We start from the raw sequence: 57,671 nt of genomic DNA, 5'->3' as shown, positions 1-57,671 counted from the left end.
AGCAGTGAAAGAATCAAATGGAAAAGAACTAAAGCAGGATTAAACGTTCAGCAGCCTAAAAAGAAACCGGCCGAAGCTGATGCTGCCTTGGTTTATAAGATTACGCTCAAATAGACATTCATTTGGATAAAATTTAAGAGGGTGTCCAAATATGTTTTTTAATTAACAGTGGGACTTACAGATTAAAAACAGAGAGACTCAGTAACCCCCATCCCCGCAACTTTGATCGGTACTTCCCCCTAGCATCGTCGCTAAGGGGAAGAGCCATTCGTGCGGCACTTACAAATCGTAAGTTTAAAATTTTCATCAACTTAATTTCGGACACCCGCTTTTTTTGATCAGTATAAAAATATAGGTTTTACGCTTCATATTTCACGCTTCACATTTTATGAATTAAACGTATCCTTGTTAAACAATTACTTCGATGAATCCTTTTTGTACCGTATATAATCCACAATACTTTTGTGACAGAAGAAAAAGCTGATCCTTATAGAGAACAATATCGACAATGGATTAAATTCATGGATACATAGTCCAAGTCGCCAGGGCAAAACCGCCATGATATTTTATTTATTCCACGAATCGGAAAAAAGCGAAAAGGTCGACACACGTTATATTGACCTGTTTGCTTCAGGTTCGATGAAAGATTTAATAAAAATTATAGCTGACAGAATACTTGACAAATTTTACAAGCTCAATATATTGACTGGTTTATCCTTCTATTTCAACAAATAATGATGGTACTCCTCAACTCAGCTTGAATTTAAACCCGAGCCAATACAAGCAAAGTCTGGAACAACTATTTAATTATCTCGATCGCAAAAAAAGACAGTTTTAAACGCATGGGATGAGTTTCCGGAAGTTCATGACATATCACAAAAAAAGCGCTTAAAACTTTCGTTTTAAGCGCTTTTGATATGATTTAGACTTTCATCTGGTGAACCTGAAGGGATTCGAACCCCTAACCTCTGCGGCCGTAACGCAGTGCACTATCCAGTTATGCTACAGGTCCATTATTAAGCATTAACTCTTCAGAAAATCTTTTAAGTTATTGTGAATCTGAAGGGATTCGAACCCCTAACCTCTGCGGCCGTAACGCAGTGCACTATCCAGTTATGCTACAGATCCATTGTTGTTTTGAGAATCATTTTCCTCAAATGCGGTGCAAATATAAGGAATTTATTCCAATCAAACCAAGGGAAAAAGCTATAATCTTGACATTACCCGAACGCTGGATTGGCAAACACACAATAACAAAAAGAGTATCAGAATATTAAACGCATAAAAAAAAGGAGTTTAAAAACTCCTTTTTTTGGTTATTTAATAGAATTCAAAAAACTCACATTATCTGGCGGGTATTGTTTGTTGCGCAAACCGGATTCCGCATCTATACCATAGGAATAGGTAATTAGCTGGTTGTACTCAAATTCACCATCCTTCCCTTTACTCCTGATAAAAAAATCAACCGATGTTTCACCTTCCTCTTTAAAATTAGAGACATCGAAAGAAGCGATACCCCACTGACGGTAATTATAAGGATCACTATTTGTATTATGCTTGAGTTCCAATATAATCTCACCATTATCAGTGGTGGCATTTTCAGCATCAAAAACCAAGTTAATAAAATGTACCGTTGCACCGCCTCCATACTCAAATTCAACGTTTAAATAATCGTCGGTAAACCAGGTATCCACAATTGTTACGGCATCATTACCAATTGAATCTATAATATCCGAACTTGTTTCGGCAGTAAATTCAAATACCGGCTTGGTTAGAATCTGCGAAATGTCATTTACTCTCACATAATAATCATAAGTGTCGCTATCCGTGGCATCAGCCAAAATAGTATAATTGACCAACACACGCATACCGTCCTCCAACAAACTAATGCTAACATGCGATTTTGACGGCCATAGCACTTTACCTTCATCCGTTGTTACAAAATAAGAACCAACATCCTTAGTTATCGTTCCTGATGAAAGCCAATAATTACCTAAAGAATAATCGTCGTCATCATCAAAGAGGTCACAAGACGTAACCGAGAACATAACCATCACCCCAATAATAAATAATAACTTTTTCATTTTACACTTTAATTTTAATCGTTTGTTATTATGACTGAAAAAGCACGCAACGGTTGCGTTTGGGTTCTAAAAAAAATTCCTACTAAACCAGGCAATCTTTTAATTTATTGATATCCAATATTTTTATTTCCTTGCCTTTGGCCTCAACAATACCATCATTATGCAATTCTCTCATTCCTCTGCCAATTGAAGGTCTGGCAACCCCGAACAACTCGGCCATTTGATTTTGCGACAATGGCAGAGTGATTTGATGGGTGTGCCCTTGGCTTATCTGCAATAGATAATTGGCTATTTTTCCACGTACCGTTTGAAACGAGAGAAATTTTATTTTTTGTGACAAAAACTGGGAACGATCGGATATCGTATTTAAATAATTAAGCAAGATGGTTTCGTTTTTACCGAAAAGTTTAAGTACCGACTCTCTCGGAATAATCAGCAATTCCGAGTCGTTATTGGAAATCACATTTACCGGATATCTGTTATTCTTTCCGAATAAAAAGGCAATCGCCACTGGCTTAGGTGCCTCTATATCCTCAATTTTAATGGTCTTCCCCGAAAAATCCATCATCTCACCTTTTACACTTCCCGATAGTATTATTATTAGTCTGTCGACAACATCGCCACCGCAAGCTACCATTTGTCCTTCTGGATATTTTTTAACCTGATAGTGAACCTGACCAAACAGTTCATTAATCTGACGGAATGTTAGACCACTAAAAACAGGACACTTTTCTATTATGGGATAATCGCTTAACATCGATATAAAAGATTTGAAGGTATAAATTACATGAAAAATACAACTTTTTCTCCAATTGTAACAATTGTTACAAGCTTGGTATTGAAAATCGCCTCATATTTGCAGTAAACAAACAAAAAGAGTAATGGAAAGAGACGTTATTAAAATAGATGAAGAATTATGTAACGGATGTGGTGAATGTGTTCCCGGTTGCCACGAAGGTGCACTGCAAATTATAGATGGAAAGGCCAGGTTAATTAGCGACCTTATGTGCGATGGATTAGGTGCTTGTCTGGGACACTGCCCGCAAGGAGCCATGGAAATTGAGAGAAGGGAAGCCGATCCGTATGACGAGACTAAGGTAATGGAAATAATGGTTGATAAAGGAATCAATACCGTTATCGCCCACCTTAAACACCTAAAAGACCACAACGAAATGGAATTCGTTAAAGAGGCCATGACCTTTTTAAAGAATAATCAAGATAAATACGACTTCGATTTACAAGAAGTAATTGACACTATGCACGGAAAAAAAGAAGCACCATCGATGGGGCATCAGGGCGGAGGATGTCCGGGCTCGCAAAGCAGGGAAATCGAGCGCCCTGCATTTTCATTGGCAGATACAGCACCTGCAACGCCACAAACCTCCCAATTAAAGCAATGGCCGGTGCAAATGCACTTGATAAACCCTGGCGCCAGTTTTTTTAAGGAGGCAGATATGGTGTTGGCAGCAGACTGTGCTCCATTTGCCATGGGTAACTTCCACCAAAAGTTTCTAAAAAATAAAGTTTTGGGAATTGCATGTCCTAAACTTGATGATGGAATGGATATATATCTTAAAAAGTTAATTTCATTGATTGACGATTCCAGAATTAATTCGTTGACCGTGGTCATTATGCAAGTTCCTTGTTGTGGTGGTTTAATGGGAGTTGCTCAACAGGCACTTCAACTGGCATCTCGCAAAATACCACTAAAAAGAGCTATCATATCAGTAGAGGGTGAAGTACTAAGTGAGGAATGGGTATAAGCTCATTTTAAACAAGGCTACTACAAAAACAGCATTTAATATTTAAGTAATTAGTTTAGGGTTAGGTTTGGTTTGGTCACATAGTTCGCTATGCGACTTTTATAAAAGGGAGTTTGGGATGAGTTAGTGAAGTAAGATAAACTCCCTTTTATTTATCTAAATGACCGATAAGTATTACCCCATATTATAATCAAATAAAAAGTATACAAACAATTTAAAAAAATTTATATCATGAGTATGTTTTGTTATCAGTGTCAAGAAGCAGCCAAAGGAACAGGTTGTACAATTAAAGGAGTTTGTGGTAAAACCGACGAAGTGGCCGCTCTTCAAGATGTCCTATTATTTGTGACCAAAGGTGTGGCACATGTAAACACTATTGCTGCTAATAATGATTTAGCAAATGATAAAGCATATAAATACATGATTGATGCTTTATTTATCACCATCACCAACGCCAACTTTGACGGTGGTAAAATTGAAGCTAAAATTAATGAAGGTATTGCGCTTAGAGACGCATTAAAAAAGGAACTAGCGGAAAAAGGAATTGAAGTTTCTAACGATGAGCATTCCGTGAAATATGCAGGTACTACACAAGAGGACTTCTTAAAAGTAGCACCCGCCATTGGAATCTTATCCATTGAAAATGAAGACATCCGTTCTTTAAAAGAACTTCTTATTTATGGAGTAAAAGGTATGGCAGCTTACGCAGAACATGCCATGAACTTAGGATACAATAGCAAAGAAGTTTGCGAATTTGTTCAGAAAGCATTAGTTGCCAGTACTGATAACACATTAGGTGTTGACGAACTAGTAGGTTTGGTATTAGAGTGTGGTAAGTTTGGTGTGGATGTAATGGCATTATTAGACAAAGCCAATACTGAAAGCTTTGGTAATCCTGAAATTACTTCTGTAAACATTGGGGTACGCAACAATCCTGCTATCTTAATTTCAGGTCACGACTTGAAAGACATGGAAGAGTTATTAAAGCAGACAGAAGGAACTGGTGTTGATGTTTATACACACAGTGAAATGTTACCTGCTAACTACTATCCTGCATTTAAAAAGTATGAGCATTTTGTGGGTAACTATGGTAATGCATGGTGGAAGCAAAAAGAAGAATTCGAAAGCTTTAATGGTCCTGTCTTATTTACAACAAACTGTATTGTTCCTCCAAAAGAGAATTATATAGATCGTATCTACACTACCGGAGCCAGTGGTTTTGATGGCTGTACCCACATTGCCGACAGACAAAACGGACAACCTAAAGATTTCAGTGTAATTATTGAGCACGCTAAAAAATGTGCTTCTCCAACAGAAATTGAAACAGGTGAAATCGTAGGTGGATTTGCTCACAACCAGGTTCTTCAGTTAGCAGACAAGGTTGTTGATGCAGTGAAAGGTGGAGCCATTAAGAAATTTGTTGTGATGGCCGGATGTGACGGACGTATGAACGACCGTGATTACTATAGCGAATTTGCAACAGAATTACCTCAGGACACTGTTATTCTAACTGCTGGATGTGCTAAATACCGTTATAACAAATTACCACTAGGAGATATTGGCGGTATCCCAAGAGTATTAGATGCTGGTCAGTGTAACGATTCTTATTCATTGGCGGTAACGGCTCTTAAATTGAAAGAGGTATTTGGTTTAGACGATATCAATGACTTGCCAATTGTATATAACATTGCATGGTACGAGCAAAAAGCAGTAATTGTATTATTAGCCCTATTAAGTCTTGGTGTTAAAAACATCAACCTGGGACCAACATTACCTGCATTCTTATCACCAAATGTAGTGAATGTATTGGTTGAAAACTTTGGCATTGGTGGAATTACCAATGTAAAAGATGATATTGAAAGAATGATTTTGGCGTAAGAATTTTCTTAAATGCCTTTTGTTTGTTCCCTTGTCGTTGTAATTACGGCAGGGGATTTTTATTTTTGCCCCAAACAATTCGAATCATGAATTACACCACTGTACCATCTGAGGTTTATTTTCTGAAAATGGAAGAAAAACCGACTCTCCGGGAAAACAATATTGAAAATACATCGCTTATCGAAATTGCAAAACCAATAGACATTTCCTGGTACAGGGAACTATATTCTGAGGTTGGAAAAAACTTTAATTGGCTGGATCGGTTGTTTATGGATGATGCTGAACTTTATAGTAAAATCAATAGTTCTAAAACGCACATCTACACCTTAAATATCAAACAAAAACATGCGGGATATTGCGAACTTGTTGAAGAAGGAGACCATGTAGAAATCCTTTACTTTGGGTTACTTCCTGATTTTATCGGAAAGGGGTATGGAAAATACTTTTTAAACAAAACCATAGAATTAGCCTGGCGTTTCTCTCCTAAACATATTCAGCTTAACACCTGCGATATGGATCATCCTAATGCAATCCACAATTACAAAAAGGCAGGTTTTGTGCTTTATAAGACAGTGACGGAGATGAAGAAAGTGTTAGTAAGCGAATAACTACCAGCCACGTGCAAAAAGTTAAAATAAAAACCCTCTGGCAGACCTGCCAAAGGGTGAATACTTAGTCAATATTATTTTTTGGGTACCATTGTCCAATGACCATTGATCAATGACTATTTCTACGATAGGGCTTGCTTCATGGTAGCTCCTAATGTAGCCGGCGATTCCACCACGTGAATACCGCATTCTTTCATCACCTTCATTTTGGCCGCAGCAGTGTCCTCTGTCCCACCGATTATGGCACCTGCATGCCCCATCCTACGTCCTTTAGGCGCTGTTTGGCCGGCTATAAATCCTACTACCGGTTTAGTAGCATTCTCTTTGATCCACTGGGCCGCTTCCGTTTCCATGCTTCCGCCAATTTCACCAATCATGATAATGCCTTCGGTTCCCGGATCATCCATTAATAACTTTACGGCTTCTTTGGTTGTGGTTCCGATGATAGGATCACCACCAATTCCAATACACGTACTCTGACCTAAACCTTCTTTGGTCAGCTGATCCACCGCTTCGTAGGTCAACGTACCGGAACGCGACACTACTCCGATTTTTCCTTTAGTATGAATAAAACCCGGCATTATACCCACTTTTGCCATTCCCGGTGATATCACTCCGGGACAATTGGGACCGATTAACCTGGTTTCTTTATCTTGTAAATAATCCTTTACCTTTATCATATCAGCTGTAGGAATACCTTCGGTAATTGCTATGGCCACCTTAATGCCGGCATCGGCGGCTTCCATAATGGCATCCGCAGCAAAAGCCGGAGGCACAAAAATTACAGATACATCAGCATTGGCCTTTTCAACTGCTTCTTTAACTGTATTAAACACCGGCAGATTTAAGTGCGTTGTTCCACCTTTCCCAGGTGTTACGCCACCCACCACGTTGGTTCCGTATTCAATCATCTGAGAAGCGTGAAATGTCCCTTCGCTTCCGGTAAATCCCTGAACTATAACATTCGATTTGTCTGTAACTAATACGCTCATATGTAATATATCTAAATATTTGAATAACAAAGTAGGAATATTTTTGGACAAAGCCAATCGGATATTCTAAATTATTTTAATGATGATCAACTATTGCATAACAACAGTACATTTTAAAATATGTTTTCGTTCTTTGGGATCATTATCCAGAAAAGGAAAATTAAAAAGTGACCTTACCCGCTCCTGACATTGGAATAGATCACCATAGCTAAAACAGGTAAACTAATAAAACAGCTATTAACCCCAATAAATACGCTTCTTTTAACCGATGGGAATTAATTACCAAAAATAAAGTGGAAATCATTATGGGTTTCCACTTTTTTTATTGCGCGTATTCCGTAAATTTGCAGGAAATTTGAGATTTCATGATTGATTTAAAGGATACCATTGTTGCTGTTTCCACTGCCCAAGGCGCTGGTGCTATAGCCGTCATCCGATTGACAGGTCCCGAAAGCATTACGATTTGTGATAAGGTATTTAAATCGGTTAAGCCCGGAAAAAAATTGACGGAACAACCTCCTAATACGGTGCACTTTGGTTCATTAATGGACCATGACAAAGAATTGGACGAAGTATTGGTGAGTATCTTTAAAGCCCCAAACTCCTTTACGGGAGAAAACACCGTGGAAGTTTCTTGCCACGGAGCACCCTATATTCAGCAAAAAGTATTGGAACTGTTTATAAAAAACGGCGCCAGCCTGGCTGCGCCCGGCGAGTTTACCCAACGCGCTTTCCTGAACGGGAAAATGGACCTTTCGCAAGCGGAAGCTGTTGCCGACCTGATTGCCTCCAGAAGTGAAGCTGCCAGAAGAGTTGCCCTGCAACAGATGAAAGGCGGCTTTTCCAATGAGTTGATACACCTGCGCGAACGCCTGCTCAATTTTATCTCCCTTATTGAGTTGGAGCTCGATTTTAGCGAAGAGGATGTTGAATTTGCAGACCGCAAGCAATTGATTGATCTGGTAGAAGAGATTGAAAAACTGCTGTCGAAACTGATCAATTCATTCTCACTTGGGAATGCGATCAAAAACGGTATTCCCGTGGCTATCGTCGGCCACACCAATGCAGGCAAGTCTACCCTGCTCAACACCATTTTACAGGAAGACAGGGCTATTGTATCCGACATCCATGGCACTACCCGTGACGTCATTGAGGACACTATAAATATCGAAGGCATTACTTTCCGTTTTATCGACACGGCCGGAATACGGAAAACCACCGATACCATCGAAAGCATCGGTATCGACCGTACCTTCAGTAAAATAGGATCGGCCTCTATCGTCATCCTGATGCTCGACATCAACGACCCCAACGAGAAAATTCATGAAGCCATCGCCGATGTCAAGGAAAAGATGAACGAAGACCAACGATTGGTGGTAGCCATAAATAAAATTGATTTGTTGAACAAGGAAGAAATAAAAGCCCGATTTGACAGGAATAAGTTTATAGAATTATCGGGCTCCGATGCCATTGTCCCTCTTTCGGCCAAGCAACAAACCGGTATCGACCAATTAAACGCCGAACTCATCAAAACTATTAATCTGCAAGCTGTCGACAACGACGAGGTCATCGTTACCAATGCCCGCCACTACGAAGCCCTACAACGTGCTCAAAAATCCATATTCCGCGTGATTGGAGGATTGCACGACGGCATCTCAGGCGATTTTCTGGCCCAGGATATACGCGAAGTATTGGTTTATTTAGGTGAAATCACAGGGGGTGAGATTCAAACCAACGAGGTACTGGGTAATATCTTCAAAAACTTTTGTATCGGAAAATAGTCATGCGACGACAGCGGATAGTTGATTAATAAAACATAAAAAACAAATTCCCGAAGCAAATTAATTATCAACTGATTAAGCTTGCTCAATAGATTTGTTGGGAAATATTTAAAAATAGTTTCTTTTTACAATTTGGTTACTCTTTTATTAAAAACAATAAATGTACCGTTTAAATTGAGCAATAATAATTTATGCATTACTAGCTAAATATTCAGCAACCGATTCTTCTATATCCAGTTTAATTAGTTCCCAATATTTTTCTTTTAAACAAATTGGGTCTAAGTCTGTATCTGCCGTACTAAAATCAGTTAGCTTATTAATAATTTCTTCTTTAGAGTGATTATAAGGATATCTTTTTTCATAAAAACTCAACATTTCCTCCCAAGAAAAAGATTCCATTAACTCATGTATATCCCAAAAGTCTTTTTTTCTACCACTATTGCCAATTACTTCCAGTTTCATCGCAATAATCTCTTCTAGTTGAGATAACCTAATACCACCATAGTCTAGAATTGGATATTGAAACGGATCAGTATAAAACAAATCAACTTTTATGGTTTCTTCTTTTTTATCGCCAATAAGATATGATTTTCCCATGCTATCATTACCACCAAAGCAATAATCGACATACTTAAAGTTTGTTTCAAATAGATTGTCAATCTTATCAAAATCAATTGACTTATACTCCGCATCTGTAAATAAATCAATGTCAACAGAAATTCTATGACCAAGAAGCAAACTTAAAGACGTCCCTCCTACCAACCGGAAAGTATCCAGTTCTTTAAACTGCATTAATTTTTTAAGCGTATCCCAAAGTAAAACTGAAACTGTTTCTTTATGGATGGTCATAACTAATGTAAATATTTTGCAACATTCTTGCTAAATGAATCCAAATAACTGCTTCCTATATTACGTATTTCATTTCTTACTTCTTTAGTGCCATAAAAGTTTAATATTTCATTAATTTCAAGCTCATTTCCCCTTTCGAAAATACGTTTTATAATAGCTCTCTTATTTTTCAACCAATCTATCTTATCAAAATCGGTGTCCCAAAAAATAGCCTTTCTAATTGATTTAGGATTAGGGAATAATTTATTGCTCGTTTCCTGGTAAGCCTTTTTAACATCATAACTGGCTTGTAAAAGCATAAAATAATCTTCTTCCACACCTAGTTGTTTTCCCAACCGTATAGATAGTTTAGGGTTTATACTTCTTTTTTCCTTCAATATGGCACTAATTGTTTGCGCATGCTCATCTACCATAAGAGCCAAGTCCTTATTTTTCAAACCTCGCTTTTTAATCTCTCGCTTTAGTATGGCTCCTGGGTGAATACCTTTTATCTTATTTATATCCGGCAACATAGTCAACTTTTTAATCAGTCAAAATTACTAAATCATTCAATTGTAAACAAATTTGTTTATTTTTTATTAATTACGTTTTACTACTTTTACATTGCTCAAGATTTATTCTTGCGGCGCAATAGTACCCACTGGGAAATAAAAGAAGAATGTATAAGAAAAAAATACTCTTTTTATTAAGGTGTGTATCCTTTGATAAAAAGCTTTATATCAGTTCTTTTATCTAAATCTTAAGAAAGTAATATATTTACAGCATCTATACAATACAAACTCCATATCTATCATATTATCAATACTTAGAAACTTTTGTATCGGAAAATAGTCATGCGACGACAGCGGATAGTTGATTAATAAAACATAAAAAACAAATTCCCGAAGCAAACTAATTATCAACTCATTAAGCTTGCACAATAGATTTGTTGGGAACTATTTATTAATAGTTTCTTTTTACAACGTTTTACAATGAATATTGAATTTTCATTACGCAATTACCCTAATGTATAAAAAGAACCGGCTCCTTTAGTACAAGAAGCTTTAATAATTGGCTCCGGTAAACCAACATTCTTTTGTATAACAAAAAGTCACTTTTATGCCTCTGCGCGGCACTTTTATGGCGCTAAGCAGTGCTTTTGCATGACTAAGACGACCGATTCCGGATAATACTATCCAGTCGCTGCAGCTCGTTATTGGTATATATTTGAATCCACATGGGTAAATGATCGCTGAGTTCGTAGGTCCGTTTGGAAGGCTTTACATCAGGAAACAATTTTTCCAATAGACCGTCCCTGGCAAAATCAATGACACCACCATGATCGGAAAAGGAAAATGAATAGTTGTTGGTGGAACGGTGCAGTATCTGGTCGTAACGTTTGTTGCCTGCACTTACTGCCGTATCCTTAATCGTACTTAAAGACCTGGGCATCTTCAGCCTGCTTTTTTCGGTCAGTGCCTTATAATACTTATCTCCGATACGTGGGGTGTTGAAATCGCCTACCACAATTAAATCGTCATCTATTACCACATCCGATTTATCGTCCCATCGGCTCGAAATCCACTCGCTAAAACCGGCCAGTTCTTTAAGCCGACCATTATTACTTCCCCACCGGGCATGTAAGGCCAGAATAATAAAATCGAAACTACCCGCCCTAAACGAGGCCATATATGGAGACCTCCACCACGATTGTTGACTGATATACTCATCGCCCATCTTTTTGCGGTTGGGCTGGGCCTCTGCGGCCAGACCGGTAAAATGAACCATTCTTTGATCGTACAAAAACAGGGTTCGTTCGTAGTTTCCTCCCCCATCGTTTTGCCAATCGCTAACCACATATTTCCAGTCCCCCCCCAAATACTTTAACACCCGCTTAAAGTCACTTAGATCTTCCCTTACCTCCGTAATGGCAATCAAATCGAACTGATAAAGTATTTGTGCGATAAAAACGATACCATCTTCGCTCCTGGACTTTTTACCAAATTCCCGGATATTCCATGTGGCTACATTAATACTTTCATCCAACATAGAGGACGGTATATGGCATTCTTCGATGCGCTCGATAAGTAGTTTCAGCTTTTTTGCGGTTTCGGGAGTAAGACTGGAATAATGCATATTTTAACGTTAAAATGTATTATGTAATTTCAGGACTTATTTCTTAAATGTCAAGTGCCGGCAGGATGGTTTCTCCATTTCACCGGATTTGTATGAGGAAAACTCAACAATCAACCTCACCGATAGAAGTGCTAAAAAAGCGCAAACTTTTGTATATGTATCATTTTCAATACATTAAATTTAGTTACGGTAAAAATTAAAAAGATGAGATTGGGGAAAGCCAGCGGTTAAACGAACAAATTTCCGACTTTCCGAACCAAATTTTAGAAATTAAAGAACAGAAAATAAAAAATCCATTATCTTTGTTCGTAATTTAACGAACAAATGGATGAATAGCGAATTTTTAACTGATCGGCAAAAAAGATGGACAGGTATGTTAAAGCAATTTGGCACCCCATACATATATACGTGTTGGAATTGCTTTCGAAGCAAAGCTGTTGTTATAGCGGCTACTTAAATGATGAGCTGCCCATTGTAAAGTCAACTTATTCCAGTCATTCAAATGAATTAAAAGCTGCCGGATTAATTCAAGGAGAAATTGAAGCTCCCAAAATTAAATATTGTATTCATAAAGAGAACAGGAAAGAAGTAAAAGCACTATTTAAAGGCTTTTTTCAGTTGTAAAAAAATTTAACCTAATTGTTCGTTATTCCCCGAACTGCGAACAACAAAAATTTAGAAATAATGGATTTAACAAATTTAAAACCAATAAAGATGGAAATAAAAGTGTTAGGTACAGGCTGTGCCAAGTGTAAAACATTAGAGAAAGCAACTATTGAAGCGGTGGAAAAAACAGGAATTGATGCTATCGTAACAAAAGAAGAAGACATTATGAAAATAATGGAGTATGGTGTAATGACTACTCCGGCATTGGTTATTGATGAAAAAGTTGTAGTAAAAGGGAAAGTCCCTTCTGTTGAGGAAATCACAGAACTAATAACTAAGTAAGCGATATAAATCGAAGAATGGCAAGATGACAAAATACCATTTATGGACCGTTTACCGTCTATTATTAAAGATGGATGGGATATCGTTAGAAAGGTTCTTTTATACTTGATGTTAGGCATCGCCATAGGGGCAGCCATGCATGCTTTATGTTCCTGAAAATTTCTTTACAGAGTCTTTATCGGCAGATAAATGATATGCGATACCATTAGCAGTGCTACTTGCAGTACCGAGGAAGCCATTGCCACAGGAATTGTTCCGGTGGTGCATATGATTTTGTATGAAAAAAATAGTATAAAACTTTATATAATGAGAACAATACCAAAATATTTATGTATCCTTTTTTTTATGGGGGTAACCATTGCTGCCGGTCTTGCCCAAGATTCCACCAAGATTCATACCTTCGATTTCAACAAACTGAAACCCATAGTGCAGGTATTTGGTAATGCATCTTATTATTTTGAGGATAATTATTATGCCTACAGTTTTACCCGCGCACATCTGGGACTACAGTACCAGTTTAACAAAGACTGGAGTGCCAAAGTTATCATCGACAGAGGCAGGGCGACTACCACTGGCGAGATTACCGTTACAGATTCTTTGGGAAATCAGTTCAATGTGAGAAATACGTCAAAAGAAGGGGCATATTATACCATGTTTCTAAAGTTTGCCAGCCTTCAATGGAGAGTGAATGATCAACTTACACTCCAGGGAGGAGCCATCCTTCAAAATCATTACATTACCCAGGAACGTTTCTGGGGATTGCGATATGTGGCACAAACTTTTCAGGATTTGTATTGGAAAATACCAAGCAGCGACCTGGGTCTGATCGCCTATTACCAGGTAAATGATGTTATTTCTTTTGATGCAGCTGTTACCAATGGTGAAGGAGTTCGCATTGCACAGGATGAATCGGGTAAGGTAAAATTATCGGGGGGCATCAATATCAATCCTACTAAAAAACTACAGCTTAGGGCTTATTATCACAATCGCCAAGCCCATGATGCGGATTTAGAGACAGAGGAAATGTATGCTGCATTTGTAGGTCTTCAACCATCACCCAAGTTTAAGATTGGTGGCGAATTTAATTACATGAAGCATTTGAGTTATACCGATAATTTAAACAGTTATGGTTATTCGCTCTACTCAACATACAAACCAGGCCCAAAGACTGAGCTATTTACCCGTTACGACAAATTATTATATGATGATCCGGATCATGTGATTGCTGAAAATAATAGTGATGGAAACAAAATAATAGCCGGAGTTTCTCACTCCCCTATTAAAGGGGTGAATATAGCATTGAATTATCAGGGATGGATAGCAGACCATAGATATACCGACTCGGAAAATAACATATTAATAAGTATGGAGTTTAAATTTTAAAAAATACTATAATGGAAAATACAGAAGTAAAATGTGAGTGTAGTAGCACAGGAAGTAAAATAGTGATGGCTTGTTCCGGTGCCGCTGATGTCGGAATGATCTCCGATAAGGTTGCACGAGCTATGCAAATTGCCGGAAAAAGAAAGATGAACTGTCTGGCAGTTGTGGGTGCAGGTATTGAAAAATCAATTGCAGGTTTTAAGCAAAAAGATCTATTGGTTATCGATGGTTGTGCCGTTGCCTGTGGAAAAAGAATACTGGATCAGCACGGCATTACCGATTACAAACATATTATAGTCACAGATTATGGATTAAAAAAAGGTTCATCGCCAGCAACTGCTGACAATGTAACAATGGTACTTAATAAGTTATAGTAGCATATTGGTCAGGTAAAAAAGACAATTGCAGGTTTGTTTATTTATTTAATTTTCCTTTCTTGGGCAATCATGAATATCACTATCGAAAACATTATCCTTATTGGTTCTGTACTGCTTTTTATCAGCATCGTTGCAGGGAAAACAACCTATAAATTCGGGATTCCCACCTTATTGCTGTTCCTTTCCATTGGAATGCTGGCAGGTTCCGAGGGCATTGGCGGGATTTACTTCGACGATCCGGCTATTGCTCAATTTATTGGCGTGGTATCACTCAATTTTATTCTTTTCTCAGGAGGTATGGATACCGATTGGAAACATGTCAAACCCATTCTCAAGGAAGGACTGGTATTATCAACTATTGGCGTATTGCTTACCGCAACTACGTTGGGACTTTTTGTTTGGTGGGTAACCGATTTTAGTCTGTTCGAAAGCTTATTGCTTGGTTCTATTGTTTCTTCTACTGATGCCGCTGCCGTATTCTCCATTCTCAGAGGTAGAAAACTCAGGTTAAAAAACAATATTCGCCCTACTCTGGAACTTGAAAGTGGAAGTAACGACCCTATGGCTTACGTACTGACCATTACGTTTTTATCGTTGGTCATGAACCCTGAAAAAAGTTTTTGGTCCATCCTTTTGCTTTTTTTTCAACAAATGAGTTTAGGTGCATTGGCAGGCTATTTATTTGGCCGCTTGAGCAAATTTACGATAAACCGTATTCACCTTGATTTTGAAGGTTTATATCCTGTTTTGGCGATTGCTTTAATGTTTATCACCTTTGCCGCCACCAACTTTGTTGGGGGAAATGGTTTCTTGGCCATATATATCTGTGCGGTATATTTGGGTAACCACAACCTCATTCACAAAACGAATATCATGCGAATGTTTGATGGTTTAGCATGGTTGATGCAGATTGTACTTTTCCTTACGCTTGGTTTGTTAGTCTTCCCCTCTCGGATCATTCCGCTTTTTGGTATTGGTTTATTGATTGCTGCCGTTCTCATTTTTGTGGCTCGCCCTGTAGCAGTTCTTTTGTCATTAATTCCTTTTAAAACCAGATTTCGCAACAAAGCATTTGTTTCCTGGGTAGGTCTAAGAGGTGCGGTCCCCATAGTTTTTGCAACATATCCGCTGCTCGCAGGTATAGAAAAGGCCCAACTAATTTTTGATATCGTATTTTTTATCTCTGTCACGTCAGTGCTTATTCAAGGTACTTCATTATCCCTTATTGCCAAATGGTTAAAAGTAGGCAAGCCGGATACTAAAAAAATAGAATCTGCTGCTGAAGCATTAAATTATGATCATCCCAATAGCATTCTTAAGAAGATCACGATATCTGACAATGCCGATATCATTGGCAAGAAAATTGTTGACTTGAATTTTCCGCAAAATTCAATTATTGCCATGATAGAGCGCGATAAGCAATATTTTACGCCAAATGGTTCATCGGTTATCGAAGCGAATGATGTTTTAAATGTAATAACCGATAAAAAGGAAAACCTGCTAAAGGTTTGTGAGTGTTTGTGTGTAGAGCAAACGGAAAATAAAACAAGCAATCCAAACCAATAAGCAATAATTGTTTATTATTGTTGCCTTCAAAAAAATAGGAAAAGTTGAGTTTATCATACCATATAACAAACCGGTTTATAAATGTACTGGCAATAGGCTGGCTGGTAGTTCTTGCCTTATCTGCAGATATTCAACCTTCCTATGCATCTATAAAAAAAACGGTTTCAGGTACAACTGAGCAAATTTGCTTCTCTCAAAACGCAATTGTGCCTGTTGCTGAAAGCAGCATATTGCTTTCAAATTTTAGTTTTCAGCAGACTTCGAACAAAGACAACAGCAGCCAATTAAATGCCGCATTACTGGGATATAATCTGCTGGTAGATTGCTGCCTTGCGCAGCAACTTCAATGGTTGGGCAAGGTATGTATAAGATATCGGAAGTTGGTTCTTCTGTTTCCATCCCATTACTTTTGGTAATCCATTTCTTCATTTCAAAGGCATTTATACATGCTTCAACCCGGATTTGCTAATGCATATTGCGGGTTTACCTCATCTAATGTATTGACAGTTATTCAATACTGTCTGATTTTATTCAATAAATAAATAATAAGAAAATGGATATAACAGCAGCCATTACCGGGCTTGTTATGCTTGGAATTTTCATTGTTCCAATTGCAATACTGAGCCTTAGAAATAAAAACAAGGCTTTATTAGCTGAATTAAAAGATTTTGCGACACAAAACAATTGTGAAATTTCAGAATACGATATCAACGCCCAATTTGCTATCGGTATGTCAACACCTGGAAACCAAGTGTTTTTTATACGAAAAGAAGAGGCCAATCAGGACTTGTTCAAAAGTAGTATTCCTTTAAATCACTTAATAGATTGTGGGTTAAAAACTCAAAACAGAACCGTTAATTTGCAGAAATCTACGGAAAAAGTGATTGATAAACTGGAAATCAGTTTTCAAAGCAAATCACAAGAAAAGAACACCCTCAGCTGGGTACTATATGATTCTGAAATGACTACCCAACTTGATAACGAATTCCAGGTTGGTAATAAGTGGGTTTCTATCATAAAGAAAGCTATATAGCCTGATCTTTTCATAAAACCCCAAATTGTCATTTGGCTTCACCTAAATGCCAATACGATGAACAAAATCGAAACGCTACGTAAACCCGGCTTATGCCTACTGTCATGAAGGAATTTCTCAAATTCCTTCATGACAGATCTCGGATGATTATATGCACTTGGTGTTATGTCGGTATCCGGATGAAGAACGTAAGGCGCATAGTAAACTTAACGCTAAGTTCATTAAAACGGTATATTCTCAAAGCCTATGCCGCCCCTGGTCACAACAACTTTATCCCCGGTGATAGCCTTTATACTTTAGATCAGGAACATTCTGACCCAGATCGGAGGTATTATCCCTTAAGTCAGGATCATTCACAGCCGGGTCACGATCATTATCCCCAAGGTCATAAACTCCATGTCTTAGGACATAATCATCATCCAAAAGGTCAGCATGGTTATGACCCAAGTTAGAATCATTATCCCAATGATTATAGCATACCGTTCCTTTTTCTTTGAAAAAAATTATACCCTCACAATAACATCTTTCTCTGTAGCTGATTTATGTGTTTTTGTTAATGGTATCTGTATTTTTTAACCAACTTTTTAAATCCTTCCACAAATTCTACCTTAATATTATCCCAATCAAATGGTCCCCTCACCTGTAAGTCTGATTGAGGGTGAGATGGAGAAACGGGTGTTTTATTGTAAGAACAGTTCTCTGTTCCATTATAGATAACAACCGGATGATCTAAGGAAAAGAGTAATTCAAATGCGTTAAGTAATATTTGAATATTTCCATCGCAGTGTCGCAGAAACCTATCCATATCATGATTATCCAGGAAAGTAAGCATTAAGTAGTCTTTGGGAACCTGACTAAAATGTTTTTCAATCTTAGCTTTTAGTTTTTTATCCGTCAGGATATCTCTCTTTTTCTTTACTGCATCAACAATGATTTTATTGAGCGCAAAATCGAGCACTCCTGACAATTCATTGTGATATTCCAATTGAACCTTCTCCTGCGAAACGCCAAAGCATTTTCTTATCGTCTTGTTTTTTAATCCCAAGGTTTTAAAGTGCGACCATTTTAATCCATCTGCCCATGCCTCTCCTATAAAAATAGCCTCTGGATATTTATCTACAATTTCAATTTTAAATTCCTTCCAAAAATCATGGGAAGGGCCAATCACATGATCTATCCTAAACCCATCAATACCGAAGGACATCCAGTAATGCGCTACCGCTATCATGTATTCTCTGGCTGCCGGATGATCCAGGTTTATTTTAGGCAACACTTTAACATCTAAAAAACACAAATAGTTGTTTGGCCAATCCTTAAATATAAACCAATTCCGGTATTTGCTATTTTCATGGATGATAGCGTCTTGAAAAAATGGATGTTGTGCAGAGCAGTGATTTGGCACAAAATCGACAATAATTTTTAGGTTATGTTTTTTAGCCTTTTTTACCAGCTTTTCAAAATCCTTATGGCTGCCAAAGTGAGGATCCACCTTTTTAAAATCCGTGATGTGGTAACCATGATAAGCAATGGTTTCATAAAAAGGGGAAAGCCATATTGTATTTATGCCCAGGTCTATCAGGTAGTCAAGCTTAGCGCAGATACCACTAAGAGTACCCCCTAAAAAATCGGCGCTGTTGCTCTTTATACTTAATTCATTAAAGCGATCGATGAATATTTGATAGACCAGCATGAATTTATTTAGTTTTTAATTCTTAGTATCCAGTTAAATGCAATACAATAAGTGCATACATAATACAACAAGGAAAGAATTGTCATAGTCACCAGAAACAAATAGAATTTATTGAAACCTATCTTCAGGATTATTTTCCGTTTCACCTTATTCTTGGAAACCTCCCCGCCACATATAAAATTAATTATTTTACTTTTATGCAATTGGTTATATTCTTTTCCCGAATAATAGTAATACCTATAATAATAATCCTGATCCTTTTTTAATGTTTTTTCATGTCCTTCTATTTCATCAAGTTCCCTGCCAAGAATACACCTTTCTGTTAACCTTACCCTTTCTTGAAAAACAAAGAAGTATAACATCCAATTTGATCTTTCCCATATGAATAAACCTAATGTAAAGAGCAATACAATATGCGCAATAATAAAGATTGAATGATCTTCCATTTTCCATGAAAATCCAATGATGGCTGCGGTAATACCTATGGCCCAATTTTGCATTTGAAAACACATGTTTTGCTGAAAATTCATTTTATCCGTATTTACTGCTAATAAGCTTGATAGATTTTCTTCCCACAAAGGTTTTTTTGGATTTGATTGGTTTTTTTTGCCCATAACTAAATAGATTTTGAAGTATCATTGCAATTTCATATACATTCAACCCAATGTCAATACTTTCTTAAAATAAAACAGTTATATATCCCGTCCTAAAAAAGTTGATTTGCCGCAGGAGTATTGCTTTTAACATTTGTGTTATATAGCTTTCCCTCACCCTTAAATTCTTTTATGGATACGATATCATTAACACCGTAAATAAGATTTCTTCCGTCCTCTAGCCGTCTTTCAATTGATTTACCCAGAATACATTATTTTTATCGTTTTATTTCAAAGTTTTATTTAAGCCAGGTATTCAAAACTTGACATTCATTTAAAAAGTTACTATATTTGATTCAACTCATAGTTAATAGTTTAAAGTTAGGTTTAGTTAAAAATCAAAAGCCACTGTATAAATTTTATACGGTGGCTTTTTGATTCGAATTCAACACAGAAGAAGAAATGGTTAACCTTGGATTTCTTTTTTTCAGTTCATTATTCTTTCTCTGTGCACTCCGCGGTTAAAAAAGGGAACCGCCAAGTCGCCAAGGTTGCGCCAAGGTCGCTGTGAAAACATCTTTGCGAACCCTGCGGTTAAACTTTGCGCCCTTTCCTCTGCGGTTAATATCCGAGAGCACATTGATGTTGTCCGAGAGAGGGTATGGGGTGTCCGAGCGGAGTTTTAGGATACCCGAGAGATAGTAACACCCGTCCGAGAGGACTTTTATGCTGCCCGAGAGGAGTTATTACCAGCCCGATAGAAGAAACTAATCGTCCGAGAGAAGTTTTTGTCATCCGAGATGATTTGTTGAGCGTAAGTGCTACTATGGCAGCTTTTCCTGACTCTATCATGGCTATTGGCTTTCAAGTTGATGAATAATTACAACGTTTCCTTTTTTATGACCTGTGGCTATGTATTTATGTGCTTCTTCTAATTTTTCGAGCGGAAATTGGCGATCGATTATTGTGGTAATTTTACCTTCTTTGAAAATTTCAACCAATTCTGTTAGTAATTGCCTTAATTCAATAGCAGAGCGCAATCCCGTAGCACCAAATTTTGCCTTTTTTGAACCGTATAATGAAGTCCAAAGCATTTGAAGCAAAAGTGAGAATTTCAAAACGGGAGAAATAAACTGTCCATTCTTAGTCAGTGCTTTTTTGCTTTTGTGGTAGGATAGTTTTCCAACTGTATCATATACAATATCATATTGTTTGTTCTTTAATGTAAAGTCTTCTTTCGTGTAATCAATCACAAAATCAGCTCCCAAAGACTTAACCAAACCAACGTTTCGTTTACTGCAAACTCCGGTTACCTCGGCACCGTAATATTTTGCTAACTGAACCGCTGCACTTCCCAGGCTGCCTGAAGCCCCATTTATCAAAACCTTTTGACCCGGTTTAACAAGTGCAATGTTCATTAAAAAATTAACGGACGTCAGGTGTCCATCGCAAACAGTAGTTGCTTCGGTGAAGCGCAGGGTTTCGGGTAGTAGAAGAATAACTCCGTTTTCGGGGACAGCAATATATTCGGCATTGGTACCGAATCCCAGGGTGGTTTCTCCAAAAACTTTATCTCCGGCATGAAAAGTTGTAACGTTTTCCCCTGTGGTCTCCACAATACCGGCAAAACCGGTTCCCGGAATCGGATGCTTGGGTTTTCTAAGGCCGGTAAACATACGGGCAATAAAAGGTTTTCCGGTTCGCATCATGCCATCTGCCGCAGTTGCGGAAGATGCCAATACTTTTACCAGAACCTCATTTGCTTTAGGAACGGGTTTATCCACTTGCCTTAACTTCAGAACCTCCGGGCTACCGTAACCGGTTGCCACTATTGCTTTCATTTTATTATTTGACTTCATCATATCTGCTATTATGGATTATTAAAAAGTACGATGTAAAAGTATGGAGCGGGAGCAGAAGAAATGTTCCGAATAATGATGTTGTGGTTCTGTATTATAATCCCGAACCTAATAGGACAAGTATCTTTTTACTGATCGCAAAGAAATAATTTAGGAAACAAGAAGTAAACCATCTACTCCTTACTCACCCGGGACAGATAAAACCTAACCGTTCTTTTTTAAGCAAACTCTGCCCCGCACTTGTGAGGCGGATAAGTAAAAGATGAACAAGCTTAGGCACTAAAATTCTCTGACAATCGTAAATACCATTCCTTTTAAAACCGATTTCACCAAAAAAGTAGTGAATAAGATGATTAAAATAAAAAATAGCCTTAAATTAGAAAGTATCAATAAAATAATCACAATATATGTGATGAAAAGAATTTGGATTTAATCTGAAATGATATCTCTTATTGTTAATACAGATAGCGTTAAAATTATGAAGTATGCTTATCATCCTGATTTTATATTTGGTGTTGGCCTTCGGTTTGTTTTTGATACCCAACAAGCTATCAAAATATAAGCCTCTTTTGATCACATGGGTACAATTGGGTATTTTCGGGTACTTTATATTTCAATTGCCAATTATTTCTGCGGGAAAAATTTTAACCATATCTGTGGAATGGATCTCACACCTGGGGCTGGATCTTGAATTCACTCTTGATGGATTGAGTATGATTTTCACTTTGTTGATTACCTTTATAGGTATCCTGATTTTCATATATGCCAGAACCTATATAAAAAACTACACCGGAACAACAAAGTTTTACTTTTATCTGGTTCTTTTTAGTGGTTCCATGGTAGGTTTGGTACTCTCCTCTAATTTTATTCAGCTGTTTATTTTTTGGGAATTAACAAGTATTTTATCCTATCTGTTAATCAGCTTTTTTAATGAGAATGAACAAGCACAGAAGGCTGCCTTCCAATCACTATTCGTAACCGGTTTTGGAGGATTGTGCTTGCTTGCGGGTATCATTCTGATTGGCAGCGTTGCTGAAAGTTATTCGTTGACGGATTGGTTAGACAAAGCCCATCTGATCCGGAACAGTAGTAATTATTTACCAGCTCTGATTTTAGTCCTGATAGGCATTTTCACCAAATCTGCTCAGTTTCCGTTTCACTTTTGGCTACTTGGGGCAATGCAAGCACCTACTCCTGTGAGCGCATACCTTCATTCGGCCACGATGGTAAAAGCCGGGATTTTTTTATTGGCCCGCTTATATCCTATTTTAGGTGCCACTGCGGAGTGGACACAAATTGTGCCTTTAATAGGTGCTTTAACCATGCTGACCGGTGCGTATTTAGCAATTACACAAATCGATATTAAACTAATCTTAGCTTATACTACAATTAGTGCACTCGGTATCCTTACGTTACTGCTGGGCATGGATACTCCATTGTCGGTAAAAGCAGCGTTGGTTTTTCTATTTGTTCACGCTTTTTACAAAGCAGCCCTTTTTATGCTTGCCGGTTTTCTCACAAAACTAACCGGAACAAGGGTAATTGATCATTTTGGTGGGTTAATTAAGGTAACCCCATGGGGATTTATTATTGCGTTGATCGCCTTGTTATCCATGGCTGGTTTGCCCCCGATGCTTGGTTTTATTGGCAAGGAGCTGATTTATGAAGCTAAGATTGATTCGCCATGGATTTCTTCCCTTCTGGTATTCCTAGGTGTATTAACTAATGTTTTTATGGTAGCTGTTTCATTCCTGCTTTTATTCAAAGTGTTTCTAGGTCAATCAAAACCTGATACCAAAATAGCCAAAGGTAACTACAACATGCTTTTGTTTAGCCCCGGTATTCTTGCTTTGCTGAGCTTAGGATTGGGACTGTTTCCTGATGTGCTCACTACAATTATAGAACCGGCAATAAGCACTATCCTTGCTGATAAAATACAGATAGAATTGAAATTATGGCATGGGTTTAATATGATACTATTACTTAGTGTGTTTACCGTTCTGTTGGGCAGCCTTCTTTTTATCCTCATGTATAAGAACAAGCGGATTATTAAGGGCTGGCAACGAATAAACAACCGCTTATTCTCGATCAATTTCACCCGGGTTTTTTCAACTGGAATCAATAAATTCATTGATTTTTCCGCTAAAAACACTCATTTTATTCAGCATGGATACAACCGTTATTACATAATTACCATTATCATTTTCACTTCAGTGCTTCTATCGTTTCAATTGTTTATGACCAGGGGGTGGGAAACAAACTCTTCTTTTACGCTACGTCCTTTTTACATCTCTGGCTTAGTGGTCATCATAACATTTTCGGCCCTGATGAGTGTGTTCTCAAAAAACAGCATTTTCACAGTAACAGCACTGGCGGTAACAGGTTATGGCATTTCACTTATATATCTGTATTACAGCGCAGTTGATTTGGCAATAACTCAAATTATTATAGAAACCCTAATGGTAGTAATGTTTGTGCTTGCATTGAGGAGATTGCCAAAATTCACTAAACTGTCAGGTCTTTCCACCAAAATACGGGATGCCATTATTGCATTAAGTTTTGGTGTTATCATGACCATGCTGGCACTAAAAGCAATTAGCGTAGATATTAGCCCCTCTATCTCAGGCTATTTTGTGGAGAACAGCAACTTAAAAGCCTTTGGTAAAAATGTGGTCAATGTAATTTTAGTGGATTTTAGAGCGTTGGATACGCTTGGTGAAATAACCGTGCTTGTCATTGCCGCACTGGGTGTCCTTACTTTGTTGAACGTGAAAAAATCAAAGAAATGAATTCTATCATATTACAAATAGCATCGAAATACTTAAAGATAATATTTCTGTCGTTCGCGTTTATAGCCTTGTATAGAGGTCACAACTATCCTGGCGGGGGATTTATCGGTGGACTTTTAGCTTCCTTGTATATCGTGTATGACAGCCTGGCGTTTACAAGCCAGCAGATCAAAAAAAAGTTAAGGGTACGGCCGGAATCCTATATGGGTATGGGACTTACATGCGCACTTTTGAGTTTTTTACCCAGTTTACTTACCGGGGCACCACTAATGAAAGGGACTTGGCTATCGCTAAATATCGCAATGCTTGGTGAAATAAAGTTGGGCACACCTCTGTTATTCGACATTGGGGTCTTTTTTACCGTAATGGGGGTCACCCTTATGTTTTTATTCACACTTTCAATTAAGAAATAATGGATATACTATTATCAGCATTAACAGGTTTATTATATGCCGGGGGTGTATACTTGATATTAAGACGAAGCATCCTAAAGTTTATTATCGGAATCATCTTTCTAAGTAATGCTACGAACCTGCTTGTTTTCCTTTCGGCAGGATTAGTTCACGGAAAACCAGCTTTTGTAGATGGACTGGAATCTGACCCACATATCCTAGCAGATCCTTTGCCCCAAGCATTGGTTCTAACAGCAATCGTGATCGGCTTCGGTATTGTTATTTTTACACTGGCATTAGTGGCTAAATTTTTTAGCGTGACTTCCACAGAAGACCTGGATCAATTGAAAAACACAGACGCTTAAGCCATGACTGAAATTGCGCTACCCATATTGCTGCCTTTAACGCTTATAATAATTTTAATTTTTATAAGATCCTCCTCCTATGCCAAATGGATCGGCATTGCCGGCAGTACCTTGTTACTCATCGTTGCGGTATACCTTTTTATTCAGGTTAAGGAAAATGGTATTCTTGTACTGCAAATAGGAGGATGGGAGGCACCTTACGGTATTTCGTTGGTAATGGATTATTTAAATAGTATCATGTTGGTAACGGCAACACTTATTGTTTTTGCAATATCCATCTACGCGTACCATTATGTTGGAGACAAGCCTAAGTTTTCCAGATTTTTTATTTTCTTTTTTGCCTTGATTATGGGTGTAAACGGCGCTTTTATAACAGGTGATGTTTTTAACCTTTACGTATGGCTGGAAGTTATAATGTTATCCTCGTTTGTGCTTATTACAATGGGTGAGAAAAAAGAACAGCTTGAAGGAGGAATAAAATACATGTCATTAAATCTTATTGCATCACTGTTATTTTTAGCCGGAATTGGGTTGTTGTATGGCAAAACAGGCACCCTGAATATGGCCCACCTTGCCCGGATTTTAAACAATGATCAACAGTCCATATTGTTGAATACATCTGCCATGTTGTTTTTTATTGCCTTGGGAATGAAAGCTGCCATTTTTCCTTTATTCTTTTGGTTACCGGCCTCCTACCACACGGCAAACATAACGGTCACATCACTTTTTGCCGGATTGCTGACTAAAGTCGGTGTATATGCATTAATCCGTTTTTTTACACTCTTTTTTGTTCAAGATGCCTATTTCTGGCATAATCTATTGTTGATATCGGCAGGTTTTACAATGGTAATTGGAGGAATGGCAGCATCAATTCAATACGATACAAGGCGCATCTTGTCGTACCACATAATTAGCCAGATTGGTTATATGGTGATGGGTTTGGGAATATATACGCCCTTGGCGTTGGCAGGAGCTATCTTTTTTATCATACATAATATGATAGCTAAAACCAATACGTTTTTAGTCGCTGGTATTGTTTGTAAATTCAAAGGGACTTATTATTTAAAAGATTTAGGTGGACTTTTAAAGGAAAGACCTTTGCTGGCAATATTATTTATCATCCCGGCGTTTGCATTGGCAGGTATTCCGCCATTATCCGGATTTTTTGCCAAGTTTATACTTATAAAGGCAGGTATCGAAGACAAGCATTACCTAATTACTGCAGTGGCGCTTCTAACAGCGATGCTGACACTTTATTCGATGATCAAAATATGGAACGAGGCCTTTCTGAAGAAACAGCCTGAAAAGACTACTATACCTAAAGATGTCAAAATCACATTTAGTGATATTTTTCCATCTGCAGTTCTGGCATTAACCAGCATTTTACTTGGGGTTTTTGCGGCCTCTATTTACGAATTAACATTATCCGCAGCCAACCAATTGCTGGAACCAAACGTTTATATTGAAGCAGTATTAAACCGAACGAAATGAGAGCATTGAAGAAAATATATTTGTTCATATCCTTCCTGATGTTTTATCTCTTGAAGCTGATACAAGCAAATATCTATATCGCTTATGATATTTTGACACCAAAAATGCACACAAATCCCGGGTTTGTATGGGTACCAATAAAAGTAAGTTCTGACATAGGCATATTGCTTCTTTGTAACCTTGTATCCATGACCCCCGGAACATTGAGTGTGGATATTGACAGGGACAAAAAGAAATTACTCGTTCACTATCTATATAAAACCCTAGATAGCGATGTGGTTGCTGAAATTGAAGAAATGCAAGACAGGATAATTGAACTAACAACTTAAAAAATGACTGACGGAGTTCTGGATATAGCTGTTTTAATTGGCTTTGTATGTATGCTGTTAGCGCTTTTACTGGCTTTTATTCGTTTGGTGAAGGGGCCAAGTATGTACGATCGTATTGCTGCTATGGACCTAATGGCCTCAATTACTATGGGCTTTATTTTTATATACAGTATTGTAATAAACCAAAGCATGTATGTGGATATTGCTATCATTATCTCCCTTGTTTCTTTTATTGGAACCGTGGCCATATCCACCTTTTTAAAGCTAATAAACAAAAAAAAATGAATCAAATATTTATCTCTGTATTAATAGTTTTGGGCGCTTTGTGGATTTTGATTGCGGCGATCGGTCTGATTAGATTTAAAGATGTTTACAGTAGAATTCATGCCACAACCAAAGCGACCTCCCTGGGCATAATGCTGATAGTTGCCGGTGTTGTGTTTTATTTTAGATTATGGGATGTTACTTTAAAATCGATCCTAATAATCGTGTTTGTATATCTGACCTCACCCTTAGCGGCCCATTCAATTGCTAAATCTTCTAAGGATGATACAGATACAAAAAAAAATTTGTAACTTAAGAAGATTCAACGGTTGTAGATCAATTTTCAGCTAATTCATAAAATCTTGGCCTATGAAATTCCTTCAAAATATACTTGTGACAGTTGATTTCAGTGAATCAACAGAATATGTTATTGCAAATTCTATCAGGTTAGCGAAAAAATATAATTCGCAGATTACATTAATGCATGTCATTTCTGATGACCACCTGAGCACTAAATTGGATAATTTTATTGAAGAATCCGTTAGTTCAAAAATAGAAAAACTAATTGCGCAGATTAATGATAATGGAATAGAAGTCAGAGACAGCATCGTTGAACATGGTGTCCCTTTCGAAAAAATAATTAATGAAGCACAAAATAATGACTATAACGTTATTGTGGTTGGTTCAAGAACAAGAACAGAAAAGGATTCCTTTAAATTAGGGATTACTGCAGAGAAGCTCATCAGGAAAAATCAAATACCAGTATGGGTTGTCAAACATGAACACTTAAAAAGCATCAAGAAAATATTATGCCCGGTTGACTTTTCTGATGCTTCACTAAGAGCTGTCACTAATGCTATAACGCTAGCTAAAAGCTTTGAGGCAGAATTGACGATCCTACATACTTATACTTCTTCCAGCAGCTATTCCATCTGGATTGAAGTAGATTATGCTGAAGAAAACGAAAGATTAAAATCTACACAAGAAAAAGAGTTTGATGAGTTTCTGGAACAGGTAAACTTAAATGATGTAACTTATAAAAAGGTTATAATGGAAGGGGTCGCTCATCAGGAGATATTGGATTTCATTAAAGAAAACGACATTGATCTGTTACTGATGGGTACCACAGGAAAAACTGGATTAAGTAGAATACTGACGGGCTCCACTACCGTAAAAGTTACACGTGAGTTACCATGCAGTTTTATCACAACAAAGGCCAAAGACATTACTGATGATTATTTTGAGAGTAACCTAAAATCAATAGAATCAATTATAAATTCGGCTAAACAATCCTTTCAAAACAAAGACTATGAAAAATGTATCGAGAAATATTCTATTGCATTGAAACAGTATCCCGATAACATTCCCATCCTGATGGGATTAATTGAGTCTTATAATGCTGTTGGCGACACGCATAAAGCAGATTATTATAAAAAATATGGCAGGGAGGTTGTCAAAAGATTATGGGGAAATAAATACATATCTAAATTTAAATTTTAGATAAGGTATATAACGTTCTGGTTATTTGGCAGAGTATATGCAAAACAATGCAATAGTCTAATCATCTGACTTGCCATAATTTTTCAATATCTGGGTTTAGAATACAATCCAGGTTTTGTTCTATTTTTTCTATTTCCCAATCCCACCATTTTAGTTCAAGAAGTGTTTTAATCGTCTTTTCAGAGAAACGTTTCTTAATGGCTTTGGCCGGATTACCGCCAACGAGCGAGTAGGGATCAACATCTTTAACAACCACAGAACGGGCACCAATAATAGCTCCATCGCCAATGGTTACTCCGGGCATAATAATAGCTTCCATTCCTATCCATACGTCGTTGCCAATGATCGTATCGCCTTTGTTCCCGGGAACCTGAAACATAGCTTCAATTTCGGTAGTGGTAGTATTGGGTGTCATCATAAAATTGTGGAACGGGAAAGTTGAAAAGCCATTCATATTGTGGTTGGCAGAACTGGTAATAAACCTAACACCGTGAGCAATCTGACAGAATTTCCCTACTATCAGCTTTTCGGGACTTAACGGAAAGAGGTAGGGGGCTAAATACCCTGCATAATCATCTAATACCTCTAAATGACCGAAATAACTAAAATCACCTATTTCTATCCTGGGATGATGAATCACCTGGTTCAGGTGAACCACTGTTTTTATTTCTGTACCATCCGGCATAACCATTGGGTATTTTTTATGCGGGTTCAGCAATGCAGTATCCATATTGTTTTAAATTAATAGATTAAACCCGGATTATGTATTGGAGATTCGTCATGAGCATTGCAAGTACAAATTTCAATGTGTAATAGACTTTCTAATGCATATCGCGGGTTATAAAATCATTCAAGCATCTTTAATTTCTCCGTTGCCCAATTATTTTCCGGTTTTAGTTTAAGGGATTTTTCGTAAAATAGTCTGGCGGAATCGTTCTTCCCACTTTTCTGATAAGCTTCAGCCAGGTTGTTATAATTATTCCATGAGTTAGGGTATGTTGCTATATTTAATGCGAATATTTTTTTTGCGTCTGAGATATTTCCTGCATGCAGATAAGCATATCCTTTATCCATTAAAAAACGTTTATCAAAAGGCAAATAATCGGGATGCAATGTCTTTTTTCTACGATATTGTATAACAGCTTCATCTACTCCCTTTTCAGTTATTAACTGATGAAATTCATTATACTCTATACAGTCTGCAACATGCCATAAATCATATGCACTAAAAAATTGATTGGAATTTCCACAATGTACAATAATGATTTCTTTATCGGGGATAACATAAATAGCTTGCCCGAGATTTCCATTGGCAAAAAACTGTACGGTAGCATCACTATTGGTGTTTCCCCACCACTGATAGTTATAATAAGTGTGCTCGCAATTATCTCCACCAAGCCATGCCGGATAAATTTCACGAGGAATGTCCTTGTTTTCGCGCGTAGATTCCCTGACCCAGTCTTCCGAAATGATCGGTTTCCCGTTCCAATTGCCATCATTTAGCATTAACCGACCAAAACGTGCATAGTCAACCGCACGCGCTATTAACCGGCTGGGCATATACTCAAACCCCGACTTTTTACTGTCTATTGAAAACAAGGCATCGTATTCCATTATCTGAGACCAAAGTTTATCACCAAGGTATTCCGATACTGTTTTATTTGTGGCCCGCTCTACAATCAAACCCAGGTAACTGGTGTTGTAATTGCAGTACTGAAACTTTTTTCCGGGCTCCGATGCTATATCCACTTTTTTCAGCAATAGTTTCCGCACATTGGGATGGTAATATCCTACTGCTTCATCATGCCAGGGAAGATGAATATACGTGCCCGGGAAATGGCCCTCAAAATAATCCAGACCGGAACGCATTTCAAGCAAATTTTTAATCGTGATTTTTTCGAAATCCGGATTACGTGTTTTCAGTTCCGGAATATATTTGGTCATCGGATCATCAACGGATGTAACAAAACCATCATCTATGGCTGCGCCAATTAAAAACGAGATAAACGATTTTGCCATTGATTGGGAATGGAAATAGGATTCCTTAGAAAAACCGTTGAAATATTTCTCATATAGAATGGTATCCTGTCTGATAAAAATCAAGGCAGTGGTTCGTGATTTTTCAGCCCATTCATCAAAGCTTTGAAAACCAGATTGCTGCACCCTATCCTCGAATAATGATTCCACGTAATCCTCTTCCGGTTTTTCGGCAAACCGAAAGGTGTCTTTTGAACCTTCAATTTTCCTGTTTTCGTAATATTGGTAGTCGTAAACATCGGCCACATTCTGACTAACCAACCGATACACATAAGTTGGGGAATATTTAACCGAAAGAATGACCAATATGAATAGTACCATGGTTAAGGGCGTTAGCACGATAATTTTAATTGCTTTTTTCATTTCTTACTTCTTTAAAAGTCGAACCATAAAGCTAAATGAGCTACAAGAAACAATAGTCCGGGACTCTTTTGATAAGGTTCGGAATTACCTTGTATTGAGTGACTTTTAGATGCTCGTTACATAATTTCAATATTTGACCTTGTAACTTGTTACCCATAGATGAATTAATATATCCCTGATTAAAGTTAACTTACCATTATGAGTTTGTTGTATTCCTCAGTATTTTGACAATACGCCTGTATAGGATTTCCGATAAATGCCAGTTGTATCCATCAAAATTAGTGGTATTCGTAAATTGAATAACAACGGTGTCGATATCTTTGTGATATTTAGCAATACTTTGGTAGCCGGGAATGAGACCTTTATGCTCGTATGCGTAAATGGAGGAATAAATTTCCTTTTCTCCTTCGTCAAACACCGAACCCTTGTTTAATGCCCTTAAAAACACACCTACATCCTCTGCCGTAGCAACCATTGAACCATAATCAGTTGTTTTTATATCCTCTTCAACGCCAACATAATATCCACTCATTAATTCGTCCATGTTTACATCATGAATGGAGCCGAAAGTGTTATTAAGCTTGAGCGGTATCAAAATTTCCTCCTTGATGAATTGAAATTTGTCATAGCCCACCACCTTTTCTATGAGTTCGGAAATCAACAAATAATTGGTATTGCAGTACTGATATTTTTTCCCGGGTTCAAAGTTAGCCGGCATATCCAGTACCCGTTCAAGCGCATCCTTACTGTTTATCGGTGGGTCTATCCAAAAGTTTGGGGTGTCGGTAATATTGGGGATACCACTCCTATGCTGAATCATCATTCTTAGGGTGATTTTTTCCGCATGTTCAATTCTGCCCACAAGTTCCGGGAAATAATCGGCAAGTGTTTTATCCAACGACAAAAAATTTTTATTTACCAGCTTGGTAATTGCTACCGCATCATATAACTTGCTGATACTGGCAATTTTGAATAAGGCATGCGGGCGGGCAGGTATTTTACTTTGGCGGTTGTGCCAGCCAGCGGTGTAATAAGCTGGGGGTTTGCCCGCTTTGTCCACATAAACGATTATTCCGTCAAATTCGAATTCCACCGCTTTACTTACCTGTTCCTGAACCGTATCGGGCAGTGGCACTAACATTGCCCTAAGCAAAATCCAAGGCACAAAAAACATAGATATTAGGGTTCCAATAGCCAACACTACCCTGAGTATTTGTTTTGTTTGTTTCTTTGTCATAATGACATTTTTTAGGAAAGATACACTTATAGTAAGCTATTTATGGCTCCGATGTTTATTTGCAGCATTGGCCAATAACATCAGGTTTTAATAAACAATTATGTATAAATATTGTTTGTTTTCTCTGTCAATTGAATAAGAATATCTTGTCGTCCTTGATTATTGGTTTTTCACATCATCCACATTAAATATATCATTTTGTCTTAAACAAGCCATTAATCTCAGATGTAACATTTTCGTTTGGTGAAATGCATAAAATTCAAGAAGTACATCTATAGATGTTGGTTTCTTCGAATACGGATGATTCAACGGAAAATCACTGAGAGCAAGATTCTCTTTATCTTCTCCCATTAACTCACTCAATTCCACCGTAACCATGGCTCCGGCGGAGTAGGAAACCTGTGTATTCCCATTTGTGGCTTTGTAAAGAAGCTGATTCCTATTTACTCCTTGTTCGTTGTCATAAATTTGCTGATGAATTTTTAATGGGTTCATAATAAATGTGCAATTATCTTTTTTCATGTACGTTTCATTATCCGCAAACAAATGTATAGTACGAAAGGCGGATAAGGGTTCCGTATATTTGGAGAAACGTTCGGAATTATAATTGCGAACCTGTTTGGCTTTTTTAATGTATTTGAGCCGCTCGAGGAACGCTTGTGTTTCACGAATAGAAACTAGAATAATTATGCCGGCTAACTTATCCAACCAAAAACTGTTTGGTTGGCCAAGTTCATAATGTGTATAATAAAAAAGAGGTTGCACAAAGGTCTGAATGTTTAATTCCAGACTTGTAGCTCAACCTCCAAATGAATAATCTGTGAAAACTTTTTTTTCTAAACTAAACGTTTTTAGATCCGAAAAACTTAACCTTTGGTTTTCTCAATCATATGTTCAATAACACGATTATGCTCATGTTGTGGACTGAACATGATGATTTCCGCATCCACATCCACCTTTACATTGTGTCCCGATGGCCAATAAAACATATCATTTTCGTTTACGGTTTCCTGAACACCATTCTTATTTGTTGCGGTAAGTTTACCTTTCAGAACATATCCCCAGTGCGGGCATTGGCATAAGTTGCCCTCAAGTCCAATAAAGAGTGGTGTGGTATCTACTCCTGCAGCAAGGCTGAAATACTCACCACTTATTTTACCTAACCCGGATGCATCACCAAAATTCGTTCTCTGACGTATGGTAGCGCCAGGAATTTCCAGTTTTACTTCAATGTTTTCTTTTGCTACTTTCATGGTTTGTTCCTCCTTATTTTTATTACGTATGCATTAATGAATTTTAATGAATACTTGATTATTACTGATTGTAAAAGTATAGCATTCAACATCCAACGATATGCACATTTAGATATATTAAGTGAACATTTGGTTCATAGACCGTAAAAAAGCAGTAGGGATAATCGCTCAAGTTTTAATGTAATCAGAAGGTAAAAGTTGAAATCTGTGATGGAAACATTTCGTAAAATAAATTTGACTGTTAAACCTTGGTTCATAGCCAATTTACAAAATGGTTTGCATGTTCCTATATCGTCTTTCTCAAGCTTGATTTAAACCTGCAATAGGCATTAGAAATCCTCCTATGCAATTAGACTATTTCATAACAAGGCGTTTCAGTAACTTGTTTCAACTCACCGGAGGGGTGCTATACCCGGTTTCAGCAACCCCTTGTTTTATGTATTTTAGATGCCCGTTAAGTACCTTTAATAGATAATAAACGGTATTCCTTCAGAAAACTGTTTGGTGATTCTCCGGTTAAAAGCATAATTTCGGGTACTTGATATTTACACATACCTACAGGTTGTTCAAAGTTTTTAACTTCTAAATCAGCTTTGTATCGGTCTTTTTCAATAAATTTAATCACTATTGTCCGGTAAAACTATTTTCAATTGAAACATCTCATTTTGTCTCAAGCCGACGGGCTTTTCATTTTTGCCTACAGCAGCAAAAACGAAACAAAAAATGCCGCCACTGCTGATAAAATTACTAAAAATCAAATCTTTTCGCTATAATCAAAGAACTCGCTACGCTCTAACAGCTTTAATTTTTACGCTTCACTCTTCGATTTTCTTAACGCATTTTATCAGAGGTGGAAAAGCAACCCCGCTGTAAGTGAAACTACCCACAAACCTTACAATACAACATTCTCACAAATATTTTGAAAACTTTACCGGACACCAATGAAATTTAATATAGTATTTCATTATTGGTTTTATCAATAAAGCAAAGACTGTCTGTCATTTTTAATTGTATCCTTAAAAAATGCAATATCTGCATCAACAGGCATACCTGTTACCCATCCAATTTTAATGAGAAAATTTGAGTTGTATAATGATACTATTCAATTTTAAACAATTCACAATTTTTTGAGCTATCTGGCCCAAAAAATTGTCTGTAACAGCGCTACAAGGGTAGCTGGATTTGAAGATGTCAGAACGAAGTTATTATCATATATTCTATAATTGGCGCTTTTTAAGAAACTCCTTCGGGGTCATCCCAGTTTCTTTTTTAAAATAAGTATTAAAAACGGTTTTTGAGTTGAAACCACTTTCATACGCCAAACCCAACAGCGAGATGTGTGAATTATCAGGGTTTTGGGCAAGGGTTTTAAAATATTCGATCCGGTAATGATTAATAAACTCATTAAAGTTTTGGCCTAACTGCTCGTTAAGTAACCACGAAAGTTTATTGGGATGGATTTGTACTTGTTCTGCTAAAGACCGAAGCGACAGGTTTGGCACAAGAAAGGGTTCTTCTTTTTCAATAAATTTGAGCAAGAATTCACTATATTTTACAGTTGTGGACTCATCCAATAAAGGTGTTTTTGTTGCTTTTTCTAAATCCTCATATTTCGTAACCGGAAATAGTTTTTGTTGACAACTTAAGTAACGTGCATCCTTTTTTAAAATGTTAACAAATGGATCGGCAAAACTTATTAAAATAATGGGTGAATTTATATTAATCATCTTTTCCAGCCAGTCGAATGCTTCGTCGGGTTTGTTGGCTATGGCATAGGCCAGATAAAGGTACGAATGTGCTTGGAACGAAGTTTTGTTTTGTGCTGCCTCCTGCAGTTTTAAAAAAAGGGTTTCCGCTGATTCGTTGTTGTTACTTATGAACATATTGGCAAGGCAAGCTATTCCTAAATATTCATCGGACGGAAGAAGGTCTTTAGAAATGCTGTCGAGATAGTCTAATGCCTTATCAGGTTGCCCCTGATGAATCAAACAATAACATTTTTGAACAATGCCCGGGATGTTCTTCGGATTAGCTTCCAGCATTTTATTAAATATATCCAGTGCTTTGCCAAATTCTTCCATACGATAGTAATAGTATGCTTTATAGAATAAGGTTTCGTGTGAAAGAGGGTTAATTTTTAACCCTAAATCAATATGACTTCTTCCCTTCTTCAAGTTTCCCGATAGTATATAAAGTAAAGATGTAAATTGTAGAACTTGTACATAATTCGGGTTTAATTCCAATGCTTTCAATGCATACTCCAGCGCAGACTTAAAATCTGCTTCCGTAAAAAAATATAGGTTTGCTAACTGGTAATATACTCCGGCATTGTTAGCATCGAGTGTCTTCGCTTTTTGTATGTATTCCTTAACTTTTGACCAGGCTGCTTCAGAAGGCATCATTTCTGTTACCGCTAAAAAACTATATGCATCGGCCAAACCAACATAAGCTTCGGTAAATTTGGGGTCTATGGATATGGCCATTTCATTCAGATCAATGGATTTCCTTACGTCTTCGGGATTCCATTTGTTAAAGTGAAATCGGGCTTTTAAAGAATAATCGTAAGCGGATATATTAGCGGTTTTCCTGGGCACCAAATGTTCCTGTATTTCAAAGTGACCATACTGTTCCCTGAGTTTATCGGCAATCAGCAAGCTGATTTCATCTTGTACTTCGAAGATGTTTTCGAGTTTCCGGTCCCAGGTTTCCGACCAAAAGTGAAAATCATGCTCCGCTTGAATCAATTGTGCAGTAATACGCACTGTATCTTTTGCCAGCCTCACACTCCCCTCTAAAACCACTTCAACCTTCAGTTCTTTAGCAATTTGTTCGACAGGTTTGTTTGCGTTTTTAAATACAAATGAAGATGTACGGGAAGTTATTTTTAAGGAATCTACTTTTGCGAGGGCATTGATAATTTCTTCGGTTATGCCATCGCTGAAATATTCAAAATCCCTGTTGCCACTCATGTTTACAAATGGCAGAACAGCAATAGTTTTATCTCTTATCGCTTGGTTAACAGTATGTTTTGATCCTGTTTCGCTAGTCATAAAATAACCATCTTTTAGTAAGCACAAAAATATAGATAAACAACAAAAGGCCATACTATAAAATCAACGGATCAGCCACATTAATAATTAGGCCATTTTTTATGGTTTTCAGCCATACCATAAATACCGCCGGGAACACTAATTGACAAAACGAGTGTTAGCAGACCTACGACCCATAAGTATGTACCTTTGGTTCTGTTGTGTGCCATCAGGTGTATAAGAATTACCAATGCAGCAGAAAAATTTATGCATATCAAAATTCTATATACTATTCTGTTCATCACAAACCTTTAAACAAAATATTCTATCTATTTGTTTCGTATGATAATTATCATCAGGAAGCAATTTTAATAAAAACCCATGGTCGCCCATATTTGTGTTTCACCTAAATCACATCATTTTACGAATGTTCCGGACAAAAAAAACCTTTCCATTAACACATATCCTTTTGCTATATTTGAAGGTAAATGGGGAAATGGAATGAAGGTAAAAGCTGTCCGGTTCATGCTATAACCATAATCGGAAATGATGTGAATACACTCAGAAAAATCTTAAATAAGTAAATAATGAAGAAAATTGTTATAACTCTTGGTTTGTTTCTCGTTTCATTAATTTTGTTCTCTCAGGAACTCAGCAAAGCTGCCTGGTTAGAAGATTTAGATGCGTATAAAATGGGGTTGGAACAAAACCACATCAATGTTTACCATACCATCAATAAAGCGGAGTTTGAAAAAGAGTTACAATCAATTGAAGCTTTGCTGGAGTCTAGGTCAGATTTGGAGATTGCCATTGAATTAATGCGGCTTACCCGTAAAATTGGCGATGGACATACGGCCATCTCATTCCGTAATCAGCAAACCCATAATTATCCGTTTGAGCTAAAAAACTTTGAAGGAAAATGGAAAGTAATCCGTGTGGATGAAATGTACAGCTATTTATTAGGAAAAGAGTTGGTTAAGATAAATGATTACTCCATAAATAAAGTTGCAAAGAAGGTAGAGCAAGTAGCACAGTTTGTCGAAAACGAATATTCCCGAAAAACGAGAACATCCCAGTATTTAAATTTTTCGGAACTCTTATACGGGCTTGGAATAACTAACAAAAAAACTGCAGCTTCTTTTACCTTTACGGATGAAACGGGCCTGTTACAAACAAAAACACTACATGGGTTAAGCCAGGATGAATACAATAATCATGTATTCAGGGAACTAAAAATTGCTGTTCCCGAAATAAAAACTCCCGGAAACATAAAAACACAAGATTTTTGGTACGCTCCAATTGCAGGTACTGATGGACTATACATTCATTTTGAAAGCTATCCGACATTTGAGGAGATGATGACTATTGGGGAAGAAATCGTAGGTCACATTTTCGAGGCCAACATCCGGCAACTCGTAATTGACATGCGAAATAATGGTGGCGGCGATTTGTACACGGGATTGGTGCTTGCCTATGCCTTAAACCTGGCCGACCCTGTCGATTGGGAATCGGGCGTTTATGTTCTTTCCGACAATGTAACTTTTTCGGCAGCCACAAGCAATACAGTTCTTTACCGGGAACTGCTGAATGCCAAAATCGTCGGCGAACCCAGCGGTTCAAACCCAACGGGTTATCAGGACATGGACAGCTTTGAACTTCCAAATTCCAAACTGGTAGTATGTTATTCCAAGCGATTTTTCAACATTCAGGAAACACGCACTGCTGGCGTTCAACCCGATGTTTTACTGAATTACGATTGGGATAGTTTTTCGCAAAATAACGACAATATATTACGATGGGTAATTGACCGCATCAAAGCAAAGTAAATTGAACTTCATGCACGTTGATGATAAAATACACATCTAATGATTTTTTTTCCTATTAAAGTTAGTTGATGGAAAATATGACTGTTGCCAGGATTGTACTAAGGGCTAATCCTTCATTAACAGTATGGTCAGGTAACAATTGAGTATTATAAGTGCTCAATCCAATTGTAAGTGCGTTGGCAAGTCACCTTTGCCTTACTCTAGCCATATTATTCCGATAAGTAGAATGAATGACGGGTTGACATGGACTTTACTTGGAAAAGAGATCTTGAATCGGATAATAAAAAGTTACAAAGTCAACTTGTTTAAGTGAAAAAAAGTCACAAAAAAAGGGGGTATTTTATTCTGCAACCCTAAAACCCTAAAACCTCCCTTCTACCCTATGGAGATTTCATTACTTTTAACACTTTCAGAGGAATAACAAAAATCAAATAATAATGAGACACCTATTATCACTATTACTCCTTAGTTTGGTATTGGCACCATGTTATACCCAAACTATAAACCAAGATAAGATAGAAAATGATCAGTACGAAGCAAGCTGGGAATCTCTATCGGCCCACAACGAGGCACCTGAATGGTTTTCGGATGCTAAATTCGGTATATATTTTCACTGGGGTGTATATTCTGTTCCTGCTTTTTATTCAGAATGGTATCCATTCCATATGTACAGAGATGGTAAAGTAAAGCAACATCATATTAAAAAATATGGGGAGTTGGAGAATTTTAACTACCACGATTTTGTTCCTATGTTTAAAGGAAAGAAGTTTGATGCAGAAGAATGGGCGCAGCTATTTCAAGATGCGGGAGCTAAATTTGCTGGTCCGTGCTCGCAGCACCATGATGGATTTGCCATGTGGGACAGTGAGGTAAATCCATGGAACTCGGCAGACAAAGGTCCTAAGAAAGATATCACCGGTCTTTTATCTAAAGCCGTTAAAAAGCGCGATATGAAATTCATCGCAACCTTCCACCATGCCCGTAATTTACAGCGTCACGGAGGAAATCCTGAAAAATTTGCTACTTATCACAGTCATTTTGCTCATGTTCCGGGAACAGCAACCGCTTCAAAAGATGCCGAGATTGCAAAGATGTATGGTAACATTCCGGCGGATGAATTTAATGAGTACTGGTTCGATCAATTAAAAGAAGTAATTGATCAGTATTCTCCCGATATTATCTGGTTTGACGTTTGGTTAAGAATGATTCCATTGGAATATCGCCAGAAATTTGCCGCTTACTATTTAAACGAGGCTAAAAAGAAAAATCAAGAGGTAATTATCGCATATAAGCAAGCCGCTATACCTAAAACTGTTGGAGTATTGGATATTGAGCAAGGTGGTAAAAAAGACTTATCGGAGTCGGTATGGTTAACGGATGTAACGCTTAGTAATAAATCTTGGAGTTATGTTGAAGGACAGACTTATAAAACACCTGAAATGGTGGTGAGAAACATGATCGACGTTTGGAGTAAAAACGGAGTGGTTCTTTTAAATGTGTCTCCAACAGCTGATGGTGTGATCAACCAGGAGCAAAGAGATATTTTAAAGCGTGTTGGAAAATGGATGAAGAAATACAGTGAGGCAGTTTATGAAACACGTCCGTACTCAATCAAAGGATTTGGAAATGCGAAAGCAGAAGAAGGAAAACACGGTGGTCAATCGGCAACCCAAAAATATACTGCAAAGGATGCTCGTTTCCTAAAATCTAAAGATGGCAAATATCTATATCTTTTTGTACTAGGTAAACCGGAACCAGGCTCCGTGATTTCTACCAAAGAATTAGGTTTACACAAATACTATCCTGAAGAAGGAATTAAAAAGATTACCCTTATGGGATCAAACACGGAGTGTAAATGGGGCTTTGGAGATATCAACTTCGAATTAACTGTTCCGGATGCCGAGTTGGATGATATAGCCAATGTCTTCAGAATGGAACTTAATTAAATATCATTGCATCTAGATAACACGTTACCCCGAGGTTCATCTTGATTCTCGGGGTATTTTGTTTTTCAGAACTCGTATAAATCATTACTATCGTAAACCGCCCCTCCTATTAGATCTGGTTTTACAAGGTTTTAGGCATGATAGGCTTCATTGAGTATGCGCACAAAATTAGCATAGTTGGTTTCTTCATTATAAAGTAATGTTTTGATACCCTCGAAGGGTTCATTTATTTTTCCTATCAAAAAACACTAACAAAAGCGCTGGTAGCAATAATAAATCGGCTATTAGTGCAATGCAAACAACGATACTAACCAATAATCCATTTTAATATGTCTCCCTGAATGGAGATGTCAGCAAAATAAGAAATCCAAAAAACAAAATTAAAGATGAAAGTATCATGGCCTTGCCTGTAGAGTTTAATGATAATAATATTGATTGCTTCACATCTCCACTCATTTGTTGTTCATACCTGAACTTACCAAAAAAATAAATCGTGTCATCCACCGCTATCACATAACCCATGGCAAATATAATAGAGATGGAAGCATCAATCTTTATATGCGCATACCCCAGAATGGCTCCAGCAACTAACAGAGGAAAACCATTGGGCACTAAAGCAATCAATACCATTTTAAATGGGTTTGATCGTACCATTCATTATAGTTTGGCTGAACAATAGGATCCCAATGCGGATACTGCCATACTTTATCTGCTCTCTTAAACACACGTTCCGGAATTCCTTATTTCACTCTTAAACCCGGATTATGCAATAGAACTTCGTCGTGAACATTGAAAGTGCAATAAAACAAGGCTTTACTGAAACGAGGCATAACTTGTCCCGATTACTTTCGGGAGCATCGTTATGGTGAGTTGAAGTGAAGCAGCGGAGTGTCTTGTTTTGAAACAATTTCAATGTGTAATAGATTTTCTAATGCATATGGCGGGTTAAATGCTCCGGTACACACGTTAATGGTGTAAGTGCAATAGCTGATCCTTTTTTGATTTTATAAACTTGATCAATTCGTCCAAAACACCTCAGTTGTTGTTGTATTTTCAAATGATTCTGTTGTTTTAATATCGCGAATTACTGCATACTGAAGAAGTTGTATAAGTATTCTCAAAAACAACGCCTGAATTTGCTAATTTATCCAGATTTGGGCATACGCATCTTTCATTACAAACTTATGAAATCCCACATCGGCATATCCCAATTCATGGGCAAGTATAACAATTACATTAGGTTTATATTTTTATTTAGCATGACTTGTATTACACTTTAATGACACTAGAAATAATGATACAATTATTATTGTACCTGCTAAGCCTTTAATCCTCATTTCATTCTTTTTATGAATAATTATCTTAATTATTAAACGATCCTTAATAAAAAGAAAAAAATTTCTCTGAGAATTTATTATTTGTGTCAGTCCGTATTTTCAGTTATATACTGCGATATTTTAGCCAATCAGAAATTTGATATTCACCATTATCACTATAATTCCACCAACCCGATTTGAATTCTTGTTGTTTTGATAGGTTGATTTGATGCCAATAACCAAAAAAAATCCAACCCTAACAATAAAGGTTGGATTAGATTTTATACCTAAGTACCAATTAAGAATTCATTAATATTTTTTTATTTCAAACCACTTACCTGAATTAGCTGATGATTTTCCTGTTCAATACGAAGCAATTGTTTTTTACTTAATTTTTGACGGTAGTACACATCGGGTTTATGGTTAACCCGGTGCTGTTTCATTTCCGGATCGTGGATATCCTGACTTAAATCGCAATCAAATCTAACCAGCTTTGAACAATATTTGTTCCAATTTCCGGTTTCGTTTATAAAATGTGCGATTCCCCAAGTTATCCCTCTCCCATCTTTTGTGTCGTCAAAAGCATCGGGCACAAAGGGGGCTGCTGCATAAGGCATTAATTCTGTAATTGAAGCAATTTCAAAGTTAACCCAGTCTTGTGCATATTGAATGGTATTATGCTCCGGACCGTCCTTATATACCAATGCTGCAACCCCTTCTTTAAAGGGAAATAGTGATGTTTCATGACCCGAAGTAATAAGTGGGTTTAACGGGTGTTTTGTGAATGGCCCCAATGGATTTTCCGCAATGGCTAATCCTTGCATACGCACTAGATGCGGTTTTTCACCAAAGTCGGACTTATAATAAATATAAATTTTGCCATTATGCACCAACGGGTATGGGTCGTGTATCGAATATTGGTCCCATTCTCCTTCTTCTCCATTTGGAATAATAATTTTGTTATATGGCGTCCATGGACCGTCCGGCGAATCAGCGTATGACACGGCTACCGGACAATCATCTCCTCTTTTCCCGCTCGCTTCCATAAAACCCTGATAGTACAAATAAAATTTACCTTTCCACTTTAAGATATCCGTAGTGGTGATCGAACGCCAACCCACCAAAGGTTTTTCCGGTCTCGCAATCGCCATTCCCTGTTCCTCCCAATTAAATCCATCTGCTGAAGTGGCGTACCATATATCCGAAAGGTCCCAATCTGATGAAGGAATGGTATCGTTGCAGTTTGCAGCACCTTGAGGCGGGGTTGGTGTATTTCTATACGTATACCACACATAGTATTTACCGTTATGAAACAATATTTTAGATGGATCCCTGCGAGATATTGTACCATCATTATTATTATAATCAAACCCTTTCAATTCTGTATATTTAAACTGGCTGAACAATTCATTATTCTGAGGTTGGGGCGATTCATAATCGGTGTAGATACGTTCCATTGCTGCACTCATATCCCTGTCTGGCTTTTCTTTGGGCAGTACAAACGGAAAACCAGATTTATTGTTTGTTTCCTTCTCTGAGCAAGCAATAGAAACAAGTAAAAGCAACATTAACGAAAAAACTATTTTCAACATTGGAACTATTCTTTTAGAACTTTGGTTTAAAATTATTTTTTAAGCCCGGTAGATTCAGGTTACTCATGATAAATATAGGGTACGTATTCCGAAATGGACAAGCAGAAAATAAAGTATTGTGGTGGAGTTATTTTAATATATATAAGACGCTTATATACAGCAAATTATACACAGTCATATTTTACACCAGAAAAGTTCAACATAAATACCCCCTAAGTTTAAACATTTTAACTATGTTACAATAAACTATATATATTGAAAATACGTAATGTATGGAAAGCCTGGTTCCCAAAAAAAGGGAACGTAGGCTGAACTCTGTCCTGTGACTTTGTTTACGATTTTAAAATGATTTGTTTTCTAGGTTATTTTATCTGAAGTATGCTTATTTTTATATTCCGAAGGTAAACATCCTGTTTCAGCTGTAAAACATTCTCTAAAGTACCTCAAATCGTTAAAACCAACATCATAAGTTACTTCGGCCACTGACAAATCTCCGTGCAACAACAACTGACAAGCTCTTTTAATTCGTATAGATCGTATAAATTTCTTCGCTTTTTGTCCGGTAAGTGCATCTAATTTATTATTTAGTTTCACTTGCGAAAAACCGCAATGCTGTGCCATTTGTTGAACTGTAAGCTCTGGGTTGGAAATATTATCTTCAATAAACTTCAGCAAATCATTTAAAAATTCCTCATCCTTATTGGTTGGGCTGATCTCGGATGGTTGAACATTAATTTTATTATGGAATTTATTTCTTAATGCCTGACGGTTCTTTAAAAGAGATACTATTTGTGCCCCAAGCAAATTGATATTAAACGGTTTGTGTATATAAATATCTGCCCCTACCTTTAATCCTTTCATATGATCTTCTTCTGTGGCATGGGCCGTTAACATGACTATGGGAATATGAGAGGTTTCTACCGAATTCTTTAGTTTATCGGTCATTTCAATACCATCCATTATCGGCATGGATACATCCGTAATAATAATATCGGGTGATATATCGTGGCATTTTTGAATACCCTCTGAACCATTATAAGCTACATGCACATTATAGTTATTGCTCAGCGCATCGCTTAACACCGAACACAAGTCTTTGTTATCTTCAACTATTAATATAGAAGGCAGTTGATCATTATGTACCTTGTCGTTATCGTTAAAACCATAGGTATTTTCTTCCAATAGTAAATCGGATGTAACAGGTATGAGTTTATCGTTGGCTATTAAGTCTTCTGAAATAAGCGAGGATTTACCAAATACATTCTTGTTTTTCGGTATTTTGATAAAGAAAACAGTTCCTTCGTTCTGCTTACTTTTAAACTCTATTTTACCCTTCATCAATTCAATCAAGCTTTTGGTATATGCCAAACCAATACCTGTTCCGCTTGCCAATTTTGTTGAGTTGGCACGGTAATACCTATTAAAAACATCTTGTTGTGCTCCTTGTGGAATACCTTCTCCGTTATCAGAAACTATTATGGTTACGTACTCGCTAGCATCGTCTATTAATTCTAAATTAATTTCCCCTTCTTCGGGCGTATATTTAAAAGCATTTGACAAAACATTGTAAAGCACCTTTTCGAGTTTATCATAATCTACCCAAAGTTTTTCAATAGTCCCATGCGCAATAAAGTTAAATTTAATATCCTTTTGTTGCGCAATAGGGGTAAATGAATCGTAAACACTGGTAAGAAAGTCTTTTATAGCCCCTTCCCTCACATTTAACTTTAGCATTCCCAGCTCAATTTTCCTGAACTCCATTAATTGGTTAATCAAACGTAAAAGTAACTTGGCATTACGCATCATTACTCCATGATATTTTTTCAGCTTATCGCCAGAAGGGACATTCTCTTTGCTTAGCAACTGCTCTAAAGGGTTAATAATTAAACTTAGCGGCGTTTTAAATTCGTGAGATATATTCATGAAGAACTGAATTTTCATTTGATTCAGTTCTTTTTCTTTCTTCTTCTCTAACTCAGCAATGGATAGTTCATGCTTCCTTTCAATCCGAATGATTGAAAACTTCCTGAAAAACAGCAATAAAAATATGAAAGCCACAGCATAAACGGCAAACATAAAATTTGTTAGTAAAAACGGTGGTTGTATAGTAACATTCAACGCTTTAACCTCATCACTCCAAACTCCATCTCCATTCGCAGCCATCAATTTTAAAGTATAATCACCTGGTTTCAGGTTGGTGTATTTAGCCTGCTCTCCCGATTTAGCTTCTATCCACTTGGTATCGAAACCTTCCAACATATATTTACATTCATTTTTGCCTGGTTCAGCATAATGCAAGGATGCAAACTGAACAGAAAAACTATTGCTTTTATATTTTATATTGATATGATTAGTAACATTAATATCCTCTTTTAGTATAACACTATTCCCTACCGTATCACCCACATTAATTTCATTGTTTAAAATCATAAGTCTTGTAAACACGGGGATTGCGTTAGTCCAATCTGTTTTGATTTCCATTGGATAAAAGGCATTCACTCCGTTCACACCGCCAAAAAGTAACATTCCATCCTTTAATCTGATTCCAGCTATATCGCTAAATTCATAGTCCTGAAGCCCGTTTTCAACATCATAATTCTTTACTTCTTTGGTAGCTGGATTTAATTTAGAAATACCTCTATTAGATGATATCCAGAGATTACCTGCATCATCTTCAACAACCGACCTAATCAGGTTATTAATTAAACCTGTTTTAGTATTATACCTTTCAAACTCAACATTTCCTTGATTATCAAACTTCACTAATCGGTTAAGTCCTTCGCCCATTGTTCCTATCCAGATTTCATCATTCCTGGTTTTTATAATGGGTAAAATATAATTATGACTAATGCTTTTGGGGTCGTTGGGGCTGTGTTTAATTTTAATGAACGATGGCTCATCCTTTATTTGTTCTTTTAACGTTAAAACATTAAGACCATTATCTGCTCCTATCCACAACCTGCCTTCCGCATCAATACATGAGCTACGTATAATATTGGATGAAATTGACTTTGGATTTTCACTTAATTTAAAGGATTTCAAAGGGATCTTACCTGAGGGGTCAAACCTATAAAGTCCACCTCCGTATGTACCTACCCAAACTAATCCATTGTTATCCTGAATAATGGTAAAAACGTTGGATTTTATTTCTGGCAATTCAATTTCATTTCCTGCAATAATGGTCAGCGATTTATAATACTCACCTCCTGCAATAACAGACCGTTTACCATCTACTGAAGTTATTTCAGCCATACATATTACACTGGTGTTTATATTAAAGGTATCTTTTAACAGATTATTTTCCTGTATCCAATCTTTATTCCAAACAAATATGGTTCCCTTATGATCTCCTAAATATATTTTGCTGTCAGAAGCTTGAAAAACACACCTAATCTTATTCATAACACCATCCTTGTGTGGCAAATAGTGTCGAAACTTCTCTCCTTTGGGATTCAATTTTTTCACACCGTCCCCATAGGTACCTACATATAATATACCTGTTTTATCGACAAATAAACTCCTAACATCTATATTGGATAAACCAAGTTTCCTTTTCTCCGCAGCAAACCTTCTGTCAACGACAAATTGTTTCTGTGAATTATTATATTTAAATTTATAAAGTCCCTTCTGAGTACCTACCCAGCAGTTACCTTCATAATCAACAATTACTCTTCTAATTATGGTATTCCAAAAATCAAGATGATATTTTTGAACTCCCAGAATGTATTTTCCTTTCGTTTGGCCAATTCTTTTGTGTGAAGCCAACAAGTATGTACCGGAATACTCCGCAATATCCATAAAATTCTGTTGTTCACGGTCTCTTAAAGCAATCAGTTTATCATTTTCAATATATCCCAAAAAGGTGTGACCCAAAAGCCATAACCTATTACTTTCGTCAATTCTAAACTTAGTGGCAGAAAAATTTCTATCCGTATTAATTTCAATATCAGAAACAACAGTTTTACCATCGATATGCTCTATTTTACCAGGTCCATGTTCGGTTACATACCACACAACACCACTCGAATCAGATATTATATCATAAACTGCATTTTCGGTTAAAGCAGCAGAACTATTGTCCTTTTTTAAATTCTCTTCGACTTTTCCGGTTTTTAGATTTAATCGGGAAATTCCATTATCCATGGTTGCTATCCAAAGATTTTTATTTTTATCCTCCACTATTTGGGTTACAATTCCACTGGCCAATCCATTTTTACTTTTGTAATATTTTTTAAAGGTCTTTCCATCAAAACGGTTTATTCCGTCATGGGTGCCGAACCACATAAAACCGTGAGAATCTTGCATTATAGTGGTTACATCATTTTGCGAAAGACCTTCCTGGGTTGTGATAACATCAACACTGTAATATTGCGCCTTTAAAAAAGTAACCAATAAAAAAAAGATAGCAGAAAAGGTAATACGCAGCTTCATAGAATACAGTTTATTGTAGAATTCGAACACTTATCCTCACAAGATAAAAAAAGTGCTTAAAAATACCTCGATTAACATGATTATATGGGTGGTATTTTTTCATTATAGCTTTTCTAACTCATATTTTACCCCCCTTTCGAGCTCATAAAAACCTAGAATTCTGCCTCCATACTATTTAATATTAAAATTTTTCTCCCCTAATTACAATAAAACCAACCCTGTTAAAATCAATTAAATCTTGCCAATTTTAATCTCATTATTAAACCATTAAGGCTTTATACATTTATTTGAAGCCTGATATTAAAATCTATTTATTAACTTAAATTATTAATCTTATGAAAAAGATTTACTTAATGATTGCATTTGCTCTTATATGCGTTACTTCATTTGCTCAAGTTATTGAAGCAGAAGGAAAACCTCAATCAGGAAACTATGTTTGGGGATTATCTGCGGCTGCTGGTTCATCTATAACTGTTACAGGATCAGGTTTTGCAGTAGGTGATATAGTAGATGGAAACTTAACTTTGTGGTCAGGATGGTCGAAAGGATCCACTATTTATGGTACTGGTTCCATGACTGCTGATGCAGACGGAAATATTTCCGGAACTATAGATATTGATGCTAATACCCCTGTTGGCCCTGCAATGACCGGTGGTAATGGATACATGATTCAACTACATAGAAATGAAGGCATAGAAGGTGAAGACAATTTATTTGCTTCCGGTGTTACTTTCGTTAATCTTGTTGTTGAAATTACTACAGCAACTGACATCAATTCTCCTGCAATAGCTGGTTCAATTTACGTTTCAGGAAACACCTTATATATTAAAGATGCCACGGAAAATGCTTATGCTGTTTATAACCTAAGCGGTACTGTTGTACAAGCAGGTTTAATTCAAGGAACATCAGCTCAGATACCTTTAGCATTAAACAAAGGTATTTATATTGTAAAAGTGGGTAAATCATCTACTAAAATTGTATTGTAGTTTTTGACGTTATATAAGTTTTAAAATCCTATGCCTACAAAATTCCAACACTATAGGCATGGGATTTTTTTAAGCATAAAAATCTGTAAACATCACCTAACTTCAAATAGAGGTACGGGACAGAATTTTCTTTTCACCCCTAAATCCCCAAAAGGGGACTTTTTAAATCTTCTTTTAGCAAGCCTCCGGCAATTGCCGGATTGGTGTAAACGTAAAAAGAAAATTTTGTTATTCACCTTTAATAGCATAAGTAGCAGATTGACAGAAAACAACATAGATATGAAGAATAATTATGCACTGATAGTATTAATAGCTTGTTTAATATTCCCAATAAATGTAGCGCAAAGTCAAACCAATTCAGACGAAACAGCACATTACGGCATGGATGTTTCCGGTGTTTGGAGACAGGTAGCTCCTGGAATGGCAGGAAGTAACAGGGCTATTTATACCGATGCGGTTGACCCCTTAAAATTATGGACTGCTCCTGATATGGGTAACGATTATATATCCACCGATGGTGGTTTACACTGGGAAAGCACTGTTCCGTATAACGGCGTATGGACACAACGAAATACGCTGAGCGACGAATGCGTGGTGAGCGACCCTAAGAATAATGATATTGTTTTAAGCTTAAACAAGAAAGACATTTTCCTGAGTACTGATGGAGGACGAAATTTTGATAAAATAAGCTCCTATGCTTCGGGGCAGGAACCCAATTCTGTTTGGTATACTGCCTTCGCCCACCCTACCGATGAGGGCACCTGGTATCTGGCCAATGGGCTCGACAATAAGTATTATCGCACAGGTGTTAATCCAAATCCTGTTACAAGTATTGATGTTAACGCACCTAAAGTCTGGAAAATCACGAATATTACACGTGACACCCGCACTATTGAAGCTATATCCGGAACTGGAATGGAGGCCACAACAGCTGTGTTTGATGTTTTCTGTCATCCTAATACCAACACATACCCCAATATGTTATTTGCTGCTACATCATCGGGTGTTTACCGTAAAGATAATGCCAGCACTGCCTGGACCAAGATTTTAGAAGGCTGCTCAAAAGCCGATTACCAATGGAGCAATGGTACATTAACCGTTTATGCCTTGCAACAAATTGAATACGAAGTATACGGTAGCATATTAACATCTAAAGGAGGTATTTATAAAACTACAACACCTGAAACTACATCTGCTTCATTAGGTTGGACTAATAAAACCAGCAAATTATACTTGGACTTAACACAGTTGGATATCAATAAAACCTATTTTAAATACATGCTCGAAAAATGGTTTGGATATACTAACGATGAAGAAAATTCAGTAAACATCCCTAACTCATTTTTGCAAGATTTTTCTAATATACTTTGCGATCCAACAGATGCCAACAAGGCCTATTTATCCGTTTGGGGAGGTACCATCACAAAACCAACTGTCAGTTGCGTTTGGAGCACCAATAATGGTGGAGACAAATGGTTTCCTGCCTTTAGAATTGGAACAGGTTACTCAAAAGATTCATATTGGTCAACTAATCACCCCAATCGAAACAACAGAAACGTAGAACTGGGGGTAGCCGATCATAAATTACCCGAATTTGTCAGCTACGAAAACCGGGGAGTTCGTTCCATGGCTATAGCTGCGGATGGCACTGTATATGTTTCTGCTGTTAAAGGTTACCATACCTATAAATACGATGCCGAAAATGATGAGTGGACCAGTGTAGACAATACGCAAGTGGATGATGTATTCTACGGACATGGCAACAACGACACAGGAGCCTATGGGGTAGTAGCTGACATTCATCATCCCGGCGAAATGTTTGTGATGCAATATGAAGCTTCGGCTTTTAAATCAACTTCACAGGTGCATCCTAATTTTCCTGGTATTGTAGGTCTTAAACGCATTCCTGCATTGATTGATATTGGTCCCACATGGGCACCTGGTCAGCCTTTAAATACGCCTATTACCATGGCTTGTCACCCTACCGATCCTGAGGTGTTTTATTATATGTCGCAACGTACAGGTGAGATTAGAAAATGTACACGCACCAGCGATACACATACCACCATGGGCGAACCCATTGAAGTTCCGAATACTTTAAACGTAGCGGACATGAAATGTATTTACTGGAGCGATTTACGGATTGCTAGCGATGGGAAAACCATGTATGCTATTGCCGAGGTGATAGACACGGATAACCGCCCCATGGGACAAACCAAGATTTACGATCCCGAGGACCAAAAAGGTATTTATAAATCTACCAACGAAGGCACCACCTGGACTTGTATGAACAGTGGTTTGCCCCTGACAGCCGGAGGCAGAAACACCTCAGGTACCCTTATTGGTACCAACAGTGCTTGCGTAAAAGCCTTGGTTATGGACCCAGGTAACGAAACATGTTTATATGCTGCCGTTAAACGATATCGTGCCCCTGCAGGAACTTCAGGATATGTAGATGGTGGTTTATACCGATCTGAGGATGGAAGTAGTAACTGGTCAAAAATAACCATTCCTGCTAATATCAAATCTGTGTGGGATGTTCAGTTGCACTTAACAGATAGTGAACCCACAAAAATTTATATTGCAGCAGGTGGCGAAGGTTCAGTTGCAGATTGGGGCGAAGGTGGTGTTTGGGTTGCGGACTATAAATCCAATGGTGATTACCAAATATCGGATTGGAAAAAAATATTCGACCATCCTTTTACCTCTCTTGTTAGAACGAGCCCTAACGATGAGAATATTTTATTGGTGGCTACCCGTGAAACATCGAGCAATAATAAAGAAGATGCCGGAACCTTTTATACTTTAACCGGTGGCGGGTTAGACTACAAAAACACCTGGACAAAGATGAACGAAGGCAGGGGCAGTATGATGTTAGGTGATATTACTTTTGATACCGGAAACCCCAACAGGGTTTGGTGTGCGGTTGAATCATCGGGCGTTTACACTGCTTTATTACAATCCTCGGAGATTGGCACAATTGATAGTATTTCGATTACTAGCTCAAATGTAGAAATGAAGGTAAACGAAAAACTACAATTAGAAACAAATGTATTTCCTTTAGGAATTACACCAGTAACGGCAATCTGGGAATCTTTGGATGAAGAATTTGCTACAGTTTCTGAAACAGGAGAAGTTACAGCTATTGAAGCCGGAGAAGCAAGAATTGTGGTTTCTGCACTGGGTAAATCAGATACTATTACGATAACGATTAGCTCTGATATTTCAGTAAGAAAAACCAAAATGGACCCATCACAAATCTACCCCAATCCGGTAAGTAACGGGAAGATTTATGTAAAAAAAATGAAACCAAACGAAACCTATACCATCAGCGATACATTGGGCAAAATAATTTCGACCGGTAACCTACTCAATAGTTCCATTGATGTTAGTGATTTACAAAAGGGGTTGTATTTTATCGTAATTGGAAACCACATTGGCAGGTTTATTAAAATTTAATACAATATGAGATGATATTTAGCGCGGATTTGTAATCCGCGCTTTTTTAATACCATTTCTCTACCGAATTATAAATCTTAATACACACAGCAAAGAGCACATCCTTTTAGTATTCTAGCTCTTTTATTTTATTATAGCCCGCTTATTGCACTATGTATGGTTATAACCTAAAACAATTAATAACAACTTTTATAGGATTATTCAGTCATAGTTTTAATCTCATCCACTTCAATAACGCTGCCTGTGGATAGGTTGTTCAGTTTTATATCACCTATACGCACCCTGATTAACCTTAACGTAGGGAAACCAACCACAGCGGTCATTTTACGTACTTGCCTGAACTTCCCTTCCGTTATGGTTATTGAAGCCCAACTGGTTGGCCCATGTCTTTCGCTTCTTATTTTCTTTCCCGATGGCTCTATGTTAGGGGCGCAATCCAAACGTGTTACGGAGCATGGTAAGGTGGTGTACTTTTTTCCTTGTATACCAATTTCTACACCACGTTCTAATTGCTTAACAGCCTCATCCGTTAGCAATCCATCCAACTGTGCAAAGTACTCCTTTTCTACCCTTTTACTTCTCACCTGTTCACTAACTTTACCATCGGTTGTAAGTAATAATAGACCCTCAGAGTTTTCATCCAGACGTCCAATGGACATGGTGTTCTCGGGAAAATCAAAAAGCTCTCCTAATAACTTCTTATTCTTCAACTTTTTTTGGTTACTCACAAACTGCGATAGAAATCCTGACGGTTTATGTATAATAAAATGACGATGTTTTTCCATTAAAATCAAATAACGCTGTAATTTGCCAGCAATGTAGTAATTATTGAAATAGGCCATTAAATACCTCTGGCGCGCTTTTGCAAAGCGTGCCTATCTTATATTTGAACTAAACTTAATACCCCTTTGCCGCCTGCATAATCAATAGCTGAAGAATATTTATAATCTTCTGGTTTTATGACGATCTCTTCTTCTACAGGGTTTTTATGAACATAATCTAATCGTTGTGTTAACATTTCAGTTGTTGCCAATTCAACAGGATGAAAACCATCTTTCCATATCTTAAAATTAGCACCTCTTTTTATTCGGTTTGCGGCATAACTAAACTTGTTCAAAAGCCACTCTCTTCTACTTTCGGGATGTTCTTTAATTGCAGCCAGCAGTTCTTTAGATGTATATTTCTTAAAATCACGGATAATATCTTCTAGATTTGAACCTGAAGAACTTACAATAAGGTGAATGTGGCTAGTCATTATAACATAAGCATGAACTTTCAAATCTTTTTTATTCTGACAATATTCTAAAGACTCTACCAAAATATGTTTATATATTGGTCGGGTAAACAAATCAACCCAATCTATAATTGTAGCTGTAACAAAATGTAAGGCTTCCTGATTACGAACTTTATACTTTGATGACATAGAGCTCTCGATTTAGTTTTACAATAAACCAAATATATCAAAAACAGTTAAATTTTGGTTTGAAAAACCTTATAGACAATGGGCACGCTTTACAAAAGCGCGCCAGTGTGCATAGAATGCGCTAGTGGTACTCCCTTACCTCCTGCATTATCCCCTCAACTATCGCAAGTTTGCTACTTGTGACATAAAATGTAACAACCCACAAGTCACAGACTTGCGGTAGAATACATAGTCCCCTCATTATTAGGCTATGCAAAACTCATTAAAAAGTTCTTTCAGTTTTAGACCTAATCTTTGTCTTACCCGACAGGTTTTCTTTTACTATAAGATTATTACTTCATTCGGCATAGTCCTAGCGCGCTTTTGCAAAGCGTGCCTATCTTACATTTGAACTACTCTTAGTTACGTACCGATATAACTGTTCTACTTGAGCCTTCTAAGTCTTTTAAATGAGCGATATAATTACCTGGTTTCAATTGATTTAGAAATATGGTATTTGTTCCAATATTTACCTTATTTGCTTGAATAATTCTTCCATCCATCGAAATAATTTTAAGTACGCCAGTTTTCCGGGCCTCAATATTAAATTCACCTTTTACAGGGTTGGGATAGACTTTCAAAGTCCGTGCTTTAATCCCTTTGCCTATACTTGTGTCTTCAACTGTACCACTAATCACATCATCCATACAGGTAGTTGTTTCTGTTACATCCGATGCTTTAAACTCTGCTTCGTCAGCCGATAAACCTTTATAAAAGACAAATTTATCAATCTGAATATTTTCCGACCTACCACAAACCTTTAGGGTATAATCTCCGGTCGCAGCAAAATCGGCCACCAGGGAGGATGAGCTGTGGTTAATATCCAGTTGCCCGTTCATGGTAAATACCGTTTTGCTTCTGCCCACAAATTTTTGATACGAGGTAAGCTTATCACTTCCCGAATATCCTAAATCTCCATCTATGTAAATCCATATATCGTTCGATAAATCTCCTTCTGCTTCATCAGGTTGACGCATAAACCATTTAACGGTATAACGACCCGGATTATTAATCGTAAAAGTGTAAGAAATTTCATTTGCCAGGTTTTGTGAATTATAACTATTCGCTCCCGTATAAGTTATGTACTTACCTCCCGAGGCATAGTTATCGCCACTCACCACTTGCCAACTTCCTTTTAAATCAAAGCGTTCGGCTTCAAACACCAGTAAACCATCTTTTTCAACTAAATCACAATCCTCTGAGCAAGTTTCGCATTTGCTAACACTTACCACCTTCACTTCAATTTGATCAATTATTTCATCTATACCTGCCCTTACTGATATGGTAGCGGTACCTGGAGTAACTCCAACCAATTTACCGGCAGGAGAAACATAAGCTACCTCAGCATTGCTCGTAGTCCAGCTCATAAAATCGTCCCATGGTTCCTCTGGTACTGTTGAAAAACTTAACTGATATCTTCGTTGTGGAAATATAGTAACGCTTTCCTTCGTAATATCTATCGCTTCTGTAAGTTCATCGCCAGGCAATAAAATACCATAACCAAAAAAATCATCCAGAGCAGAAGGACTTGCATTTTAATTGTTTTTTAATAGATAATACACCATGCCGGCATCCGACACATCGTATTTACCATGTTTATGGTCTTGCATTCTTTCGTACAACCATACCATATTAAGATCGCGATGGGCTTTAAAATTTCTCCAAGGGTAGGCATTCTGATTGGAGCACAGCCCCTGATAACCTATATCACAAGTGTTCTGGTCTTTTATCAACTTATAGTTTAATCTGTTACCACTACGTTCAATACATTGTGTCATGGTATGCTCTGTAGGTCTCCTCAGGTGATTATCGTTGTAATTACTATGAGATATCACGTAAACATGAGATAATGATTCTATTCCACCATCATCAATAACAGCTTTAACGGCCTGATAGAAAAATTCTGATGGTCCCATATGAATAAAGTACAAAGGATCAGCAGCTGTTGATTTTTGCAGCTCAGTCTTTAAACTGGCAATGGCCTCTGTTTTATGCGTGCCTACATCAAAAAATACATCCAGGTCATACTTAAAACGATTAGCCGCATCTTCGGCATTCACCTTCATATAGTTTTTCTCCGTTGAATGAGCAGGAGAAGGCATAAAGTTATTGTAAGAAAAATGTACCAATTTATCCTGCAGCTTAGCTTTAGCCAATATAGCTAATGACATGGGTGTTGCTCCCCAATCATCCGGATCGGCAGTGTTATACGTTCCGGTATATTCCAGGTCGGGTTGATTGTTTCCGTCGGCACTACAAGCTATGCGGTTATTTTTGTAGCCTAATGCCTGGGCATATATGGATGATTGAATGCAGATATTGACAACCACCAATAGAAATAATATTTTTAGTACTTTCATTATAATTTAGATTTTCAAGGGTATGTATATGAAAATCTAAATTATGCCAGAAAACTAAACATCATAGGGGGTTATTTTATATTTAAACGGTGATGTTTAAATAACTTTTATTATACGAACGTTAAATATACTTTCGTATTCAACGTTATGATTACTCATCAGCAGCGTATTAAGCGCTAACTTCATGGTTAAAATGATATTACCTCCAGAGAATTGTGTATAATGGTTTTTTATACACCGTCGTCCTCGCCACATACCTTTCGTTAAAAAAATCGCTAATAAATCTCTCAATAATGGGATGTTGCCTTATCCCATCTTCATTTTTGGCATCGCCCCAAAAACGAAGCAAAAAACTCTAGCCGAGAAGAATGCCAACGCTCTCTTCCCAATAGCTTATAATTCTGAAGAAGTAAGTGTTTTTCAAATACAAGGACAAGCCCCTTCCTGGAATTATAAAACCATTGGTAATTCACACCCTCAATGGCCTTCTACTCCTCGACAGGCCAACCCACTTTGATTTACAGCTCAAAAAACATTTTTCTTCTTCAGTTTAAAATATTACCACTTTACACCCCTTCTTCAATTATTCAAAACAAGTTAGAGAACTTAGGAGTGTGATTTATAACGCAGATTTGTAATCCATGCCTTCAAAAGCTTTTTGCCTGATTACAAAAGCCAATCAACATAACAAGATCCACAACCTTTAGTATTGAAGCTATTGTTATATATTTGCTATCTCTTTTATCCTTATAACAAACATGAATGCCAGTAAGTATTAAAAAAATGATAACCGTAACTGCAGCTATAATAATTAATTCTGGTAAAATTTTAATCACCAGAAGGGCGCCCGGCAAGCACCTCAGCGGTTACTGGGAGTTTCCTGGTGGTAAAATAGATAACGGCAGTCTGTCTAAAAACTATCTACAAAATAAAATTTGTTGTGTATTAAGCCCTTTTTAAGCTGTTGTTTGGGTTTATTATGCTGCCTGAAAATAGCGATAATAATTTATTTTGATAAACAAATGCTCAAAATTGTTTAGAATGGCATTGTAAAGGCTGTTTTTAAAGGTAAAAATGGGGGCAGTACCTTTTAGGTACTCCATTAACCGGGCTTTTCCAACAATGTTAATGATCCTGCGAAAGTTATAGGCATTCATGATCAGACCAAAATCGGCTTCGGCGCGTTGAATGTATTTCTTTGTCATGATGTAGCTAAAACCCCACTGCCTTTTTATGGTTCCATAGGGGTGTTCTACAATGGACTGCCGTCGTTTGTACTGCTTTTCGTTTTGCTCAACCCTTGCCTTGTTATTTTCTATATTCTCGGTGTATTCGCTTCGTCTTACCTGTTTGCCATTGACCTCCGACCTTGTGCAGAGTGGCCTTTTTTCGCATGTTTTGCATTGTGAGGTGGTGTAATTTTTAAACCTGTACGAGACTTCTCCTAATTTGTTTTTGGCGTTTAACCAGTTGCCTTTGGTGCTGAGCACGTGCCCCTGTGGGCAGGTATAGGTATCGTTTTCTTTGTTATAAGTAAAATGCTTTACGTCGTAATCGGGATGGGGAGCATGCGATGCACCCGAAAGCGGGGGAATGGCCACCAATGCGTTTATTTGCAACGAATCGGCTACGGCCATTTCGCTTCCGGTGTGGTAACCTTTGTCGTAAAGAGCGGTAAAGTTATTGTGCCCCAGGATGGATTTGGCACGTTGGAGCATATTGCCC

General features: G+C 37.3%; 51 protein-coding genes and 2 tRNA genes (1 of these 53 running past the window's edge). 25 read left to right on the top strand and 28 right to left on the bottom strand.

The window, feature by feature from the left end; genetic code table 11:
* Together ACRD64_RS16800 and ACRD64_RS16795 are read left to right on the top strand one after the other, a co-directional pair.
* Window positions 1-114 carry the final stretch of an alpha-L-fucosidase gene (locus ACRD64_RS16800; RefSeq protein ID WP_430934614.1) on the top strand. Its footprint begins 1,410 nt before the window's first position, so only the last 114 of its 1,524 coding nucleotides appear in the window; the start codon falls outside the window, past its left edge; its stop codon occupies window positions 112-114.
* Between the two features lie 444 nt (window positions 115-558).
* Complete coding sequence (locus ACRD64_RS16795) at window positions 559-735, top strand: hypothetical protein (RefSeq protein WP_430934613.1); 177 nt, start codon at window positions 559-561, stop codon at window positions 733-735.
* Between the two features lie 200 nt (window positions 736-935).
* Here the strand turns inward: ACRD64_RS16795 and ACRD64_RS16790 are convergent.
* The 4 genes from ACRD64_RS16790 to ACRD64_RS16775 form a co-directional block, all read right to left on the bottom strand.
* Window positions 936-1,012: transfer RNA gene (locus ACRD64_RS16790), tRNA-Arg, on the bottom strand.
* Window positions 1,013-1,054: 42 nt separating this feature from the next.
* A tRNA-Arg gene (locus ACRD64_RS16785) sits at window positions 1,055-1,128 on the bottom strand.
* A gap of 188 nt (window positions 1,129-1,316) precedes the next feature.
* Window positions 1,317-2,084, bottom strand: coding sequence for a NigD-like protein (locus tag ACRD64_RS16780; RefSeq protein ID WP_430934612.1), 768 nt, complete (start codon window positions 2,082-2,084; stop codon window positions 1,317-1,319).
* Window positions 2,085-2,166: 82 nt separating this feature from the next.
* Entirely contained in the window at window positions 2,167-2,841 is a 675-nt protein-coding gene (locus ACRD64_RS16775) for a Crp/Fnr family transcriptional regulator (protein WP_430934611.1), read from the bottom strand.
* Window positions 2,842-2,965: 124 nt separating this feature from the next.
* Between ACRD64_RS16775 and ACRD64_RS16770 the strand changes: the two genes are divergently transcribed.
* From ACRD64_RS16770 to ACRD64_RS16760, 3 genes are all read left to right on the top strand, one after another.
* Entirely contained in the window at window positions 2,966-3,847 is an 882-nt protein-coding gene (locus ACRD64_RS16770) for an ATP-binding protein (protein ID WP_430934610.1), read from the top strand.
* A gap of 231 nt (window positions 3,848-4,078) precedes the next feature.
* Window positions 4,079-5,725, top strand: coding sequence for a hydroxylamine reductase (gene hcp, locus ACRD64_RS16765; protein ID WP_430934609.1), 1,647 nt, complete (start codon window positions 4,079-4,081; stop codon window positions 5,723-5,725).
* Between the two features lie 86 nt (window positions 5,726-5,811).
* Window positions 5,812-6,333, top strand: a complete 522-nt coding sequence (locus ACRD64_RS16760; RefSeq protein ID WP_430934608.1) for a GNAT family N-acetyltransferase — start codon at window positions 5,812-5,814, stop codon at window positions 6,331-6,333.
* A 122-nt stretch (window positions 6,334-6,455) separates the two neighbouring features.
* Here the strand turns inward: ACRD64_RS16760 and sucD are convergent, their stop codons facing one another.
* The gene (gene sucD / locus ACRD64_RS16755; RefSeq protein WP_430934607.1) at window positions 6,456-7,325 is read right to left on the bottom strand and encodes a succinate--CoA ligase subunit alpha; all 870 of its coding nucleotides are present in this window, start codon (window positions 7,323-7,325) and stop codon (window positions 6,456-6,458) included.
* Window positions 7,326-7,690: 365 nt separating this feature from the next.
* Here sucD and mnmE point away from each other — a divergent pair, with 365 nt between their 5' ends.
* A complete protein-coding gene (gene mnmE, locus ACRD64_RS16750) occupies window positions 7,691-9,106 on the top strand; it encodes a tRNA uridine-5-carboxymethylaminomethyl(34) synthesis GTPase MnmE (RefSeq protein WP_430934606.1) in 1,416 nt (471 codons plus the stop codon).
* A gap of 189 nt (window positions 9,107-9,295) precedes the next feature.
* Here the strand turns inward: mnmE and ACRD64_RS16745 are convergent, their stop codons facing one another.
* The 3 genes from ACRD64_RS16745 to ACRD64_RS16735 all read right to left on the bottom strand — a co-directional run bounded on the left by ACRD64_RS16745 (window position 9,296) and on the right by ACRD64_RS16735 (window position 12,070).
* Window positions 9,296-9,955 (bottom strand): nucleotidyl transferase AbiEii/AbiGii toxin family protein, encoded by a 660-nt coding sequence (locus ACRD64_RS16745; protein WP_430934605.1) that lies wholly within the window; start codon window positions 9,953-9,955, stop codon window positions 9,296-9,298.
* A gap of 2 nt (window positions 9,956-9,957) precedes the next feature.
* Window positions 9,958-10,467: a HigA family addiction module antitoxin gene (locus tag ACRD64_RS16740; RefSeq protein ID WP_430934604.1), complete on the bottom strand. Its 510-nt coding sequence runs from the start codon at window positions 10,465-10,467 to the stop codon at window positions 9,958-9,960.
* Window positions 10,468-11,101: 634 nt separating this feature from the next.
* The gene (locus ACRD64_RS16735) at window positions 11,102-12,070 is read right to left on the bottom strand and encodes an endonuclease/exonuclease/phosphatase family protein (protein ID WP_430934603.1); all 969 of its coding nucleotides are present in this window, start codon (window positions 12,068-12,070) and stop codon (window positions 11,102-11,104) included.
* Window positions 12,071-12,433: 363 nt separating this feature from the next.
* On the opposite strand from ACRD64_RS16735, the gene ACRD64_RS16730 reads away from it, so the two are divergent.
* From ACRD64_RS16730 to ACRD64_RS16710, 5 genes are all read left to right on the top strand, one after another.
* A complete protein-coding gene (locus ACRD64_RS16730; RefSeq protein ID WP_430934602.1) occupies window positions 12,434-12,694 on the top strand; it encodes a transcriptional regulator in 261 nt (86 codons plus the stop codon).
* A gap of 60 nt (window positions 12,695-12,754) precedes the next feature.
* Window positions 12,755-13,018 carry a thioredoxin family protein gene (locus ACRD64_RS16725; RefSeq protein ID WP_430934601.1) on the top strand — a complete coding sequence of 88 codons (264 nt, stop codon included), beginning with the start codon at window positions 12,755-12,757 and terminating at the stop codon, window positions 13,016-13,018.
* Window positions 13,019-13,324: 306 nt separating this feature from the next.
* A complete protein-coding gene (locus ACRD64_RS16720) occupies window positions 13,325-14,401 on the top strand; it encodes a hypothetical protein (RefSeq protein WP_430934600.1) in 1,077 nt (358 codons plus the stop codon).
* An 11-nt stretch (window positions 14,402-14,412) separates the two neighbouring features.
* Window positions 14,413-14,775, top strand: a complete 363-nt coding sequence (locus ACRD64_RS16715) for a putative zinc-binding protein (protein ID WP_430934599.1) — start codon at window positions 14,413-14,415, stop codon at window positions 14,773-14,775.
* 72 nt (window positions 14,776-14,847) lie between these two features.
* Window positions 14,848-16,344, top strand: coding sequence for a potassium/proton antiporter (locus ACRD64_RS16710; protein WP_430934598.1), 1,497 nt, complete (start codon window positions 14,848-14,850; stop codon window positions 16,342-16,344).
* 243 nt (window positions 16,345-16,587) lie between these two features.
* On the opposite strand, the gene ACRD64_RS16705 is transcribed toward ACRD64_RS16710, so the two are convergent.
* Window positions 16,588-16,773: a hypothetical protein gene (locus tag ACRD64_RS16705; protein WP_430934597.1), complete on the bottom strand. Its 186-nt coding sequence runs from the start codon at window positions 16,771-16,773 to the stop codon at window positions 16,588-16,590.
* 124 nt (window positions 16,774-16,897) lie between these two features.
* Here ACRD64_RS16705 and ACRD64_RS16700 point away from each other — a divergent pair, with 124 nt between their 5' ends.
* On the top strand, window positions 16,898-17,377 hold the full coding sequence (locus tag ACRD64_RS16700) for a hypothetical protein (RefSeq protein WP_430934596.1): 480 nt from the start codon (window positions 16,898-16,900) through the stop codon (window positions 17,375-17,377).
* A 270-nt stretch (window positions 17,378-17,647) separates the two neighbouring features.
* Here ACRD64_RS16700 and ACRD64_RS16695 read toward each other — a convergent pair whose 3' ends face one another.
* The 4 genes from ACRD64_RS16695 to ACRD64_RS16680 all read right to left on the bottom strand — a co-directional run bounded on the left by ACRD64_RS16695 (window position 17,648) and on the right by ACRD64_RS16680 (window position 21,522).
* Window positions 17,648-17,824, bottom strand: coding sequence for a hypothetical protein (locus tag ACRD64_RS16695; RefSeq protein WP_430934595.1), 177 nt, complete (start codon window positions 17,822-17,824; stop codon window positions 17,648-17,650).
* A 106-nt stretch (window positions 17,825-17,930) separates the two neighbouring features.
* Complete coding sequence (locus ACRD64_RS16690) at window positions 17,931-19,067, bottom strand: alpha-amylase family glycosyl hydrolase (RefSeq protein WP_430934594.1); 1,137 nt, start codon at window positions 19,065-19,067, stop codon at window positions 17,931-17,933.
* Window positions 19,068-19,075: 8 nt separating this feature from the next.
* On the bottom strand, window positions 19,076-19,681 hold the full coding sequence (locus ACRD64_RS16685) for a DUF2270 domain-containing protein (RefSeq protein WP_430934593.1): 606 nt from the start codon (window positions 19,679-19,681) through the stop codon (window positions 19,076-19,078).
* 833 nt (window positions 19,682-20,514) lie between these two features.
* Window positions 20,515-21,522: an NAD(P)-dependent alcohol dehydrogenase gene (locus ACRD64_RS16680; protein ID WP_430934592.1), complete on the bottom strand. Its 1,008-nt coding sequence runs from the start codon at window positions 21,520-21,522 to the stop codon at window positions 20,515-20,517.
* Window positions 21,523-22,004: 482 nt separating this feature from the next.
* Between ACRD64_RS16680 and mbhE the strand changes: the two genes are divergently transcribed.
* From mbhE to ACRD64_RS16640, 8 genes are read left to right on the top strand one after another with little or no spacing between them, the layout of a single operon-like run.
* Entirely contained in the window at window positions 22,005-24,308 is a 2,304-nt protein-coding gene (gene mbhE / locus ACRD64_RS16675; RefSeq protein ID WP_430934591.1) for a hydrogen gas-evolving membrane-bound hydrogenase subunit E, read from the top strand.
* Window positions 24,305-24,721 carry an MnhB domain-containing protein gene (locus tag ACRD64_RS16670; protein WP_430934590.1) on the top strand — a complete coding sequence of 139 codons (417 nt, stop codon included), beginning with the start codon at window positions 24,305-24,307 and terminating at the stop codon, window positions 24,719-24,721. The genes mbhE and ACRD64_RS16670 overlap by 4 nt, the downstream gene beginning before the upstream one ends.
* Complete coding sequence (locus tag ACRD64_RS16665) at window positions 24,721-25,065, top strand: NADH-quinone oxidoreductase subunit K (protein WP_430934589.1); 345 nt, start codon at window positions 24,721-24,723, stop codon at window positions 25,063-25,065. Before ACRD64_RS16670 ends, ACRD64_RS16665 begins: the two co-directional genes overlap by 1 nt.
* 3 nt (window positions 25,066-25,068) lie before the next feature.
* Window positions 25,069-26,556, top strand: coding sequence for a proton-conducting transporter membrane subunit (locus ACRD64_RS16660; RefSeq protein ID WP_430934588.1), 1,488 nt, complete (start codon window positions 25,069-25,071; stop codon window positions 26,554-26,556).
* Window positions 26,553-26,885, top strand: a complete 333-nt coding sequence (locus ACRD64_RS16655) for a Na+/H+ antiporter subunit E (protein WP_430934587.1) — start codon at window positions 26,553-26,555, stop codon at window positions 26,883-26,885. Before ACRD64_RS16660 ends, ACRD64_RS16655 begins: the two co-directional genes overlap by 4 nt.
* 3 nt (window positions 26,886-26,888) lie before the next feature.
* Window positions 26,889-27,170, top strand: coding sequence for a monovalent cation/H+ antiporter complex subunit F (locus ACRD64_RS16650; RefSeq protein ID WP_430934586.1), 282 nt, complete (start codon window positions 26,889-26,891; stop codon window positions 27,168-27,170).
* Window positions 27,167-27,460 (top strand): monovalent cation/H(+) antiporter subunit G, encoded by a 294-nt coding sequence (gene mnhG, locus ACRD64_RS16645; RefSeq protein WP_430934585.1) that lies wholly within the window; start codon window positions 27,167-27,169, stop codon window positions 27,458-27,460. Before ACRD64_RS16650 ends, mnhG begins: the two co-directional genes overlap by 4 nt.
* 58 nt (window positions 27,461-27,518) lie before the next feature.
* Window positions 27,519-28,649: a universal stress protein gene (locus tag ACRD64_RS16640; protein ID WP_430934584.1), complete on the top strand. Its 1,131-nt coding sequence runs from the start codon at window positions 27,519-27,521 to the stop codon at window positions 28,647-28,649.
* A 61-nt stretch (window positions 28,650-28,710) separates the two neighbouring features.
* Here ACRD64_RS16640 and ACRD64_RS16635 read toward each other — a convergent pair whose 3' ends face one another.
* From ACRD64_RS16635 to ACRD64_RS16605, 7 genes are all read right to left on the bottom strand, one after another.
* Window positions 28,711-29,379, bottom strand: a complete 669-nt coding sequence (locus ACRD64_RS16635) for a CatB-related O-acetyltransferase (protein WP_430934583.1) — start codon at window positions 29,377-29,379, stop codon at window positions 28,711-28,713.
* A 116-nt stretch (window positions 29,380-29,495) separates the two neighbouring features.
* A complete protein-coding gene (locus ACRD64_RS16630; protein WP_430934582.1) occupies window positions 29,496-31,049 on the bottom strand; it encodes a serine hydrolase in 1,554 nt (517 codons plus the stop codon).
* A 196-nt stretch (window positions 31,050-31,245) separates the two neighbouring features.
* Window positions 31,246-32,286: a serine hydrolase domain-containing protein gene (locus tag ACRD64_RS16625; protein ID WP_430934581.1), complete on the bottom strand. Its 1,041-nt coding sequence runs from the start codon at window positions 32,284-32,286 to the stop codon at window positions 31,246-31,248.
* A 159-nt stretch (window positions 32,287-32,445) separates the two neighbouring features.
* A complete protein-coding gene (locus ACRD64_RS16620; RefSeq protein ID WP_430934580.1) occupies window positions 32,446-32,994 on the bottom strand; it encodes a hypothetical protein in 549 nt (182 codons plus the stop codon).
* Between the two features lie 158 nt (window positions 32,995-33,152).
* Window positions 33,153-33,539: a hypothetical protein gene (locus ACRD64_RS16615; RefSeq protein WP_430934579.1), complete on the bottom strand. Its 387-nt coding sequence runs from the start codon at window positions 33,537-33,539 to the stop codon at window positions 33,153-33,155.
* Between the two features lie 1,217 nt (window positions 33,540-34,756).
* Window positions 34,757-36,589: a tetratricopeptide repeat protein gene (locus tag ACRD64_RS16610; protein WP_430934578.1), complete on the bottom strand. Its 1,833-nt coding sequence runs from the start codon at window positions 36,587-36,589 to the stop codon at window positions 34,757-34,759.
* An 80-nt stretch (window positions 36,590-36,669) separates the two neighbouring features.
* Window positions 36,670-36,870 (bottom strand): hypothetical protein, encoded by a 201-nt coding sequence (locus tag ACRD64_RS16605; protein ID WP_430934577.1) that lies wholly within the window; start codon window positions 36,868-36,870, stop codon window positions 36,670-36,672.
* A gap of 285 nt (window positions 36,871-37,155) precedes the next feature.
* On the opposite strand from ACRD64_RS16605, the gene ACRD64_RS16600 reads away from it, so the two are divergent.
* Together ACRD64_RS16600 and ACRD64_RS16595 are read left to right on the top strand one after the other, a co-directional pair.
* Complete coding sequence (locus ACRD64_RS16600; RefSeq protein WP_430934576.1) at window positions 37,156-38,394, top strand: hypothetical protein; 1,239 nt, start codon at window positions 37,156-37,158, stop codon at window positions 38,392-38,394.
* 437 nt (window positions 38,395-38,831) lie between these two features.
* Window positions 38,832-40,340, top strand: a complete 1,509-nt coding sequence (locus tag ACRD64_RS16595; RefSeq protein WP_430934575.1) for an alpha-L-fucosidase — start codon at window positions 38,832-38,834, stop codon at window positions 40,338-40,340.
* Window positions 40,341-40,664: 324 nt separating this feature from the next.
* Here ACRD64_RS16595 and ACRD64_RS16590 read toward each other — a convergent pair whose 3' ends face one another.
* The 3 genes from ACRD64_RS16590 to ACRD64_RS16580 form a co-directional block, all read right to left on the bottom strand.
* Window positions 40,665-40,994: an MMPL family transporter gene (locus tag ACRD64_RS16590; RefSeq protein ID WP_430934574.1), complete on the bottom strand. Its 330-nt coding sequence runs from the start codon at window positions 40,992-40,994 to the stop codon at window positions 40,665-40,667.
* 982 nt (window positions 40,995-41,976) lie between these two features.
* The gene (locus ACRD64_RS16585; protein ID WP_430934573.1) at window positions 41,977-43,248 is read right to left on the bottom strand and encodes a glycoside hydrolase family 117 protein; all 1,272 of its coding nucleotides are present in this window, start codon (window positions 43,246-43,248) and stop codon (window positions 41,977-41,979) included.
* Between the two features lie 357 nt (window positions 43,249-43,605).
* On the bottom strand, window positions 43,606-47,679 hold the full coding sequence (locus tag ACRD64_RS16580) for a hybrid sensor histidine kinase/response regulator transcription factor (RefSeq protein WP_430934572.1): 4,074 nt from the start codon (window positions 47,677-47,679) through the stop codon (window positions 43,606-43,608).
* 335 nt (window positions 47,680-48,014) lie between these two features.
* On the opposite strand from ACRD64_RS16580, the gene ACRD64_RS16575 reads away from it, so the two are divergent.
* Window positions 48,015-48,665, top strand: a complete 651-nt coding sequence (locus tag ACRD64_RS16575; protein WP_430934571.1) for a T9SS type A sorting domain-containing protein — start codon at window positions 48,015-48,017, stop codon at window positions 48,663-48,665.
* A 279-nt stretch (window positions 48,666-48,944) separates the two neighbouring features.
* Complete coding sequence (locus ACRD64_RS16570) at window positions 48,945-52,124, top strand: T9SS type A sorting domain-containing protein (RefSeq protein WP_430934570.1); 3,180 nt, start codon at window positions 48,945-48,947, stop codon at window positions 52,122-52,124.
* A 197-nt stretch (window positions 52,125-52,321) separates the two neighbouring features.
* Here ACRD64_RS16570 and ACRD64_RS16565 read toward each other — a convergent pair whose 3' ends face one another.
* From ACRD64_RS16565 to ACRD64_RS16550, 4 genes are all read right to left on the bottom strand, one after another.
* Window positions 52,322-52,909 carry a pseudouridine synthase gene (locus ACRD64_RS16565; protein ID WP_430934569.1) on the bottom strand — a complete coding sequence of 196 codons (588 nt, stop codon included), beginning with the start codon at window positions 52,907-52,909 and terminating at the stop codon, window positions 52,322-52,324.
* A 95-nt stretch (window positions 52,910-53,004) separates the two neighbouring features.
* The gene (locus tag ACRD64_RS16560; protein ID WP_430934568.1) at window positions 53,005-53,547 is read right to left on the bottom strand and encodes an REP-associated tyrosine transposase; all 543 of its coding nucleotides are present in this window, start codon (window positions 53,545-53,547) and stop codon (window positions 53,005-53,007) included.
* 398 nt (window positions 53,548-53,945) lie between these two features.
* Complete coding sequence (locus tag ACRD64_RS16555; protein WP_430934567.1) at window positions 53,946-55,073, bottom strand: T9SS type A sorting domain-containing protein; 1,128 nt, start codon at window positions 55,071-55,073, stop codon at window positions 53,946-53,948.
* Window positions 55,074-55,121: 48 nt separating this feature from the next.
* Window positions 55,122-55,946 (bottom strand): hypothetical protein, encoded by an 825-nt coding sequence (locus ACRD64_RS16550; protein ID WP_430934566.1) that lies wholly within the window; start codon window positions 55,944-55,946, stop codon window positions 55,122-55,124.
* A gap of 762 nt (window positions 55,947-56,708) precedes the next feature.
* On the opposite strand from ACRD64_RS16550, the gene ACRD64_RS16545 reads away from it, so the two are divergent.
* A complete protein-coding gene (locus ACRD64_RS16545; RefSeq protein WP_430934565.1) occupies window positions 56,709-56,906 on the top strand; it encodes an NUDIX domain-containing protein in 198 nt (65 codons plus the stop codon).
* Window positions 56,907-56,923: 17 nt separating this feature from the next.
* Here ACRD64_RS16545 and ACRD64_RS16540 read toward each other — a convergent pair.
* On the bottom strand, window positions 56,924-57,671 hold a 748-nt coding region (locus ACRD64_RS16540; RefSeq protein WP_430934564.1), incomplete at its 5' end, for a transposase.

The sequence above is a fragment of the Saccharicrinis sp. 156 genome, from assembly GCF_050589685.1.
Taxonomy (GTDB): Bacteria; Bacteroidota; Bacteroidia; order Bacteroidales; family Marinilabiliaceae; genus Saccharicrinis.
This window is presented reverse-complemented; position numbering and strand designations above follow the sequence as displayed.

What these genes read in the sequence shown, in the direction of transcription:
- ACRD64_RS16635 (WP_430934583.1), bottom strand. Translation starts at nt 29,379, where the DNA reads ATGGATACTGCATTGCTGAACCCGCATAAAAAATACCCAATGGTTATG.
- ACRD64_RS16725 (WP_430934601.1), top strand. Translation starts at nt 12,755, where the DNA reads ATGGATTTAACAAATTTAAAACCAATAAAGATGGAAATAAAAGTGTTA.
- ACRD64_RS16745 (WP_430934605.1), bottom strand. Translation starts at nt 9,955, where the DNA reads ATGACCATCCATAAAGAAACAGTTTCAGTTTTACTTTGGGATACGCTT.
- ACRD64_RS16705 (WP_430934597.1), bottom strand. Translation starts at nt 16,773, where the DNA reads ATGAAGAAATGGATTACCAAAAGTAATGGGATGGAAACAGAAGAACCA.
- ACRD64_RS16600 (WP_430934576.1), top strand. Translation starts at nt 37,156, where the DNA reads ATGAAGAAAATTGTTATAACTCTTGGTTTGTTTCTCGTTTCATTAATT.
- ACRD64_RS16720 (WP_430934600.1), top strand. Translation starts at nt 13,325, where the DNA reads ATGAGAACAATACCAAAATATTTATGTATCCTTTTTTTTATGGGGGTA.
- ACRD64_RS16565 (WP_430934569.1), bottom strand. Translation starts at nt 52,909, where the DNA reads ATGGAAAAACATCGTCATTTTATTATACATAAACCGTCAGGATTTCTA.
- ACRD64_RS16735 (WP_430934603.1), bottom strand. Translation starts at nt 12,070, where the DNA reads ATGCATTATTCCAGTCTTACTCCCGAAACCGCAAAAAAGCTGAAACTA.
- hcp (WP_430934609.1), top strand. Translation starts at nt 4,079, where the DNA reads ATGAGTATGTTTTGTTATCAGTGTCAAGAAGCAGCCAAAGGAACAGGT.
- ACRD64_RS16610 (WP_430934578.1), bottom strand. Translation starts at nt 36,589, where the DNA reads ATGACTAGCGAAACAGGATCAAAACATACTGTTAACCAAGCGATAAGA.
- ACRD64_RS16700 (WP_430934596.1), top strand. Translation starts at nt 16,898, where the DNA reads ATGGATATAACAGCAGCCATTACCGGGCTTGTTATGCTTGGAATTTTC.
- ACRD64_RS16585 (WP_430934573.1), bottom strand. Translation starts at nt 43,248, where the DNA reads ATGTTGAAAATAGTTTTTTCGTTAATGTTGCTTTTACTTGTTTCTATT.
- ACRD64_RS16665 (WP_430934589.1), top strand. Translation starts at nt 24,721, where the DNA reads ATGGATATACTATTATCAGCATTAACAGGTTTATTATATGCCGGGGGT.
- ACRD64_RS16685 (WP_430934593.1), bottom strand. Translation starts at nt 19,681, where the DNA reads ATGGGCAAAAAAAACCAATCAAATCCAAAAAAACCTTTGTGGGAAGAA.
- ACRD64_RS16740 (WP_430934604.1), bottom strand. Translation starts at nt 10,467, where the DNA reads ATGTTGCCGGATATAAATAAGATAAAAGGTATTCACCCAGGAGCCATA.
- ACRD64_RS16650 (WP_430934586.1), top strand. Translation starts at nt 26,889, where the DNA reads ATGACTGACGGAGTTCTGGATATAGCTGTTTTAATTGGCTTTGTATGT.
- ACRD64_RS16760 (WP_430934608.1), top strand. Translation starts at nt 5,812, where the DNA reads ATGAATTACACCACTGTACCATCTGAGGTTTATTTTCTGAAAATGGAA.
- ACRD64_RS16570 (WP_430934570.1), top strand. Translation starts at nt 48,945, where the DNA reads ATGAAGAATAATTATGCACTGATAGTATTAATAGCTTGTTTAATATTC.
- ACRD64_RS16580 (WP_430934572.1), bottom strand. Translation starts at nt 47,679, where the DNA reads ATGAAGCTGCGTATTACCTTTTCTGCTATCTTTTTTTTATTGGTTACT.
- ACRD64_RS16730 (WP_430934602.1), top strand. Translation starts at nt 12,434, where the DNA reads ATGGACAGGTATGTTAAAGCAATTTGGCACCCCATACATATATACGTG.
- mbhE (WP_430934591.1), top strand. Translation starts at nt 22,005, where the DNA reads ATGCTTATCATCCTGATTTTATATTTGGTGTTGGCCTTCGGTTTGTTT.
- ACRD64_RS16550 (WP_430934566.1), bottom strand. Translation starts at nt 55,946, where the DNA reads ATGAAAGTACTAAAAATATTATTTCTATTGGTGGTTGTCAATATCTGC.
- ACRD64_RS16560 (WP_430934568.1), bottom strand. Translation starts at nt 53,547, where the DNA reads ATGTCATCAAAGTATAAAGTTCGTAATCAGGAAGCCTTACATTTTGTT.
- mnhG (WP_430934585.1), top strand. Translation starts at nt 27,167, where the DNA reads ATGAATCAAATATTTATCTCTGTATTAATAGTTTTGGGCGCTTTGTGG.
- ACRD64_RS16770 (WP_430934610.1), top strand. Translation starts at nt 2,966, where the DNA reads ATGGAAAGAGACGTTATTAAAATAGATGAAGAATTATGTAACGGATGT.
- ACRD64_RS16775 (WP_430934611.1), bottom strand. Translation starts at nt 2,841, where the DNA reads ATGTTAAGCGATTATCCCATAATAGAAAAGTGTCCTGTTTTTAGTGGT.
- ACRD64_RS16575 (WP_430934571.1), top strand. Translation starts at nt 48,015, where the DNA reads ATGAAAAAGATTTACTTAATGATTGCATTTGCTCTTATATGCGTTACT.
- sucD (WP_430934607.1), bottom strand. Translation starts at nt 7,325, where the DNA reads ATGAGCGTATTAGTTACAGACAAATCGAATGTTATAGTTCAGGGATTT.
- mnmE (WP_430934606.1), top strand. Translation starts at nt 7,691, where the DNA reads ATGATTGATTTAAAGGATACCATTGTTGCTGTTTCCACTGCCCAAGGC.
- ACRD64_RS16660 (WP_430934588.1), top strand. Translation starts at nt 25,069, where the DNA reads ATGACTGAAATTGCGCTACCCATATTGCTGCCTTTAACGCTTATAATA.
- ACRD64_RS16710 (WP_430934598.1), top strand. Translation starts at nt 14,848, where the DNA reads ATGAATATCACTATCGAAAACATTATCCTTATTGGTTCTGTACTGCTT.
- ACRD64_RS16545 (WP_430934565.1), top strand. Translation starts at nt 56,709, where the DNA reads ATGCCAGTAAGTATTAAAAAAATGATAACCGTAACTGCAGCTATAATA.
- ACRD64_RS16595 (WP_430934575.1), top strand. Translation starts at nt 38,832, where the DNA reads ATGAGACACCTATTATCACTATTACTCCTTAGTTTGGTATTGGCACCA.
- ACRD64_RS16795 (WP_430934613.1), top strand. Translation starts at nt 559, where the DNA reads ATGATATTTTATTTATTCCACGAATCGGAAAAAAGCGAAAAGGTCGAC.
- ACRD64_RS16625 (WP_430934581.1), bottom strand. Translation starts at nt 32,286, where the DNA reads ATGACAAAGAAACAAACAAAACAAATACTCAGGGTAGTGTTGGCTATT.
- ACRD64_RS16605 (WP_430934577.1), bottom strand. Translation starts at nt 36,870, where the DNA reads ATGAACAGAATAGTATATAGAATTTTGATATGCATAAATTTTTCTGCT.
- ACRD64_RS16715 (WP_430934599.1), top strand. Translation starts at nt 14,413, where the DNA reads ATGGAAAATACAGAAGTAAAATGTGAGTGTAGTAGCACAGGAAGTAAA.
- ACRD64_RS16655 (WP_430934587.1), top strand. Translation starts at nt 26,553, where the DNA reads ATGAGAGCATTGAAGAAAATATATTTGTTCATATCCTTCCTGATGTTT.
- ACRD64_RS16780 (WP_430934612.1), bottom strand. Translation starts at nt 2,084, where the DNA reads ATGAAAAAGTTATTATTTATTATTGGGGTGATGGTTATGTTCTCGGTT.
- ACRD64_RS16630 (WP_430934582.1), bottom strand. Translation starts at nt 31,049, where the DNA reads ATGAAAAAAGCAATTAAAATTATCGTGCTAACGCCCTTAACCATGGTA.
- ACRD64_RS16680 (WP_430934592.1), bottom strand. Translation starts at nt 21,522, where the DNA reads ATGATGAAGTCAAATAATAAAATGAAAGCAATAGTGGCAACCGGTTAC.
- ACRD64_RS16615 (WP_430934579.1), bottom strand. Translation starts at nt 33,539, where the DNA reads ATGAAAGTAGCAAAAGAAAACATTGAAGTAAAACTGGAAATTCCTGGC.
- ACRD64_RS16590 (WP_430934574.1), bottom strand. Translation starts at nt 40,994, where the DNA reads ATGGTACGATCAAACCCATTTAAAATGGTATTGATTGCTTTAGTGCCC.
- ACRD64_RS16640 (WP_430934584.1), top strand. Translation starts at nt 27,519, where the DNA reads ATGAAATTCCTTCAAAATATACTTGTGACAGTTGATTTCAGTGAATCA.
- ACRD64_RS16690 (WP_430934594.1), bottom strand. Translation starts at nt 19,067, where the DNA reads ATGCTGGTCTATCAAATATTCATCGATCGCTTTAATGAATTAAGTATA.
- ACRD64_RS16670 (WP_430934590.1), top strand. Translation starts at nt 24,305, where the DNA reads ATGAATTCTATCATATTACAAATAGCATCGAAATACTTAAAGATAATA.